The 57,671-nt window shown below is 69.3% G+C and carries 53 protein-coding genes and 1 pseudogene (1 of these 54 running past the window's edge); 23 read left to right on the top strand and 31 right to left on the bottom strand.

Annotation, left to right across the window (positions count from 1 at the left end; translation table 11 throughout):
- Positions 1-640: 640 nt before the first annotated feature.
- The 3 genes from O3W51_RS22055 to O3W51_RS22065 all read right to left on the bottom strand — a co-directional run bounded on the left by O3W51_RS22055 (position 641) and on the right by O3W51_RS22065 (position 3,076).
- Positions 641-1,996, bottom strand: coding sequence for an APC family permease (locus O3W51_RS22055; RefSeq protein WP_164608368.1), 1,356 nt, complete (start codon positions 1,994-1,996; stop codon positions 641-643).
- 41 nt (positions 1,997-2,037) lie between these two features.
- Positions 2,038-2,487: a universal stress protein gene (locus tag O3W51_RS22060; RefSeq protein ID WP_164608369.1), complete on the bottom strand. Its 450-nt coding sequence runs from the start codon at positions 2,485-2,487 to the stop codon at positions 2,038-2,040.
- 397 nt (positions 2,488-2,884) lie between these two features.
- The gene (locus O3W51_RS22065) at positions 2,885-3,076 is read right to left on the bottom strand and encodes a hypothetical protein (protein ID WP_164608370.1); all 192 of its coding nucleotides are present in this window, start codon (positions 3,074-3,076) and stop codon (positions 2,885-2,887) included.
- Between the two features lie 451 nt (positions 3,077-3,527).
- Between O3W51_RS22065 and O3W51_RS22070 the strand changes: the two genes are divergently transcribed.
- The 5 genes from O3W51_RS22070 (at position 3,528) to O3W51_RS22090 (ending at position 10,023) form a co-directional block, all read left to right on the top strand.
- Entirely contained in the window at positions 3,528-4,526 is a 999-nt protein-coding gene (locus O3W51_RS22070) for a recombinase family protein (protein WP_164608371.1), read from the top strand.
- Entirely contained in the window at positions 4,519-4,851 is a 333-nt protein-coding gene (locus tag O3W51_RS22075) for a hypothetical protein (protein ID WP_164608372.1), read from the top strand. Before O3W51_RS22070 ends, O3W51_RS22075 begins: the two co-directional genes overlap by 8 nt.
- Positions 4,852-5,430: 579 nt before the next feature.
- Complete coding sequence (locus O3W51_RS22080; RefSeq protein WP_164608373.1) at positions 5,431-7,824, top strand: glycoside hydrolase family 65 protein; 2,394 nt, start codon at positions 5,431-5,433, stop codon at positions 7,822-7,824.
- Between the two features lie 60 nt (positions 7,825-7,884).
- Positions 7,885-9,093: a permease gene (locus O3W51_RS22085; protein WP_164608374.1), complete on the top strand. Its 1,209-nt coding sequence runs from the start codon at positions 7,885-7,887 to the stop codon at positions 9,091-9,093.
- A gap of 186 nt (positions 9,094-9,279) precedes the next feature.
- A complete protein-coding gene (locus O3W51_RS22090; RefSeq protein WP_443048322.1) occupies positions 9,280-10,023 on the top strand; it encodes a histidine phosphatase family protein in 744 nt (247 codons plus the stop codon).
- Positions 10,024-10,239: 216 nt separating this feature from the next.
- Here the strand turns inward: O3W51_RS22090 and O3W51_RS22095 are convergent.
- The 7 genes and pseudogenes from O3W51_RS22095 to O3W51_RS22125 form a co-directional block, all read right to left on the bottom strand.
- Positions 10,240-11,954, bottom strand: a pseudogene (locus tag O3W51_RS22095) (GAF domain-containing sensor histidine kinase).
- A 313-nt stretch (positions 11,955-12,267) separates the two neighbouring features.
- Positions 12,268-12,468, bottom strand: a complete 201-nt coding sequence (locus tag O3W51_RS22100; RefSeq protein ID WP_164608376.1) for a hypothetical protein — start codon at positions 12,466-12,468, stop codon at positions 12,268-12,270.
- A 228-nt stretch (positions 12,469-12,696) separates the two neighbouring features.
- Positions 12,697-15,267 carry a plasma-membrane proton-efflux P-type ATPase gene (locus tag O3W51_RS22105; protein ID WP_164608377.1) on the bottom strand — a complete coding sequence of 857 codons (2,571 nt, stop codon included), beginning with the start codon at positions 15,265-15,267 and terminating at the stop codon, positions 12,697-12,699.
- A 69-nt stretch (positions 15,268-15,336) separates the two neighbouring features.
- A complete protein-coding gene (locus O3W51_RS22110; protein WP_164608378.1) occupies positions 15,337-16,362 on the bottom strand; it encodes a class I fructose-bisphosphate aldolase in 1,026 nt (341 codons plus the stop codon).
- Positions 16,359-18,761, bottom strand: a complete 2,403-nt coding sequence (locus tag O3W51_RS22115; RefSeq protein ID WP_164608379.1) for a phosphoketolase family protein — start codon at positions 18,759-18,761, stop codon at positions 16,359-16,361. Before O3W51_RS22115 ends, O3W51_RS22110 begins: the two co-directional genes overlap by 4 nt.
- Before the next feature lie 49 nt (positions 18,762-18,810).
- Positions 18,811-19,689 carry a slipin family protein gene (locus O3W51_RS22120; protein WP_269287204.1) on the bottom strand — a complete coding sequence of 293 codons (879 nt, stop codon included), beginning with the start codon at positions 19,687-19,689 and terminating at the stop codon, positions 18,811-18,813.
- Between the two features lie 351 nt (positions 19,690-20,040).
- Entirely contained in the window at positions 20,041-20,910 is an 870-nt protein-coding gene (locus O3W51_RS22125) for a universal stress protein (protein ID WP_239070840.1), read from the bottom strand.
- A 93-nt stretch (positions 20,911-21,003) separates the two neighbouring features.
- On the opposite strand from O3W51_RS22125, the gene O3W51_RS22130 reads away from it, so the two are divergent.
- Genes O3W51_RS22130 through O3W51_RS22140 form a run of 3 tightly spaced genes read left to right on the top strand, consistent with a single transcriptional unit; the run spans position 21,004 to position 22,968 of the window.
- A complete protein-coding gene (locus O3W51_RS22130) occupies positions 21,004-21,483 on the top strand; it encodes an STAS domain-containing protein (protein WP_269287205.1) in 480 nt (159 codons plus the stop codon).
- Positions 21,473-22,216 (top strand): ANTAR domain-containing protein, encoded by a 744-nt coding sequence (locus O3W51_RS22135; RefSeq protein WP_164608382.1) that lies wholly within the window; start codon positions 21,473-21,475, stop codon positions 22,214-22,216. The genes O3W51_RS22130 and O3W51_RS22135 overlap by 11 nt, the downstream gene beginning before the upstream one ends.
- A gap of 5 nt (positions 22,217-22,221) precedes the next feature.
- On the top strand, positions 22,222-22,968 hold the full coding sequence (locus O3W51_RS22140) for a GAF and ANTAR domain-containing protein (RefSeq protein ID WP_164608383.1): 747 nt from the start codon (positions 22,222-22,224) through the stop codon (positions 22,966-22,968).
- 302 nt (positions 22,969-23,270) lie between these two features.
- Here the strand turns inward: O3W51_RS22140 and O3W51_RS22145 are convergent, their stop codons facing one another.
- The 3 genes from O3W51_RS22145 to O3W51_RS22155 are packed head-to-tail and all read right to left on the bottom strand — an operon-like array spanning position 23,271 to position 24,999.
- A complete protein-coding gene (locus O3W51_RS22145; protein ID WP_164608384.1) occupies positions 23,271-23,582 on the bottom strand; it encodes a hypothetical protein in 312 nt (103 codons plus the stop codon).
- 29 nt (positions 23,583-23,611) lie between these two features.
- Entirely contained in the window at positions 23,612-24,520 is a 909-nt protein-coding gene (locus O3W51_RS22150) for a hypothetical protein (protein ID WP_164608385.1), read from the bottom strand.
- Positions 24,517-24,999, bottom strand: coding sequence for an NUDIX hydrolase (locus tag O3W51_RS22155; RefSeq protein ID WP_164608386.1), 483 nt, complete (start codon positions 24,997-24,999; stop codon positions 24,517-24,519). Before O3W51_RS22155 ends, O3W51_RS22150 begins: the two co-directional genes overlap by 4 nt.
- Before the next feature lie 303 nt (positions 25,000-25,302).
- Here O3W51_RS22155 and O3W51_RS22160 point away from each other — a divergent pair, with 303 nt between their 5' ends.
- Positions 25,303-25,788 (top strand): hypothetical protein, encoded by a 486-nt coding sequence (locus tag O3W51_RS22160; protein ID WP_164608387.1) that lies wholly within the window; start codon positions 25,303-25,305, stop codon positions 25,786-25,788.
- Here the strand turns inward: O3W51_RS22160 and O3W51_RS22165 are convergent.
- From O3W51_RS22165 to O3W51_RS22205, 9 genes are all read right to left on the bottom strand, one after another.
- Entirely contained in the window at positions 25,767-27,080 is a 1,314-nt protein-coding gene (locus O3W51_RS22165; protein ID WP_269287207.1) for a NucA/NucB deoxyribonuclease domain-containing protein, read from the bottom strand. The two genes, O3W51_RS22160 and O3W51_RS22165, sit on opposite strands and share 22 nt — an antisense overlap.
- Positions 27,081-27,202: 122 nt before the next feature.
- Positions 27,203-28,000: an aldo/keto reductase gene (locus O3W51_RS22170; RefSeq protein ID WP_269287208.1), complete on the bottom strand. Its 798-nt coding sequence runs from the start codon at positions 27,998-28,000 to the stop codon at positions 27,203-27,205.
- Positions 27,997-28,599: an AAA family ATPase gene (locus O3W51_RS22175; RefSeq protein ID WP_164608390.1), complete on the bottom strand. Its 603-nt coding sequence runs from the start codon at positions 28,597-28,599 to the stop codon at positions 27,997-27,999. The genes O3W51_RS22170 and O3W51_RS22175 overlap by 4 nt, the downstream gene beginning before the upstream one ends.
- The gene (locus tag O3W51_RS22180) at positions 28,593-29,207 is read right to left on the bottom strand and encodes a 3'-5' exonuclease (protein WP_269287209.1); all 615 of its coding nucleotides are present in this window, start codon (positions 29,205-29,207) and stop codon (positions 28,593-28,595) included. The genes O3W51_RS22175 and O3W51_RS22180 overlap by 7 nt, the downstream gene beginning before the upstream one ends.
- Positions 29,204-30,388 (bottom strand): radical SAM protein, encoded by a 1,185-nt coding sequence (locus O3W51_RS22185; protein WP_164608391.1) that lies wholly within the window; start codon positions 30,386-30,388, stop codon positions 29,204-29,206. Before O3W51_RS22185 ends, O3W51_RS22180 begins: the two co-directional genes overlap by 4 nt.
- Positions 30,389-30,398: 10 nt before the next feature.
- Positions 30,399-31,046 (bottom strand): hypothetical protein, encoded by a 648-nt coding sequence (locus O3W51_RS22190; RefSeq protein WP_269287210.1) that lies wholly within the window; start codon positions 31,044-31,046, stop codon positions 30,399-30,401.
- Positions 31,043-31,576, bottom strand: a complete 534-nt coding sequence (locus tag O3W51_RS22195; RefSeq protein ID WP_269287211.1) for an STAS domain-containing protein — start codon at positions 31,574-31,576, stop codon at positions 31,043-31,045. Before O3W51_RS22195 ends, O3W51_RS22190 begins: the two co-directional genes overlap by 4 nt.
- A complete protein-coding gene (locus O3W51_RS22200) occupies positions 31,576-32,508 on the bottom strand; it encodes a Scr1 family TA system antitoxin-like transcriptional regulator (protein ID WP_269287213.1) in 933 nt (310 codons plus the stop codon). The genes O3W51_RS22195 and O3W51_RS22200 overlap by 1 nt, the downstream gene beginning before the upstream one ends.
- A complete protein-coding gene (locus O3W51_RS22205; protein WP_269287214.1) occupies positions 32,490-33,332 on the bottom strand; it encodes a Scr1 family TA system antitoxin-like transcriptional regulator in 843 nt (280 codons plus the stop codon). Before O3W51_RS22205 ends, O3W51_RS22200 begins: the two co-directional genes overlap by 19 nt.
- Before the next feature lie 255 nt (positions 33,333-33,587).
- Here O3W51_RS22205 and O3W51_RS22210 point away from each other — a divergent pair, with 255 nt between their 5' ends.
- Complete coding sequence (locus O3W51_RS22210) at positions 33,588-33,998, top strand: hypothetical protein (protein WP_269287216.1); 411 nt, start codon at positions 33,588-33,590, stop codon at positions 33,996-33,998.
- Here the strand turns inward: O3W51_RS22210 and O3W51_RS22215 are convergent.
- The 5 genes from O3W51_RS22215 to O3W51_RS22235 all read right to left on the bottom strand — a co-directional run bounded on the left by O3W51_RS22215 (position 33,995) and on the right by O3W51_RS22235 (position 37,047).
- Positions 33,995-34,573: a hypothetical protein gene (locus O3W51_RS22215; RefSeq protein WP_239070846.1), complete on the bottom strand. Its 579-nt coding sequence runs from the start codon at positions 34,571-34,573 to the stop codon at positions 33,995-33,997. The genes O3W51_RS22210 and O3W51_RS22215 overlap by 4 nt on opposite strands.
- 129 nt (positions 34,574-34,702) lie before the next feature.
- On the bottom strand, positions 34,703-35,287 hold the full coding sequence (locus tag O3W51_RS22220) for a DUF6624 domain-containing protein (protein ID WP_269287217.1): 585 nt from the start codon (positions 35,285-35,287) through the stop codon (positions 34,703-34,705).
- Positions 35,284-35,979 (bottom strand): hypothetical protein, encoded by a 696-nt coding sequence (locus tag O3W51_RS22225; protein WP_164608506.1) that lies wholly within the window; start codon positions 35,977-35,979, stop codon positions 35,284-35,286. Before O3W51_RS22225 ends, O3W51_RS22220 begins: the two co-directional genes overlap by 4 nt.
- A gap of 148 nt (positions 35,980-36,127) precedes the next feature.
- Entirely contained in the window at positions 36,128-36,610 is a 483-nt protein-coding gene (locus O3W51_RS22230; RefSeq protein WP_164608507.1) for a hypothetical protein, read from the bottom strand.
- Entirely contained in the window at positions 36,610-37,047 is a 438-nt protein-coding gene (locus tag O3W51_RS22235; protein WP_164608508.1) for an ATP-binding protein, read from the bottom strand. Before O3W51_RS22235 ends, O3W51_RS22230 begins: the two co-directional genes overlap by 1 nt.
- 218 nt (positions 37,048-37,265) lie before the next feature.
- On the opposite strand from O3W51_RS22235, the gene O3W51_RS22240 reads away from it, so the two are divergent.
- The 4 genes from O3W51_RS22240 (at position 37,266) to O3W51_RS22255 (ending at position 41,428) form a co-directional block, all read left to right on the top strand.
- Positions 37,266-38,057: an aminotransferase class IV family protein gene (locus O3W51_RS22240; protein WP_203675288.1), complete on the top strand. Its 792-nt coding sequence runs from the start codon at positions 37,266-37,268 to the stop codon at positions 38,055-38,057.
- Positions 38,058-38,072: 15 nt separating this feature from the next.
- Positions 38,073-38,993, top strand: a complete 921-nt coding sequence (locus tag O3W51_RS22245) for an SUMF1/EgtB/PvdO family nonheme iron enzyme (RefSeq protein WP_164608510.1) — start codon at positions 38,073-38,075, stop codon at positions 38,991-38,993.
- A gap of 941 nt (positions 38,994-39,934) precedes the next feature.
- Positions 39,935-40,855, top strand: coding sequence for a Tat pathway signal protein (locus O3W51_RS22250; RefSeq protein WP_331284077.1), 921 nt, complete (start codon positions 39,935-39,937; stop codon positions 40,853-40,855).
- Between the two features lie 87 nt (positions 40,856-40,942).
- On the top strand, positions 40,943-41,428 hold the full coding sequence (locus tag O3W51_RS22255; RefSeq protein ID WP_164608512.1) for an SAM-dependent methyltransferase: 486 nt from the start codon (positions 40,943-40,945) through the stop codon (positions 41,426-41,428).
- 388 nt (positions 41,429-41,816) lie between these two features.
- Here the strand turns inward: O3W51_RS22255 and O3W51_RS22260 are convergent, their stop codons facing one another.
- Positions 41,817-43,133, bottom strand: a complete 1,317-nt coding sequence (locus O3W51_RS22260; protein WP_164608513.1) for a helix-turn-helix transcriptional regulator — start codon at positions 43,131-43,133, stop codon at positions 41,817-41,819.
- 202 nt (positions 43,134-43,335) lie between these two features.
- On the opposite strand from O3W51_RS22260, the gene O3W51_RS22265 reads away from it, so the two are divergent.
- The gene (locus tag O3W51_RS22265) at positions 43,336-44,388 is read left to right on the top strand and encodes an NAD-dependent epimerase/dehydratase family protein (protein WP_164608514.1); all 1,053 of its coding nucleotides are present in this window, start codon (positions 43,336-43,338) and stop codon (positions 44,386-44,388) included.
- Between the two features lie 5 nt (positions 44,389-44,393).
- On the opposite strand, the gene O3W51_RS22270 is transcribed toward O3W51_RS22265, so the two are convergent.
- On the bottom strand, positions 44,394-45,224 hold the full coding sequence (locus tag O3W51_RS22270; protein WP_164608518.1) for a glycosyltransferase family 2 protein: 831 nt from the start codon (positions 45,222-45,224) through the stop codon (positions 44,394-44,396).
- A gap of 59 nt (positions 45,225-45,283) precedes the next feature.
- On the opposite strand from O3W51_RS22270, the gene O3W51_RS22275 reads away from it, so the two are divergent.
- The 3 genes from O3W51_RS22275 (at position 45,284) to O3W51_RS22285 (ending at position 47,921) form a co-directional block, all read left to right on the top strand.
- A complete protein-coding gene (locus O3W51_RS22275) occupies positions 45,284-46,042 on the top strand; it encodes a hypothetical protein (RefSeq protein ID WP_239071006.1) in 759 nt (252 codons plus the stop codon).
- A gap of 11 nt (positions 46,043-46,053) precedes the next feature.
- A complete protein-coding gene (locus tag O3W51_RS22280) occupies positions 46,054-47,382 on the top strand; it encodes a hypothetical protein (protein WP_164608515.1) in 1,329 nt (442 codons plus the stop codon).
- Positions 47,383-47,450: 68 nt separating this feature from the next.
- The gene (locus O3W51_RS22285; protein ID WP_164608516.1) at positions 47,451-47,921 is read left to right on the top strand and encodes a hypothetical protein; all 471 of its coding nucleotides are present in this window, start codon (positions 47,451-47,453) and stop codon (positions 47,919-47,921) included.
- A 245-nt stretch (positions 47,922-48,166) separates the two neighbouring features.
- On the opposite strand, the gene O3W51_RS22290 is transcribed toward O3W51_RS22285, so the two are convergent.
- A complete protein-coding gene (locus tag O3W51_RS22290) occupies positions 48,167-48,409 on the bottom strand; it encodes a hypothetical protein (protein WP_164608517.1) in 243 nt (80 codons plus the stop codon).
- A gap of 599 nt (positions 48,410-49,008) precedes the next feature.
- Between O3W51_RS22290 and O3W51_RS22295 the strand changes: the two genes are divergently transcribed.
- The gene (locus O3W51_RS22295; protein ID WP_164608540.1) at positions 49,009-50,178 is read left to right on the top strand and encodes an ISAs1 family transposase; all 1,170 of its coding nucleotides are present in this window, start codon (positions 49,009-49,011) and stop codon (positions 50,176-50,178) included.
- A 208-nt stretch (positions 50,179-50,386) separates the two neighbouring features.
- Here O3W51_RS22295 and O3W51_RS22300 read toward each other — a convergent pair whose 3' ends face one another.
- Complete coding sequence (locus O3W51_RS22300) at positions 50,387-50,644, bottom strand: helix-turn-helix domain-containing protein (protein ID WP_239070260.1); 258 nt, start codon at positions 50,642-50,644, stop codon at positions 50,387-50,389.
- A gap of 536 nt (positions 50,645-51,180) precedes the next feature.
- On the opposite strand from O3W51_RS22300, the gene panD reads away from it, so the two are divergent.
- The 4 genes from panD to O3W51_RS22320 form a co-directional block, all read left to right on the top strand.
- The gene (gene panD / locus O3W51_RS22305) at positions 51,181-51,606 is read left to right on the top strand and encodes an aspartate 1-decarboxylase (protein ID WP_164607813.1); all 426 of its coding nucleotides are present in this window, start codon (positions 51,181-51,183) and stop codon (positions 51,604-51,606) included.
- A 132-nt stretch (positions 51,607-51,738) separates the two neighbouring features.
- Positions 51,739-52,806: a helix-turn-helix transcriptional regulator gene (locus O3W51_RS22310; RefSeq protein WP_198357602.1), complete on the top strand. Its 1,068-nt coding sequence runs from the start codon at positions 51,739-51,741 to the stop codon at positions 52,804-52,806.
- 212 nt (positions 52,807-53,018) lie between these two features.
- Positions 53,019-57,119, top strand: coding sequence for a Kelch repeat-containing protein (locus O3W51_RS22315; RefSeq protein ID WP_269287221.1), 4,101 nt, complete (start codon positions 53,019-53,021; stop codon positions 57,117-57,119).
- 100 nt (positions 57,120-57,219) lie between these two features.
- Positions 57,220-57,671, top strand: the 5' portion of a protein-coding gene (locus O3W51_RS22320) for a hypothetical protein (RefSeq protein ID WP_138354207.1). It continues 400 nt past the right edge of the window; the window shows 452 of its 852 coding nt (coding positions 1-452); the start codon lies at positions 57,220-57,222; its stop codon lies beyond the right edge, outside the window.

Raw genomic sequence — 57,671 nt, forward strand, 5'->3', positions numbered from 1 at the left:
GCCGCGAACAGATCGCTGAACTGCTCGTCGGCGAAGACCTCGCCCAGCGCATCACGAATTCGGATGGCCAACGAGCCCTGGGGGAACGCGGCCCGGGCGACCCGCGCCGTCATCTCGGGAATCTCATTAACCGGACCTGGGCCACAACGACATCACGGACCACCCCATCGGTTCCCCGCGAATCAGCGTCCACCCCACTCTCCCAGCCATCGGAAGATCACGCGGGCCGCACCGTGAATAGACCAGCAGAGTCACCACGGGGGTCACCTCATGAGGGTCATGGACGACGTCGAGCTCACCGAGGACGAGATCAACGACCTGCTCAGCGGCGATGACCAGGGGCCCGCGTGGGACGAGGAAGACGGCTACGAGTGGGTGAGCTGATCACCGCACCGTCAGTGCCCCGTCCAGTTCGTCGGCGCTGGCTCAGCGGCTCCACGGCGCCGGAAGCGGTAACCCGGGTGACGGCGGGCAGGTGCAGTTCGATGACGGAGGGGCTTGGTTGTCCGGGAGCGCACCCATGGCCTGCAGGTGGCGTCCTGCCTGTTCCGGCCGCTTTCCGGCATGTCTTCTCCAGCGGGCATTGGTCCGTACGTTCACCGCATCGGCTGCAGGCGCACGGCGGCATTGTGTTCGGGTGTCAGTGCTGGTGTGGTGCGGTGGACCGGTTTCGTGCGAAGAGCAGTCGCAGTGCGCCCACGCCGAGGACGCAGCCGGCGATGAGCGCCAGGGTGGTGGGTTCGTGGAGGGCGAGCTTGGCGAGGAGCACGATGATGGCGATGGCGCATGCGGTTGCCCCTAGGTGTCCGAGCACCCGCTCCCGAGTGCGGTCGGTGGTGCGGGCGTGGAGGTGGTTGATGAGGCCGAAGACGCCGAGGAAGGTGGCCGAGGCGAAGGTCAGGAGTTCGTTGATGCCGGGCAGCATGGCGAAAACGGCGCCGAGCAGGGTGAGCATCCACATGGCGTTGGCCGGCACCCCGGCAGGTGTCCGGCCCAGGAAGGGCGGCAGTTCACGGGCGTCGCTGAGGTCGCGGACGAGCCGGGCGGTGGAGAACAGGGTGGCGTTGACGGCCGACGAGGTGGCCAGCACAGCGGCCCCGGTCGCCAGCCAACGTCCGAACGTGCCGAGTGCCTCCTGGCCCACGGCCGCGAAGGCCACCTCGCGCTGGGAGACGATCAGCGAGTCCGAGACCAGCATCTGCGAACTCAGCGTCACGGCCACGTAGACGGCGATGACCACAAGCACCGACAGATAGAGCGCCCTGGGCAGCGTCCGGGCGGGCTGTTCCATGGCGTCGTAGTCGTAGGAGAGCAGCTCGAAGCCCTCATAGGCGATGAAGATCGAGGCGGCCCCCACGAACACGCCCAGGTAGCCGGTGTCGGCGAGTGGGCTGAGCCGGTGCGGCGACCACGCGAACAGCCCGATACCGGCGATGACCGCGAGGATGACGAGTTTGGCCAGCACCACGGAGTCCTCGGTGAGGCGCGACGCGCCGATGCCCCGAACATTGATCGCCAGGAACGCCCCGAGGACGACGACGGACGCGGCCCGGGCGACGACGTCGCCGGTTCCGATGGCCTGGGCGATGTAGTGGCCGAAGGTGAAGGCATAGACGGCCAGGGCGAGGACGTAGCCGAAGATGAGGTACCAGCTCGTGATCGCCGCGAAGCGGGGGTGCCCGGCCTCGCACAGGTAGGCGTACGGGCCGCCTGAGCGTCCCGAGCGCCGGGCGAGCCCCGCGTAGCTGTGCGCGGTGACAAGCGCCAGCAGACCCGCGAGCACGAAGCACATGAACGCGAGGTGGCCCGCGAGTTGGATGGTCACCCCCAGCACCGAGAAGATCCCGCCGCCGATCATTCCCCCGATGGCCATGGCCGAGGCGTCACGCAGCCTCAGCCGGCCACGGCCCCGACGCTGATGGCGCTCGGTCTTGGGGTGATACGGCCCGCCGCCTTGGTGTACGGCGGCGCCGGCTTCCTGTCCGTCCTGGTTCATGCTGGCTAGCGTAGGGATCGCCACCATTTGTCACTCCGCTGTCACCCCTCGTGTCCGCGAACCACCACGACGGGGCATGGGGCATGCTGAACGCAGTGCTGGCTGACCGATCCCAGCACGGCCTCGCCGAATCCGCCGTGCCCGCGGCCGCCCACCACCAGCAGCCGGGCCCCACGGGCGGCGTCCAGCAGCACGGCCGCTGGGTGTCCCTCCAGCGTTCTGGGGCGAATCTCGACCTGCCGGTCCGGGCCGATGGCCGAGTCGATCACCCGGCCCAGGTATCCGCCCGCGAGTCCTCCGAAGTCGTACGACCCGCTTCCGGGAGCCGCCAAGGCGTACCAGGCGAGCGGACGCTCCCAGGCGATGACCGCCTCTACCGCGCCACCGGTCAGCTCGGCCTGGTGGACCGCCCACAACAACGCCGCCTTCGACGACTCGGAGCCGTCGACGCCCACCACGATCCGCGGAACCGACGATGTCTCGCTGCTCATCGAAACTCCTCCTTGTACACAGCCAGGCGAGTACCTGGCCGCTCTGGAAACCCCACTTGTTCTCACAGCCGGGCAGGAACTGCGTCTGCTCGGCGTCATGGAGCGCTACGAAGTCCGTGCACACGCGGTGCTGCAGCGCAGCCGGATCGATGCGACGGCCGGATCCAACAGGCCGACGGACACCAGCCGCCCCGGCGTGCGGCTTCGACGACCAGATGGGTGAGCGAGCGGGCGCGCCAGAGGATCGATAACCACCTGGGTCAGCTCACCGCTGACACGGCCCCGGGGGGGGAGAGAGATCTTGGTTCCGATCGTGAAAGACGTGCTCTCGCCGATCATGGACTGCCAAACCCTGAGACGGGCACATCGGGCAAGTCGGCCCGCCTGCTGAGCGGTGTCAGGGGAGGAACTCCGGATGAGCCTGGGTCTTCAGTGCCCAGGACTCACCAGTGCAGTCGCTCGGCAGCGGCGGGAAACGGTGCCCCTTCACGTCCGTACTCCAGTGGTGCCCGCCGCCGCAGTCGCATACGTAGATCCCGCTGGCGGGCACGAACTCGCCCGGATGCCAGGTCTCCTTCTTCTTGCTCATGCACCCTGTCTACGTCGGCACCCGACAAGCCGCGACCCGAGGCCACCCGTGGGCACCGGGTGGACGTCGCAACGTCTGATCCGGGCGTTCGGGCCTGTGCTCCCGACTTGCGACGTGAGGGGTGCGAGGCGGGCGCGAAGCCTGCGGCCCAGCGGCCGGCTCACCTGGCGAGCTTCCCCTCCCGGACGAGGAACTGGGTGCCCTTCGTCGGCGGCGCGGCGGTTGGCCAGGCGCTCCGTGTCGTCGGCCAGGTCCGCGAAGGGCAGTTCGTCGGTCTCTCACCGACATCGTGGCCATGATCGTGACGCAGAACCGGATCGGTTCTCACAAATGACCATCTGTGAGAGTTCTGCGAGCCCCTCCCGGGTGATCACATTTCCGCAGGTCGCCGTTGGCAAAAGTCCTCTCGAAACCGGCATGTTGTGCGAGGCACTTCTGAGAGACTCCCTCCATGGATTTGACGCCCGATCAGGCCGCACTTGCGGTAGAACGTCACGACTGCCCGAACTGTGACGCGCCCGCCGGCAGCGCCTGCCGCACCCGGGGCGGGAAGACCGCCGCGAAGTACCACACCCCGCGCTTCGTCCTCGTCCCCGCCCTCCGCGAGGAACTGGAGATCCCCGTCCCCGCCGACCGCGCTCCCGGCCGCGCGTGGAAGCAGGGCCCCGCGCTCGCGATCGTGCCCGCGCCCCGCACCGAGCGGCCGGTCCGCATCGGGTACGCGAGGACGTCGACCGCCCGGCAGGAGCTGGCGAGTCAACTCGAAGCCCTTCACCGGGCCGAGTGCCACAAGGTCTTCAAGGAGCAGATCAGCACCAGGGTCAAGGTCCGGCCCGAGCTGGAGAAGGCGCTCGCGCTGGCCCACCAGTTCAAGGAAGCCGCACCCGAGACGCCGGTCATCTTCACGGTGCACGAGCTGAAGCGTCTGGCCAGGAACGCGGCCGAGCTGATGACGCTGTCCGCCGAGCTCCAGGCCGGCGGCATCCAGCTCGAACTCCTCACCGGGCCGCTCACCGGGATCTACGACCCCAACGGCATGGGCGCGATGTTCTTCGCCGTGCTCGCCGTCGCCGGGCAGATCGAGCGCAACTACATCCGGGAGAAGACCCTGGAGGGCCAGGTCATCGCCGCGTCCAAGGGCAACCACGGCGGGCGGCCGAAGGTCATCGACGACGACATGCTCACCTTCGCCGTCGCCCTGAAGGACAAGGGCGTCCCTGTCCCGGAGATCGCGAAGAAGCTCACCATCAAGGTCGGGAAGAACGCGGGCAAGTCCCCCTCGGTCGCCTCGCTGTACCGGGCGCTCGCCGCGGACGATGGCCTGCCGCTGCGGCCCAAGCCCGTCCGCATCCGCCGGTCCGGGGACCCGCTCACCCCCGAAGAGATCGATCTGCGCGAACGGCTCCAGGCCCAGCCCCACCCGAACGCCGCAGGCACCCGACGTGGATGACCTCGCCACCGTTCGCGCGCAGGAATACGCGAAGGTGTACGACGAACTCCTCGCCGCCGCCGCCCGGCTCGACATGCTGCGGCGCCTGGAAGGCGGGAGCATCGACGCTCACGCGACCGCCGCCATGCACGGGCTCCGGTTCGCCGCCACCATCCTCTGGCCGGCCGTCCCGAACACCCCGCCGCCCGGCTACCGCCACGACAGCGAACGGCTGCTCCAGCTCGCCGCGAACTGGCGCGAGGCAGCACTGGAACTCGGCGAGTTCGCCCCGCCGCGCCCCGCCCTCCGGCTCGTCAGCGAGACGACAGCGGGGGATGAGGACTGAGAGCGGTGACGCGCGGGCGACGGCCCAGGGACCAAGATCACCGGCTTAGCGCTAATGGCTGTTCCGATGGTCCCCAAGGCCGGGCCGGGGTAGTCGGGCAGCACCCCGCCGCAGGTGGACGGCGTCCGCAGGCCGTTGCGGACTGAACCGCTCCGGGGTGCGTCAGAGCCGCCAACCAGCACGGAGCGGGTTCGGCCGGGACGGTTGGATCCCGTGGTCGTCGGGCGCGTGCTCCTCTGTCCCCCGGGGGCGCCTGGAGGGGTACGGCTACTTCTCGCTGTGGGGGCGGCTTCGGCCTAGAGTGGGCTCAATCAGCGTCCTGGACCCCGACGCGGCCACAGTCCGGCAGAATGTCGGGCGCGAGCGTATCTGGGGCGCACCGATGAGCAAGCCGGTCCGAGCAGCAGCGAGGGTGTATCGGTGGGCCCGCTTGGCGGGCAGTGCCCGTGATCGGGCACCTGGGCAGGGGCGGCAGTCGCACGCAGCTGAGGTTCCGGGTGCGGGACCCCCCGCGGGGCATGTTGTGTTCTGTCGAGCCACGCCGCCGGCCTGTGCGGTCCGAGCGCTTGGTCCGGGCAGGTGATCGCCCATCCCGCTTTCGCTGTCGATCCGTGGTGTCTGCGCGAGTGTGATCTGGATCTGGAGGTGCTCGCGCAGAGCGAGTCGCTGTTCGCGTTGTCCAACGGCCATGTGGGCTGGCGGGGCAACCTGGACGAGGGCGAGCCGCACGGCCTGCCGGGGACCTATCTCAACGGCGTCTTCGAGTTCCGCCCGCTGCCGTACGCGGAGGCCGGGTTCAGCTACCCGGAGTCCGGCCAGACGATCATCAATGTGACCAACGGCAAGGTGATGCGGCTGCTGGTCGACGGCGAGCCGCTGGACCTGCGCTACGGAACCCTGCACAGCCACGAGCGCGTGCTGGACTTCCGCGCCGGGGTGCTGGAGCGGAGCGTCCTGTGGACCACGCCCTCGGGCTGCACCGTGCGGATCCACTCGACCCGGCTGGTCTCGCTCACCCAGCGCGCGATCGCCTCGATCGCCTACGAGGTCGAGGCGGTCGACCGGCAGGTACAGGTCGTGCTGCAGTCCGAGCTGGTCGCCAACGAGCAACTGCCGCCGCAGGGAGGCGACCCCAGGGTAGCGGCGGTGCTTGACTCGGTGCTGGTGGCGGAGGACGACTTCGCACGCGGCAGCAGGCTGCGGCTGGTGCACCGCACGGAGCGCAGCGGGTCGCGGGTCGCGGTGGCAGCCGATCACCTCATCGACGGCCCGGCGGGTACATCGGCGGCGGCGGAGAGCGGTCCGGACGTGAGCCGCCTGACGGTGACCTCGCAGCTTGCGCCGGGTGAGTGTCTGCGGGTGGTGAAGACCGTGGCGCACGGGTGGTCCGGTGCCCGGTCGCTGCCCGCGGTGCGGGACCAGGTCGACGCGGCGCTGGCGGGCGCCGCGGAGATCGGGTGGGCGGGGTTGCTGGCGGGGCAGCGCGCGTACCTGGACGATTTCTGGGCTCATGCGGACGTGGAGGTGGAGGGCGATGCCGAGATTCAGCAGGCGGTGCGGTTCGCGCTGTTCCACGTCCTGCAGGCGGCGGCCTGCGCCGAGGAGCGGGCGATACCGGCCAAGGGTCTGACCGGGTCCGGGTACGACGGGCACTGCTTCTGGGACACCGAGGCGTACGTGGTTCCCATGCTGGTCCATACGGCGCCGGCGGCGGTGGGCCAGGCGCTGCGCTGGCGCCACGCCACCCTTCCGGCGGCGCTGGCCCGGGCGGCCAAGCTCGGGCTGGCGGGGGCCGCGTTTCCCTGGCGGACGATCAACGGGGATGAGTGCTCGGCGTACTGGCCGGCCGGGACGGCGGCCTTCCATGTCAACGCCGACATCGCCGACGCGGTGGTGCGCTACACCTCGGCTACCGGCGACGTGGCCTTCGAACGTGAGGTCGGCCTGGAACTGCTGGTGCACACCGCCCGGTTGTGGCGCTCCCTGGGCTACCACGACGATGCGGGGGTGTTCCACCTGGACGGGGTGACCGGTCCGGACGAGTACAGCGCGGTCGCCGACGACAACATCTACACCAACGTGATGGCCCAGCAGAACCTGGTGGCCGCCGCCGACGCGGTCTCGCGCCACCGCCAGGCGGCACTCTCGCTCGGGGTGGACGATGAGGAGACTGCTGCCTGGCGCGACGCCGCGGCCCGGATCGCGATGCCCTTCAACGCGGTGCTGGGCGTGCACGAGCAGTCGGTCGGTTTCACCACCCACCAGGTGTGGGACTTCGCCGCGACCGCAGCGCAGTCCTACCCGCTGATGCTGCACTTCCCCTACTTCGACCTGTACCGCAAGCAGGTCAGCAAGCAGGCCGACCTCGTCTTCGCCATGCAGCAGCGCGGCGACCTGTTCACCGCGCAGCAGAAGGCCGCCAACTTCGCCTACTACGAGGCGGTCACGGTGCGGGACTCCTCCCTGTCCGCCAGCAGCCAGGCTGTCCTGGCCGCCGAGGTCGGCCACCTGCGCCTGGCCTACGACTACCTCGGCGAGGCGGCGCTGATGGACCTGGCGGACCTGGAGCACAACACCCGCGACGGCATCCACCTCGCCTCACTTGCCGGGACCTGGATCGCCCTGGTGACCGGCTTCGGCGGGATGCGGCACCAGAACAACGCACTCGCCTTCGCCCCGCGCCTGCCCGAGCAGTTGACCCGCCTGGCCTTCGCCGTGCAGTTCCAGCAACGCTGCATCCGGGTGGACATCACCCACCAGGACGCCACCTACACCCTCCTGGAAGGCTCCGACCTGGAGATCAGCCACCACGGCGAACCGCTGACGGTGACCGGCCACTCGCCCTGCCGCGCGGCCGTACCAGCCGCGCCACAGCTGCCTGAACCACGTCAGGCCGCCGGTCGCGTTCCACCGCGGCGGACCTGGGCAGCCGATCAGCAGCACGAAGCCGAGGACCCTTCGCGAGCACACTGAGGCGCGCGGCCGAGCCGCTTCCCGAATCCGCGCACAACCCATCCGCCACCAGGGGAGAACATGCACGCGATCCTGCACGCGCTCTCGCTCACCGGCTCGATGGCCTGGGAGATCACCTGGGCGCTGATCCTGGGCTTCGCCCTGTCCGCGGTGGTACAGGCGGTGGTGCGAAGGTCCACGATCATCCGGCTGCTGGGCGATGACCGGCCAAGGACGCTGGCCCTGGCCTCGCTGCTCGGCGCGGCGTCCTCCTCGTGCTCCTACGCGGCCGTCGCTCTGGCCCGTTCACTGTTCCGCAAGGGCGCGAACTTCACCGCCGCGATGGCCTTCGAGATCGCCTCCACCAACCTGGTCATCGAACTCGGCGTGATCCTGACCCTGCTGATGGGCTGGCAGTTCACCGCCGCCGAGTTCGTCGGCGGCCCGATCATGATCGTGGTCCTGGCCGTGCTCTTCCGGGTACTGCTGCGCGACAAGCTCCTACGCGAAGCACGTGAACAGGCCGAACGCGGAGCGGCGGGCTCGATGGAGGGCCATGCGGCGATGGACATGTCCGTCCAGCGCGAGGGCACCTTCACCCGGCGCCTGTTCTCAACGCAGGGATACACCTCGGTGGCGCACGTGTTCGTGATGGAGTGGGCCGCGATCCTGCGCGACCTGGTCATCGGCCTGCTCATCGCCGGGGCCGTCGCCGCCTGGGTCCCCGACTCCTTCTGGCACACCTTCTTCTTCACCGGCCATCCCCTGGCGTCCAAGATCTGGGGACCGCTGGTGGGACCTCTGGTCGCCATGCTCTCGTTCGTGTGCTCGATCGGCAACGTGCCCCTGGCCGTAGTGCTGTGGAAGGGCGGCATCAGCTTCGGCGGCGTCGTCGCCTTCATCTTCGCCGACCTGCTGATCCTGCCGATCCTGGCCATCTACAAGAAGTACTACGGGTGGCGGATGACCTTCTTCCTCGCCACGACCTTCTACACCGCGATGGTCATCGCCGGATACATCGTGGAGTTCACGTTCGGCGGCCTGGGACTGGTCCCCGACCAGGCCCGGGCAACGCTCCCGACCCAGGGCGTGAGCTGGAACTACACCACCTGGCTCAACATCGTCTTCCTGCTCCTGGCCGCCGCCCTGGTGCTCCGCTTCATCCGTACCGGCGGACGGGCCATGCTCGCGATGATGGGCGGCGCCCCCCAGAAGGAGCATGCCGACATGGACATGGACACCGGTGGCCGGGATTCACCGGCCACCGGCCGCGGTGAAAGCCACCACTGAGAGGAGGACCACCGGTCCTCACCCCTGTCTGCGCTCCACGAGCGTAGACTGACAAGAGAGTTGATCTTCCTGTCCGGGTTCCCCGCGGGCAGGCGCTCGCGTCGCCCCAGACTCCCGGCGGCATCCACGTACCGACCGCTGGATGAATCCCGAGGAGCTGATGACGTCCATGGCATCCAGTCACCGATGGCAGCCCCCAATCCCCGGAGCCATCAATCGAATTGGCATGCCCGCTGCCCGGCAAGGGACCCGGGGCGGGCGTGCTGCGGGGACGGGTGGGGAATCGACGTGGAACTGATCATCGTTCGGCACGGCGAGACCGCATGGACGCTGTCGGGCCGGCACACCGGTGCCACCGACCTTCCGCTCACCGAACACGGTCGTCTTGAGGCGGCTGCGCTGCGGCCCCTGCTCGGCCACGTCCTTGCCGGCCGCGAGCCCGTGGTCTACGCAAGCCCGCGGGAGCGCGCGGCCCAGACCTTGGCACTGGCGATGCCCGGTGTCCGGGGAAACGTGGAGCCGCTCGTCGCCGAGTACGACTACGGAACGTACGAGGGCCTGACACATGAGCAGATCTCCACGCTGCGCCCGGGGTGGAACATCTGGCGCGACGGATGCCCCGCTGGTGAGAGCACCGGGGGCGTCGGCGCGCGTGCCGACGCGTTCCTGATCGGGCACGCCGAGCACACGCCAGGTCCGGTGGTGGTGGTCTCCCACGGGCACTTCTCTCGAATCCTGGCAGCACGGGCGCTGGGCCTCGCGGCAGACCACGGCCGCCTGCTGGCCGCCGGCACCGCTTCGGTCTCGGTGGTCAAGGACTTCCACGGCGAGCGCTGCATCGCACTGTGGAACGCCTCCGCCGACCTCCTCGGGGCCCCGGTAGCCCTTGGCCGAAGCCAGGCTGTCCCTGACGCCGCACCCGGGCATTGAGGCCCGACAGACATCACACCGCCCGTGAGCGTGCGCCCCTCCATCACGTGGACCGGGTCCTTGATGAGCGTCCGAGCGGGCACGCATCCGGATCCTTCGTGATCATCCTGGGGCAGTGCCGCCCGTCCATGGGCGGTGGGCAGGCGGCGATAGGTTCGATGCCACGGCACGACCGCAGTGCCGCTGGAGTCAGGCCGCCCGGGACCTAGGCTCACTTCAGTCTTGGTCCCGCTTGATCGGGACCCGCCACACCAGCCGGGTTCCGCGCGGGATCCCCGGGGCGACGGCAAGTGTCCCCCCGCACCGCCGGGCCCGCGCGTCGAGATCGGCCAGCCCGCTTCGGGCCGCGCTCTCCGCGATGCCGACCCCGTCATCGACCACGGTGAGGGTGAGGTCCGTGCGCGTCGCCGCGACGGTGACCTCGACCGCCCGGGCCTTGCGTGGCGGGCCGCGTTGCTCAGCGCCTCGCCCAGCACCGCCAGCAGGCTTTCGACGAAGTCGCCGGGGACCTCGGTGTCTAGCAGGCCCTCCATCCGCAGCCCAGGTGTGCAGCCCAGGGCTGCGACCGCCCGCTCGACCGTTTCGACGATGCGGGCACGCAGGCCATGGCCGCCGGGTCCGGCATCGCGGGCGCGCAGGCCGAAGATCGTCGAACGGATGATCTTCACCGTGGCGTCCAGGTCGTCCACCGCGCGGTGGACCCGCTCCAATGCCTGCGGGTGGTCGATGAAGCGCTCGGCGCTCTGCAACGTCATACCGGTCGCGAAGAGCCGCTGGATCGCCAGGTCGTGCAGGTCGCGGGCAATTCGGTCGCGGTCCTGCAACAGGGTCATCTGCTCGGCGTCGCGACGGCGCTCGGCCAGTTCCAGCGCCAGCGCGGCCTGTCCGGCGAACCCCAGCAAGGGGCAACCGTCCTCCGCGGTGAACTCGGTGCCACCCTCGGTGCGAGCGAGCGCCAGAACCCCGCGCACCCCGCCCTCGACCGTCCCCATCCGCACCGCGACAGCAGGCCCGAGACCCTGCCAGCGTTCCCGTGGGGCAGTGATCCTCGCATCCTTGTTGACTGCGGCGCTGATGATCGGCCGCCCGGAGCGCAGAGCGGCCCCGACCAAGGAACCCTCCGCCGGCAGCACCAGTCCCTGGTGGGCTTCGGCCCCCTCGCCGACGGCCACCTCCACGATCAGTTCGCCCGCGCCCAAGGGCAACGCGATCACTGCCAAGTCAGCTTCGGCGATGGACCTGGCCCGTTCGGCCAGCAACTGCAGCACCTCGGCCCGCCCGGCTCCGGTGAGCAGGTTGCTGGTGATCTCGGCGCTGGCGGTCAGCCAGCGCTCGCGTTGCCGGGCCTGGCTGAACAGCCAGGCGTTGTCGATGGCCACCCCGGCCGCCACCGCCAGCGTCGCCAGGACAGCCTCGTCCTCGGCGTCGAACTGGCCGCCACCGTTCTTCTCCGTCAGGTAGATGTTGCCGAACACCTCACCACGCACCCGGATCGGCACACCGAGGAAGGTGTCCATCGGCGGATGGTTGGACGGGAAGCCGAGCGAGGCCGGGTGGGTGGACAGCTCGGTCAGCCGCAGTGGCACCGGGTTGCTGATCAGCTCCCCGAGCAGGCCGTGCCCCTGCGGAGGCGTTCCAATCGCCGCCTCCTGCGCTTCATCGAGGCCGACGGTGATGAACTGGGACAGCCGCTGGCCCTCACCGATCACTCCCAACGCGCCGTACCGGGCATCCACCAGCGCCACCGCGGCCTCCACGATGTGCTGCAGCACCTGGTCGAGTTCCAGTTCCCTGCCGACATCCAGGACCGCTTCCAGCAGGCTGTGCACCCGATTTCTCGCGTCCCGGGCCATGTCCAGCCGCGCCTGGAGTTCTCCAAACAGCCTGTCCCGTTGAAGCGCGTCCTGCTCGCCCGCTGCCTCTTCGATCATCTGGGACTACCTGGGAACCACTGCCCGACCGTCAACGCTGACACGAAGATCGACTCCATGGGTCGAGCGCACCCCGGGTTCCTGCTGCTACGGGAGGCAGCAGAGTCGCCAGGGCTGCACTGGGTGTCCACCTCAGCCCTGCCGCCATCCACCCGGTCCACAAGGCCGACGGGAACCGGCGGCTCCCCGGGTGCGACGACCATGCGGATGAGCGTGCGCGCGAGGGGGTCGATGACCACGCGGGTCAGCTCACTGCAGGCACCGTCGCTGGTGGGGTCCTCGGTGCCGATCGTGAAGGACGTGCTCTGGCCGGTCATGGGCTCGCTTCTCTTCTGTGCCGTGCGCCGTCACCGATACGGCGTAGGTTCCACAGGCCGCCGAGGCGTTCGTGGTTGGGGAGTTCCTCCTCCTGGTTCAGACGTGCGAACAGGTCGAAGAAGGCGTTCAGGGCGTCGTCGCCGCGCAGCCGCTGTTCGATGGAGCGAAGCGCGCGGTACGTCAGCCTCGGTCTCATGTCGTCCTCCCTCTGCCGGGACCGGAGCCCGTCGCCGGTGTCGCGGCTCCGGGAACCGGGGATCGCCTAGACGGGCACAGGATGCTGGCTGCACCATGCGCACCGGCGGCGGCCCTGCGTGCCCGGTCTGTTGTTGCCGTGGTCCTTGATCTCAATGCCGTAGGGGCAGTTGTCGTTGTCGTGGTAGACGTCCGGATCGGCATCAGTGTGGAACGCGGTGCCCGTCGCTTATCCGGCAGCCCGTGGTGAGGTGCCCGGTCCCTGGCTGGGCGCCGGTTCGGCTGCTTGCGGACGCGCAGCAGTGGGCTCGGTGGTCGAACTGTCGGTGGTGGTCCGGTCCAGGATCCGGTAGGCGAGGAGTTTGATCCGGTCGGTGACCAGGAACCAGACCAGGGCGTAGCCCCAGACCAGCAGGGCGTACGTCCAGCCGAGCGGGGTCATCAGGACGCCGAAGACGGCGATCAGGGTGGCCAGGATCTGGGTGCCGAGCACGGCCAGCCACAGGATGCGGGCGGGGCGGATGGACCAGAAGGGTCCGCGGGTGCGGGTGAGGAAGATCGTCAGGTGTCCGGCGACGGACAGCATCAGGTACATCAGGGTCTGCAGTTGCGGGTGGCCCAGGTGGAAGACGCTGTTGCCGAGGTAGAACAGGCCGAAGGCGGCGATCGGGCCCACCACGCCCAGGACTGTGGCGATGCCCAGTACCAGGCGCATGTTCCAGGCTTCGGGGCGGTTGCGGTAGCGGACGTTGTCGTAGGCGATGGACAGGATGGCGCCGTCGTTGAGCAGCGCCAGTATGACGATCATGACGGCGGTCAGCGGGTAGAAGTTGAAGACCAGGATGGCCAGGGTGACGAACAGCAGCACGCGCAGGGTTTCGGCGATGCGGTAGATCGCGTAGCTGTTCATCCGCTGGAAGATCTTGCGGCTTTCCTTGATCGCGTCGATGATCACGGACAGGCCGGGGGTGGTCAGGACGATGTCGGCCGCCGCGCGGGCGGCGTCGGTGGCGCCGTCCACCGCGATGCCGCAGTCGGCCTTCTTCAGCGCGGGGGCGTCGTTGACGCCGTCGCCGGTCATGCCGACGATGTGGCCGCGTTTCTGCAGGACGTCGACGATGTGGAACTTGTGCTCGGGGAAGACCTGGGCGAAGCCGTCGGCCTCCTCGATGGACTTCGCGGTCGCCGCGCTCTCCTCCTGTTTGACGTCGCCCAGGCCGGCGGCGTCCAGGATGCCGGTGCCCATGCCGAGTTTCTTGGCGGTCTCCTGGGCGATGGCGAGTTGGTCGCCGGTGACCATCTTGACGCTCACGCCCATGTCGCGGGCGGTGGCGATGGTGGTGGCGGCGTCCTGGCGCGGCGGGTCGGACAGGGGCAGCACACCGAGGAACTGCCAGGGCCCGTCCTGGCCTTCGGCGCGGGCCACGCCCAGGGCGCGGAAGCCCCGGGCGGCGAAGGCGTTGACCGCACCGTCCACGGCGGTTTTGACGTCCGCGGCGTTGGCCGACAGCGCCAGGATGACCTGGGGTGCGCCCTTGGTCGTCCTGAACACGGTGCCTTGCGTGGGCTGGGCGGTGGCTTCGGTGCGCTTGTGGACCGGGTCGAAGGGCTGGAAGTGGGTGACCCGGTAGCCGGCCAGGGCGTCCTTGTCACCGAGGCCGCCCAGGACGGCCAAGTCGATGGGGTCCTGGTTCTCGGCGCGCGAGGCCAGGGCCGCCGCGAGGATGACCTGGTCGGCCGGTGTGTCGCTGGCGCTGAAGACCTCGCCCAGGGTGAGGGTGTTCTGGGTCAGGGTGCCGGTCTTGTCCGCGCACAGCACGTCCACGCCGGCCAGTTCCTCGATCGCCACCAGCCGGCTGACGATCGCCTGCTTGCGGGCCAGCAGCCGAGCGCCGACGGCCATGGTCACCGACAGCACCGTCGGCATCGCCACCGGGATCGCGGCGACCGTCAGCACCAGGGCGAACTGCACCGTGGTGAACAGCGGGTCGCCGCGAACCAGCGCCACCACGATGATCACCGTGACCAGGACCGCGGCCAGGACGATCAGGTAGTTCCCGATCCTCAGGACGGCGCGCTGGAAGTGGCTGACCGTGTGGGCGTCCTGGACCAGTTGCGCGGTCTTGCCGAAGTAGGTGTCCACACCGGTCGCGTAGACCAGGGCGTCGCTCTCGCCGCGGCGGACGATGGAGCCGGAGAACACCGCCTCGCCGGGCTGCCGGGTGGCCGGCAGCGACTCCCCGGTCAGCGCGGACTGGTCCACCTCGACCTCGTCACCGGTCAGCAGCCGGGCGTCGGCCGGCACGATGTCGCCCAGCCGCACCCGGATGACGTCCCCCGGGACCAGGTCCCGTGCGGCGACGGTGGTCCACGCTCCCTCGCGCCTGACCCGGGCCTTGATCGCGAGTCTGGCCTTCAACGCGTCGATCGCGTTGCCTGCCTGGTGCTCCTCCCAGAAGCCGACCACGGCGTTGGCCACCAGCAGGACCAGGATGATGAAGAAGTCCGGCCAGTGGCCCACCACGGCCGACAGGATCACCGCGGCCTCGATCATCCACGGGATCGGGCCCCAGAAATAGGCCAGGAACTTCAGCAGCGGGTTGGCCTTGACCTCGGCTATCTCGTTGGGCCCGTACCGGGTCAGCCGCTCGGCGGCCTCGGCCTGGCCCAGCCCGGAGGGGGAGCTGTTCAGCTTCTGCTCGACCTCCGGCAGGGGGAGGGATTTGAGGTCCTCGCCCGAGGAGGGCTCGGGGGCCCTGCCGGCCCCTGTGGCCGGTGCCGCGCTAGCATCCGCTGTCATGAGTGGGTTCCGCCGATCTTCGGGTAGCTGGTGTCGGGTGCGCGTACAGGGGGAAGGGTGACCCGCAGGTCAGGAGGCCCGCTCCAGGGCTGGGGTGTAGGCGCCGCGGCGGGCGGCCGCATCGCATCGGGCGCGGTGCAGCAGGGCCTTCTGCGCGGCGGGGACCTGGGTGTCCTTGCCGTGCCAGATCTCCAGGGCCGGCTGCTGGATGGCGCGGGCGAAGGAGAACGTCAGGGGCCAGGGAAGGCGGGACCGGTCCCGCGTGTGCATGGCGTTGAGATAGGCCGTGGCCTGCTCACCCGGTTGCCCGCCCGACAGGAACGCGATCCCCGCGACGGCGGCAGGCACCGTGCGCCGAAGGGCGTCCAGGGTGGCGTCGGCCACGGCGTCCACCGACTCCTGGTCGGGGCAGTCCGATCCCGGGAGAACCATGTTCGGCTTGAGAATCAGACCCTCCAACGAGACCCGCTGGTCGTGGAGCTGACCGAAGACCGCCCGCAGGACATCCTCGGTCACCTCGCCGCACCGCCTCAGGGTGTGCCGCCCGTCCATGAGCACCTCCGGCTCCACCATCGGCACCAGCCCGGCCTCCTGGCACAGGGCGGCGTAACGGGCCAGGGGGTGGGCGTTGGCCTGGATGCAGCCGGCGCTTGGGCGGTCTTCGCCGATCGTGATCACCGCGCGCCACTTGGCGAAGCGGGCACCCAGGCTCCGGTACTCGGCCAGGCGCTCCCGCAGCCCGTCCAGGCCCTCGGTGACGCTCTCGCCCGCACTCAGCGCCAGCGCATGGGTTCCGGCGTCGACCTTGATCCCGGCGAGGATCCCGGCGTCGTTCAGGAGCTGCACCAGGGGCGTCCCGTCCGGGGCGCGCTGGCGGATCGTCTCGTCGTGGAGGATCGCCGCGCTGATGAACTCGCCCAGACCCGGCGTGGTGACCAGCCACTGCCGGTAGGCGTGCCGCATCTGCGGTGTCCGGGGGATCCCGGCCTGGTCGAAGCGTTCCTCGCAGGTGGGGATGCTCTCGTCCATCGCCAGCAGGCCCTTGTCGCCGCCGACCAGCGCCTGGGCCACGGCCACCAGCTCCTGCGCGCTCACGGTGCCGTGCCCCAGACCCAGTCGCGGATCTCGGGCAGGTCCTGACCGTGGATGTTGATGTAGCGGGTGTGCTCGACCAGCTTGTCCTGCATCTGCTGCTTGAGGTAGTCGCCGCCGGCGCCGAGCTGCGGGAGCCGGTCGATGACGTCCATGACCAGGTGGAAGCGGTCAAGGCGGTTCTGCACGCGCATGTCGAAGGCGGTAGTGATGGTGCCCTCCTCGTTGTAGCCGCGTACGTGCAGGTTGCGGTTGGTGCGGCGGTAGGTGAGGCGGTGGATCAGCTGGGGGTAGCCGTGGAAGGCGAAGATGATGTGCTTGTCGCGGGTGAACAGCGAGTCGTAGTCGGCGTCGCTCAGGCCGTGCGGGTGCTCGCTCTCGGGCTGGAGCTTCATCAGGTCCACCACGTTGACGACCCGGACCCTGAGCTGCGGAAGGTGCTCGCGCAGGATCGAGACAGTTGCCAGAACTTCCAGGGTGGGGGTGTCCCCGGCGCAGGCCAGGACCACGTCCGGTTCCGCTCCCTGGTCGTTGCTGGCCCACTGCCAGATGCCGGCTCCCTCGGTGCAGTGCACGACTGCGGCCTCCATGGAGAGCCACTGCGGCATCGCGCGCTTGCCGGCGACCACGACGTTGACGTAGTTGCGGCTGCGCAGGCAGTGGTCCATCACGGACAGCAGGGTGTTGGCGTCCGGGGGCAGGTAGACGCGTACCACGTCGGCCTTCTTGTTCACCACGTGGTCCAGGAAGCCGGGGTCCTGGTGGGTGAAGCCGTTGTGGTCCTGCTGCCAGACGTGCGAGGTCAGCAGGTAGTTGAGGGAGGCGATGTCACGCCGCCAGGGCAGCTTCTTGGTGATCTTGAGCCATTTGGCGTGCTGGTTGAACATCGAGTCGACGATGTGGATGAACGCCTCGTAGCAGTTGAACAGCCCGTGGCGGCCGGTCAGGAGGTATCCCTCCAGCCAGCCCTGGCACTGGTGCTCGCTGAGCATCGAGTCCAGCACCCGCCCCTGGGGTGCCAGGAACTCATCTCCCTCCACGGTGGCGCCTTGCCACTGGCGGCTGGTGACCTCGAAGACCGAGCCCAGGAAGTTGGACACGGTCTCGTCGGGGCCGACGAGGCGGAAATTGCGCGTGCGCTCGTTCAGCGCGGTGACGTCCCGCAGGAAGCTGCCAAGCACCAGCGTGTCCTGAGCCTGGACCGCGCCGGGGGCAGGCACGTCCACGCCGTGGGTGCGGAAGTCGGGCATCCGCAGGTCCCGCAGCAGCATGCCGCCGTTGGTGTGCGGGTTCGCGCCCATCCGCCGATCGCCCTCGGGTGCCAGCGCGGCCAACTCCGGCACCAGCGCGCCGTCGGTGTCGAACAGCTCCTCGGGGCGGTAGCTGCGCATCCACTCCTCCAACTGCTCGACGTGCCCGGGGTGGTCGGCGTCGACCAGCAGCGGGACCTGGTGCGAGCGGAAGGTGCCCTCGATCGGGAGACCGTCGACCTCCTTGGGGCCGGTCCAGCCCTTGGGGGAGCGCAGGACGATCATCGGCCAGCGCGGCCGGGTGGTGTCGCCGGTGGTGCGGGCGTGCTCCTGGAGGGCCTGGATCCGCTGGATTGCACGGTCCAGGGCAGCGGCCATCAGCTGGTGCATCGCCTGCGGCTCATCTCCGGAGACGAATACCGGCTCCCAGCCGCAGCCGCGGAGGAACTGCTCCAACTCCTCCTCCTCGATCCGGGCCAGGATTGCCGGGTTGCTGATCTTGTAGCCGTTCAGGTGCAGGATCGGCAGGACCGCCCCGTCGCCGACGGGGCTGAGGAACTTCGTGGACTGCCAGGAGGTGGCCAGCGGTCCGGTCTCGGCCTCGCCGTCGCCGACCACGCAGGCCACGATCAGGGCGGGGTTGTCGAACGCGGCCCCGAAGGCATGGCTGAGCGAGTAGCCCAGCTCACCGCCCTCGTGGATGGAGCCCGGGGTGGAGGGTGCGACGTGGCTGGAGATCCCGCCGGGGAAGGAGAACTGGGTGAACAGCTTCTTCATCCCCGCCTCGTCCTGGCTGATGTCGGGGTAGACCTCGCTGTAGGACCCCTCCAGGTAGGTGTTGCCCACCAGGGCGGGGCCGCCGTGACCGGGGCCGGCGACGTAGAACATGTCCAGGTCGTACTTCTTGATCACCCGATTCAGGTGCACGTAGATGAAGTTCTGCCCGGGGGTGGTGCCCCAGTGGCCGACGATCAGCGGCTTGACGTGGGCCAGCTCCAGCGGCTTGGTCAGCAGCGGGTTGTCGTAGAGGTAGAGCTGGCCAACCGACAAATAGTTCGCCGCCCGCCAGTACGCGTCCATCGCCTGCAGCAGGTCCGGTGACAGGACCGGCTCGCCGGTGACGGCGGGCTGGGAGGGGGGTTCGACGTCCATGGCTCAGGACTCCTTCATGGTCATGGCCCGCGGTCCGGTGGGGCGGTGGCTAATGGCTGTTGAGGAGCGGGGAGCCGTTGACCGGGATGTCGCCCTTGGAGGTCTCCACGACCGGACCCGGCACGTCGGGGTCCGAGGTGTCCGTCAGCCCCGGCCGCGCCCTGGGGACAGCGGCGGTCAGGGGCACGGCGGCGGCGGTCTCGCGCGCCAGGAAGGAGCCCAGCTCCCCGATGGTGCTCATCAGCGGGGCCGGGAAGACGACGGTGGTGTTCTTGTCGACGCCGATCTCCACCAGGCTCTGCAGGTTGCGCAGTTGGAGGGCAAGGGGGTGCTCCATCATGATGTCGGACGCCTCGCCCAGTGCGGCGGCGGCCAGGGACTCGCCCTCGGCGTTGATGATCTTGGCGCGCTTCTCCCGCTCGGCCTCGGCCTGGCGGGCCATTGCCCGCTTCATGCTGTCCGGCAGCTGAATGTCCTTCAGCTCCACCAGCGTCACCTGGACGCCCCACTCGACGGTGGCCACGTCCAGGATCTCGCGGATGTCCAGGTTGATCGCGTCGGTCTCGGACAGGGTCTCGTCCAGGGTGTGCTGGCCGACGACCTTGCGCAGCGTGGTCTGGGCGATCTGGTCGATCGCGGCGTAGACGTTCTCGATCGCGACCACCGACTTGACCGGGTCCACGACCCGGAAGTAGGCGACGGCGGAGACGTCGACGCTGACGTTGTCGCGGGTGATGATGCCCTGGGACTGGATCGGCATGGTCACGATCCGCAGCGAGACGCGGTGCATGACGTCGATGAACGGGATGATCAGGTGCAGTCCCGGTTCCCGGGGGCCAACGACGCGGCCCAAGCGGAACAGGACGCCCTGCTCGTACTGCTTGACGATCTTCACCGCCAGCGCGAGCACGGCCAGAACAACTAGCACAACGATAATGATGATCAGGACGGGCATCGGGTGCCTCGGATCGGATGACGCGCGCGAATGTCGGCGGGTCGCTACGGTCAGGTCCGCAGAATGGGCGGCCGGTCCTCCGGGCGGCTACGGGAATTCCCTGAGTTCCGCGGGGTCCAGGCGAAACGGAACGTGGGGCCCGACACCCGGAAGCTTCCAGGCGGCATAGTCCAACGCCGTACTGTCAGTCAACGCCCGCGACCAGTCTCTGTCAATGAGCACCCTCCGGGCAGGGACCACCGCCGATGGCGCCGCAGGGCCGCCGGCAGGCCCGGGGAGGCCCGGGTACCGCGCTGGGGTGGGCGGTCACCGCACGTGCGGGACCTAGTCGGGGTCGGGGTGGTCCTGACCTGCCACGACGGCGACGGGGCAGGGGGCGTGGTGCAGCACGGCGTGGTTGACCGGGCCCAACTGCAGTCCCAGATGGCCCTGGCGGCGGTGGGCGCCGACCACGACCAGGTCTGCGCTGCCGGCCTGGTGGAGCAAGACCTTGGCGGCCGGTCCGTGCGTGGACTTGTGCTCCACCTGCACGCGGAACGTGCCGGCGGCCCCGGGCACCGGGGTGTCCAGCAGCTGGGCGACGTGCTTGGCTGCTGCGTTCATGAGCGCGAACGCGTCGGCGGAGTTCGAGGGCCAGGCATGGACCAGGTGCAGGTCCGCCTGCCGCAGGACCGCTTCCCGAACCGCGAACCGCGTTGCCTCAGCGGACGGGTTCGGGCCAAGGCCCAGCACGACCCGGGGCCGCTGGTGGGACGGGCGCTGCCCGGGACCGCGGACCACCACGACGGGGAACGCCGCGCGGGCCGCCACCCGCAGACCCACCGACCCCAGCAGCAGGCCCGCGAAGCCGCCTGCCCCGCGTGCGCCCAGCACCAGCAGCGGCGCCAGGCGCTGCAGGTCCAGCAATCCGCTCACCGGCTCATCGGGGATGACCTCGCTCTCCACCCGAACACCGGGGCACTCGGGCTCCGCATGCTTGGCGGCGGTGGACAGCAGGTCCTGGACCTGTGACCGCTCCGATCCGCCGGGCAGCGGGACCGGCGTCAGCCGAAAGGTTGCCGTTCCTGCCCGACGGTCGTCACCATGCGTGTCAGACAGGGCTACTGTATGGAGGGAAGAGCTGAATATGCCGGTGCGATGAGGCGCGTCATGCCTCACCCCGGACCTGCCAGGGGCATAGAACGACGACGGCATTGCCCGCAGACCGCCGTGAAACCGCCTCAGCGGTGCTTTTCCAGCTGCCCCTGAACCCGGCCGCGTCGCGCACAAGACGCCAGGGAGTCCAGGGTGTTCCACAGGCAGCGCACCACAGCAGCTACCCTGACGGCGCCGCCGTCCCCGGGACCGGAACACCAACGGCTGACCGTCCACCGGCACGACCGCAGACGGGGAACGCTGATCGCACTGGCCGGCGAGATCGACCTCGACTCCGCCCCCTTCGTGCACCAGGCGGTACAGGGGTGCCTGCACGCGGGGATCCGCACCATCGACCTCGACCTGAACCATGTCACCTTCTGCGACATCAGCGGCCTGAACGCCCTCCTCGACGCGACCTGGCTCACCACCGCCGACGGAGGGCGCCTGCGCCTGGAGAACCCGTGCCCGATGCTGTCCCGCCTGCTCGCCCTCACCGGAGCCCACCTCTATCTCGCCACCCGCACCGACGGTATCCGCGACCTGCTCCAGGACGGGGCCCCGATCGACCGGGCCGTCCGCGGCCGGTTCCTGCCCCAGGCCCGCGCCGCAGGGGCGCCCGATGATCAGTGACCGCATGGCCAAAGTCCTGCTCCTCCTGCAGAACCAGGAGGAGCCCGGCGAAGTGGCGGACATCGCCGCAGCGGCAGCCGGGGCCCTGGGCGTCGACGGCCTGGCCCTGTCGCTGACCACAGCGGACGAGGACCACCACAGCGAGGTGTGGTGGTCCTCCCAGGGCCCGGCCTGCGACTTCGAGGACCTGCAGCTCACCCTGGGCCAGGGACCGGGCATCGATACGGCCAGCACCGGAGCCATGGTGTGGGTACCGGACCTGGCTGCGGTCCGCGCCGACCGCTGGCCGCTGCTGTCCATGGAAGCCCCCGACCTGGCGGCCCGCGCGGTGTTCTGCTTCCCGCTGGGAATCGGCGCGATCCGCGTCGGCGTCCTGACCGCCGTACGCCGCACCCCCGGTCCCCTGACACCCGAACAGGCCGACGACGCCCTGGTGCTGGCGGCGGCCCTGACCGCCCGATGCCTGGGCCAGGGCGAACCCGGGCAGAACGCCCTGGACCCCACCGATCCCCTGCGCACCCTGCCGCACGCCGTGGTCCACCAGGCCACCGGCATGCTCAGCGTCCAACTCTCCCTGCCCCTGCCCCAAGCCCTGCTACGGCTGCGCGCGCATGCTTACAGCAGCGGACGCACCATCAACGCCACCTCCCAGGACATCGTGGACCGGCGACTTCGCCTGGACCACAACGGCGACGGCGACGGCACCGCGGTGCCCGTCGCAGACAAGGACTGATCGCCATGCCCCGCGAACAGCAGCTCACCGAGGTCTTCGTGGAAGTCGCCGACTCCCTGATCGACGACTTCGACCTCATCGACTTCCTCCAGCAGCTCTCCGTGCGCTGCATGGAACTCCTGGACGTGGCCGCCGTCGGCATCCTGCTGGCCGACCAGCACGACCACCTCCAGGTCCTGGCCGCCTCCGACGAGCACACCAGACTCCTGGAACTCCTGGTCCTGCAGCACGACCAGGGCCCCTGCGTGGACTGCTACCGCAGCGGCACCCCGCGCACCGACATCGACCTCCACGACCCGCAGACCACCCAGCACTGGCCCCAGTTCGCCGCAGCAGCCCACAAAACCGGCTTCGTCACCGCCAACGCCATCCCGCTGCGCCTGCGCGGCCGGGTCATCGGGGTCCTGGGCCTGTTCCAGACCGCCCCCGATCCCCTCAGCGCCGCCGACGTTACCCTCGCCCAGGCCCTGGCGGACGTGGCGACCATCGCCATCCTCCAGCAGCGCACCCTGGCCCACAGCGAACTGGAACGCGGCCAGCTCCAGTACGCCCTCACCAGCCGCATCGTCGTGGAACAGGTCAAGGGCATCCTCGCCGAGCGCTGGCACATCTCTGTCGACGACGCCTTCTCCGCGTTCCGCATCTACGCCCGATCCAACCACCACCACCTCGCCAACCTCGCCCGACAGATCGCCGACGGCACATTCGACACCGACCAGATCCCCCACCAGCCCACCGCACCACGCGGCTGACCCGGCATCGGCTCATGCGGAACGCCTTCCCGGCGGCCGCTCACGGCGGCGGGGAGCTGGTGCGGCCGGCGGCAGCGTCGGCGATGGTGGCCTGCCGCGGGAAGCGGCACGATCACTAGCTGATCACGCCACCACCCTGCTCGATCTCACAGCCCGAGAACGCATTCACCCTGCGGGCCAGGCGGGGACTTCAGCTGTTGGTGATGATCAAGGAATTGTTCTCAACACGCCGATGCGGACGTTGTTCACTGGTCGGGAGGCTCGAGGCCAAGAGCGCTGGATTGCTCAGATGCGCTTGCCGCCTACATCAGGCTCACGTCCTCCAGCGCGGGGGCCTCGCGGCCGGGATAGGTGAAGGTCACGCGGTCGAATTGAATGAGTTCCGGACTGGCGGTCAGGGGGATACCGCCGGTGGGAATGGCACGGCGGGTTGCCTCGTCCCGGGCCTTCACCAGGTCGTTGAAGAACAGGGCCTGCTCGTACAGCTGGTGGACGTTGGTGACTAGGCGCCGCAGTCCCATGGTGCCGTTGCGGATGGCCAGAACAGCGGTCGCTGCCGAGGCCAGCGGCATATGGCCGCTGGTGAGCAGCCAGGCCAGGACCAAGTACGTCACAGCGGAAGTGAGCCCGGAGATCGCGGAGGTCAGCAGCTCGGTGCCAGCCGCTTCCCGGGCCAGGCGTGTCTGTTCCTCCTCACCCTCCATGGACATCGTCTTGTACTGGTCCAGGAGGAAGGCCCGGCAGCGTGCACGCGCATTTCCGGCGAAGCGGTCTGGGAGATCATCAGGCGTCGTAGCGTCATCTGCTGGCGGACGTGCTCGATCCAGACCTGCACCGAGGCGTAGTCGCGGCGGGCCGCACGAATGGTCCCCCACGCTTTGGGGAGCACCACGGCCAGCAGCAAGGGCACCAAGATCGGATGCAGCACTGCCAGGACACCACCGGAGGCGGCCAACGCCATCACCCCCTCACCGATGCCCAGGCTGTGGGTGATCAGACGACGCGCGGCCATCGTGCCGTGCTGCCCGGAGTCGACCAGCGCGTGGAATTCCGGGTCTTCGATGGTCTCCATCTCCACCCGGATGATCCGCGCGAGCATGCTGACCGCGGCGTGCCGCTCGACCTTCGGCTCCAAGCGCCCACCGGCCGCCTGGGCGACGGCTTGCAGCACCGCGGCCAGCGCGCTGGCCGTCGCCATCCACAGCAGCGAGGGGAACGCGGCGCGCACCTTGTCCCCGGTCGGGCCTCCGGCGAACAGACCCAGCAGGACCCGGTTGGCGGCCAGCAGCCCGAAGGCGCCTGCGGCACCCTGGCCGAGTTGCGCGACGACGACGGCAACCAGCGCGACGCGGTCGACGGCCCACGCCATCGCGGCGGTCTGCCCGATCATGCGCGGCAGTTGCCGGAGCACCGAGAGGAACGTCACGTTCAACCGGGCACCCTCGTGGGTGGTCCACCCCCAGTCGCCCCGTAACCGGCCGCCGAACAGAAGCTGCTCGGTGGCCGAGTGCGGCACGTGAGAGGAGGTCTTGGAGCGGTGAAAGGTCTTCACACCCGGCCCCCGGCCTGTCGCGTCGCCGCCGATGCGGTGTCCCAGCCGATCGCGGTAAAGGTTCGGCCAGCGCGGATCGCGTCCGGGGCGGCGCGGGTGTAGTCGACCAGCGGCTCGGGCAATACGTCGAGCGGGTGCCACTCCCAGCCGGCGCACTTGTCCGGCTCCTTCGTAGCGATCACCCCGGTATAGGCCAGGACCCGGAAGAACAGCTGCAGTCGGTCACGGCCGTCGTCCGCGTCGAGCTGGTGGACCACGTGCGTCAACTGGAGGCCGGACTCGGCGTCGATGATCACCCCGGTCTCCTCATACGCCTCCCGCGCCGCCCCCGCTGCCACCGACTCGCCGGGTTTCAGGTGGCCCGCTGGGACGTGATACGCACCGTGCTCGTAGGAAGTGTTCAATCGTCTGCCCAGCAGGACGTGGCCGTCACTCTCGAACAGCAAGTGGATACCGACGGCTTCGACAAGGGGGTGCACGATGCCTCCTGGTTTCGGACGAGTGCTCTAAAAACGAGCGCTGTGGCCGTATGTAACGCCCCTTAGGGGATTGAGCCCAGATCGCATGTTCGATATTTGGCGAGATTTCTTGACGGAACTGGGCTGGCCCTTCGTGGTGGCTGTGCGATTTTGCTCGGGCAAGAATCGGCCCTTTCTCTGTCAGCCCCAGGGGAAGGCCGAACAGGTGAACGCCGCCATCGGTGCACGGTCGTGTACCGGGCGCACAAGCGGCTGAAAGAGTCCCCGAAGGCCGCCTAGGCTGGATGAATGTCGGAACTCCTTGTGACCGCCCAGCGGCACGTCACCATCGAATACAGCCAATTTGTGCTGGCCGACTTCACATGGGACGACGTGGAGGCGCCACCCCTGAATGAGGACGAATCGATCGGCGTGGGTGCGCGCAGCTTCCGCGTGATGAGCCTGATCCACGACCACGACGTGGTGCTCGACGTCGAGGTGTGGGACAACGAGCCGCCGACGTCGCAGGTGCCGCTCGTGCAAGAGGTGACCATCACCTTGACGACGGGCATCGTGATGGTGGTAGAGCTGATGGGCGGCTGGACACAGGAACCCCCGATCCCGTGCGGGATGCCCGGCCGCTACGGGTTCCGGGTCCGGCGGAGTCTCGGGTTCGCGGTGGAGGACCGGGGTGTCGTCACCAACAGCGATACGCGTGATGTCCTGGAGAGGTACCTCATCCAGGCGTGGCGTCTCCCCGGCCAGGCCGAGGAGACGCCGTCCCATGGTCAGGCGCCGATCTCGATGTAGTACTCCTCACGGCCGAGGATCCGCTGGTTGGTGTACCAGGAGGCCAGCAGTGTTCCTGCAGCGCCGTTCTGCGCGGACGGCAGGTAGCGGACGGAGAAGTTGCCGTCGCCGACGCCGGCGCCTTCCCAGGTGGACGCGAACGGGTACTCGTCGCACTGGGTGCCGGCAGGGGTGCCGGAGGGGGACAGGGAGGTACAGGCTGCGACGCGGTTGGTGCGGTTCGCCTTGACGCGGGTGGAAGAGTCCACGTCCCAGACGACGTCGGCAGCACGGTGCAGCGGCTTGCCGGAGCTGATGGAGCCGGGCACCGACTTGCCGGCCTTCACCGGGTAGGTGGTGGCGGGCTGGTTCTGGGCGTCCCAGATGTGCTGGGCGACCGCACCGTGTGTGGGCGAAGACTTCGAGTAGTCCCAAAAGACGGGGAACACATCGAGGAAGATGCTGCCGCCCAGCGACCCGATGTACGTGGAGGAGTCCATGCGTCCGTTGGTGCGTTCGAGCTGCAGCCAGCCGACGTTCAGGTCCGAGCGGCCCCATTGGGCGATACCGCACCGGCTGATCTTGTCGCCCGAGTAGCCGTCGGTCTTCGCCGAGGAAATGCTGAAGACGCTCGTGGAGCCCTGCTTCCAGTTCAGGACCTTCAGGGGGCTGTTTCCGGTGACGGTGCAGGCTGGGTTGGTTCCGTCCCAGTCGCTGTAGCCGGACGTGCTGTAGGTGAGTTCCAGGGTGGTGGTGGCCGGGCTGGAGACAGTGCCGATGTCAACGAAGCGGTCGGCGCCGGTCGTGAAATACATGCTGCGCGATCCCTTGTCGCCCCGGCCGGCGGTGACGAAGCGGAATGTCGTGGTGCCGACGATCGCACCATCCGCGTTGAGGGTGTAGATCACCGAGGGCCGGATCGCGCAGTAGTTGAACCGGTCCAGGGGGGAGGCGCCTGTCTGGTCCCCGTAGAGGTCCCGGCATCCCTGGACGGTGATGTAGGGGTCCGACTGGAGCGAGGTACGTGCACCTGCGGGGTTCTGTGCGGGCGCCGTCCCGTAGTGACCCTGCTTCGCTGCTTGTTCCTCAGCCTGGGTGAGGGCCGCGAGGGTGGGCGGTGTGTCGTGGGTGGGCTGCGGGGCCCGCATCGTCGGCAGGTGCGCGCCCAGTGGCAGCAGCGGGGTTGTGGGGGTGATGGCGCCGCCGAAGACCGCTGTGAGAGACGCCGGGGCCTGGTCGGCTCTGGCTGCCTGCGGGCTGAGAAGGGCGGCGGCCGTCAGGATCGCGGCCAGTGCGGCGATCCGTCGTGTCACGGTCGGTCGACCTGCGTGTATGTGGGTGTGCATCCTCGTCCTTCGGGTTGGTTGGGCACCAAGGGGACGGCTACGGCGCGCGGTCCTACCGCGGCCCGCGTCTCCTGCGTCATACCTGCTGTTCAGGGCTGTTCTGCGGACATCACCGGGCGGAGTGTTCCGATGAGCCCTTTTAGGTGATCGGGCGAGCTGGTGCCGGGGATGGGGGCGATGTGCGAGCCCAGTGACAGCAGCCAGCGCAACGCTTCGCCTGCTCCGCCTTCCGAGGTGGCGAGAGTGCCGGCGTTCAGTGGCCGGTAGGGGATGTAGGGGATCTGCTGCACGCGGCAGTAGTCGACGGCGGGGTCATCGGGCTCGGTCTGGTTGAGGACGTTCTGCACGGCGGCGACCTGGATTTCGGCGGATGCAGCTCGGATCTGGTCGACGGTGACCTTCGACAGCCCAATGTGGCCGATCTTTCCTTCCGTCTGGAGCGTGCGCAGTTCGCCGACCTGCTCTTCTAGGGGCACGCCCGGGTCGACACGGTGGAGGTAGCACAGCTCCAGCCGGCCCATGGCCAGGCGGCGCAGGCTGGCCTCGACGGCACTGCGTAGATAGGTGGGCCGGCCCAGCGGCGCCCAACGGTCGGGTCCGGGCCGCACCAGACCGACTTTGGTGGCGATCAGGAGATCGGCCGGATAGGGGCGCAGGGCGCGGCGGATGAGTTCTTCCACCGTGTGGGGGCCGTAGGCGTCCGCTGTGTCGATATGGGTGATGCCGTGGATGTGGACGGCTTCGCGCAGAATGCGGATCGCCGCGTCCGGGTCGCGGGGCGGGCCCCACGTTCCCGCCCCGGTCAGGCGCATCGTGCCCAGGCCGAGGCGGGAGACACGTTTGCCTGCGAGCAGGATCCATCCGGCGGCCGGCTGGCGGCGGTTCATCCGGCGGCGGCCATCTGCGTGGCTGCGGTCAGCACTGCCGTGCGGGCGCGGTTACGGGAGTCGTCGGTGTTGACGACGAGGAGACGGTTCGGCTTCACGGTCGCCAGAAGGCGGTGGACGTAATGGTCGACGCTGGCGCGGAAGGCCAGGTCGCGGTCGCGGTGATTGCCCAGCGGCACGGCAGGATCAAGCGCGGTGGCCAGGAGCAGGTCGTATCCGGCCGCATGGGCGGTCACCATGGTCATCAGCAGGTCTCGGTCGGCGTCCTCGGGTTGCTGGCCGCGCTGATCCATACCGGCCAGCAAGTACGCCAGGGGATCGACCACGCTGCGATCGACGAGGACCACGTCGGCGCTCAGGGCCGCTTCTAGTTCCGCGCAGATCCCGGCCGCGATCAGCCACTGGGTGGTGGCGGCAGTCTGATCGCGCATCTTGGGGAACCCCATCGCCGCGGCCCTGTTGGCGAGGCTGCCGGGAGTGCAGACGACCTTGTGACCGTGGGCGCGTAATTCCATGGCCAGCCGCTTGAGCAGGGTGCTCTTGCCGGTGGAGTGGGTTCCCGACACGGCGATGCGTATGGGCGCGGGCGTGGCTACCACAGGGGTTCCTCCTGAAAGGCGGGACGGGCGGGCCGAAGGCCGGGCAGGGTGCCGGGGACGGCAACGGAGATCAGTTCGTCCCAGGAGTCGTAGTGGGCTGCCGCGTCGAGGAGCAGTAGTGCGGTGGCGTGGGCGTCGAACCCCGCGCGGTGGCGTTGCCCGGGAATGTCGGCCACCGGCAGGCCGAGGTGCTGGATGAGGGGATCGAGGCCGTGTTTGGCGGCTTCGGGGTAGGTGGCGCGGGCCAGGCGCAGGGTGTCGATGACGCCGGCCGGCTCCCAGCCAGGCAGGTGCCCGGTCAGCGCCTTGTATTCGACCGAGGCGTTGTGCGCGACGATCCACGCCTGGCCCAACGCGCCCCGGATGTCCTCAGCGACCTCCGGCCAGGCGGGCTTGCCGGCCAGGGCCTCGTTTGTGATGCCGTGGATACGGACGATGTGATTCGGGATGGGGGCTGCTGGCCGGATGAGCCATTCGCGGCGTCGCTCGGCGTGCAGGACACCGTCGGTGATCGGGAGGATGGCGACCTCCACCAGTTCCGGCGGGGTGGCGCCGTTGCCTTCGACATCGACGACGAGGAGCGGCGGCCAGGACAACTTCGTGTTCACGGGGTTGCTTTCTGCGGCCAGCCGAAGTCCGCTCGGCCGTGCCGTCGGGGGTGGTGGGGGTGGCGCCGGTCGTGGACCTGGTAGCCGTGACCGTGCTGGAGGAAGTAGCGCGGGTGCTCGTCCAGGCCCTCGACCAGGATCGCCCGGTCGGTGATCTCAACGGGCCCGGTCGCGCCCAGGGCACGCGCCTGAGCGGTCACCGATTCGAGGTCCGGGGCCTGCCACGCGTGCTCGCACCGGTGGAGCTGGGCCAGCGGGCAGATGTCGCACAGCTCCCGGATGCCGTAGTGCCCGTTGTAGTCCGCCAGGCCGTGGACGGCCGCGACCGCACAGGACGTCTTGCGGTACAGCTGGCCCCACGGCGCGGCCGTGTGGTTGGGCTGGTGGAAGGCGGCAAGGATCCGGGCTTCGGACTCTTCGGGCATGATCTTGCGGCGGGCGGTGTCCTCGTAGGGCTCGGGCAGGCCCTGCTCGCGGTAGTAGGCGGCCATCTCGTCGCGGAAGAACAGCCCGGTGAAGACGGTGGCGTGGGCATGTGCGGCCAGCTCCCGGGCGTAGGCGATATCGCCGTCGGAGTCGTTGAGTCCGGGCACGATCGGCCGCCAGTACAGAATCGTGCGGTAGTTCTCGGCGTGGGCGTACAAGGTGTGGAGGCTCTGCGCGGCGATCCGGGAATCGACCGGTTCGATGCCCGTGTGCTCGATGTTGGAGTGGGTCACCAGGACCGTCAGCTTGATGTTCCGGAACGAGTTGAGGATCGCGCAGTCCGGTTCCTCGACGCGCCAGCGGGTGATGACCAGGACGTGATTGGTCAGCCCGCGCTCGTCCAGGAGGCGCAGGGTGTTGAACGTGTGCTGCTTGACGACGGGCAGCAGTGGGTCCGTCGCCTTGTTGAAGAGCTGCAGGGGGGTGATGTGCGGGCGGAAGTACGGGTGCGAGACGAGGGCCTGGACGGCGTCAGCGTCGCTCATCAGGGCGCGCGGCGCCTTCATGGCGAAGTTGTCGTACAGGTGGCGCACGCAGTACCCGCATTCCAGAGGGCAGCCCACCACGTGGTTCAGGGACAGCCCGCTCTTGCGGTACTCGACCGGATCGGCGAGATCCGGCTTGAGGTCAGTGCGTTGCGTGACGGACAGCAGCGGCAGCGGGCGCCGCGTCGGTAAGGCGTCGGTGTGCGTCATGGCGTCTCCTTCACAGGGGTATGTGGGTTGGGTCAGGTGCCGCCGGTTGCGGCGGCCAGCCCACGACCGTGCAGCCGCGCAGCGTCCTGGTCAGTTGGGCGGCCAGGACCCACCTGATCTCGGGAGAGTCGTAGAAAACGGCATCTCTCCGCCCTTCCACGGGCGAGTGCGGGCTGGAGCGGTAGAGCTGGCCGTACACGCCCTCGACGGCGGAGTCCTTCACGCGCACGGCCACGGAGCCCCGCCCGGCCAGGTGGGGGCAGAGCCGGAGGGCCTGGCGGGCGCAAGGCGCGCAGATCGGGGGGTGGACGGTGACCAGATCCTCCGGCCAGTTCAGCTCGTCGGCCCGGCCTTCGTCGTTCTCCACCAGCCAGAGCACACCCTGCTCAGTGCGATCTGCTGGTCCCGCGCAGACTTGGCACAGCAGGGCCCGCATGCACCGGCGCTGTCGCTGCGCGTGGGTGCGGGCGAACTCGGGCCGACCGCGGCCTTGGGCCAGCGTGGTGCCCATCCACAGGGCCCCTCGGCTATCGCGGTCGTGGGGTTGCTCGTCGGCGTAGACGATGCCGCCCTTGCCGCACAGCAGGGTCCGGGCGATGCGCTGCTCCGCGCTCCACGCGGCCATGTACGGAACGATGTCCGGCGGGGGGATGGTCATCGCGGACCCTCCTGCCCGCCCGCGGCGGCGCCGGCCACGGGCTCCCCGACCTCCGCGGGCGCCTCCTGCTCCTCGGGTGCTTCGGTGGTCGCTGCGCGCAGGGCGTTGGGGACGCTGTCGCACAGGTGGAGGACCTTGGTGAGACCGGTGATGAGCATGATCCGGTGAACGGGCCCCTGGTCCTTGTGGGCCACCAGGTACAGGGTTCGCGGGTCGGGCTGGGTGCGCAGGCGCTTGCAGGCGGCGACCAGCATGCCCAGGTTGGTGGAGTCGAGGAGTTCGACGCCGGTCAGGTCGAGGATCAGATCCCCGTCGCCTTCGTCGATCAGGGTCGTCAGGTATTCCCGCAGGGTCGGGGCTTCGTAGACGCCCAGGATGCCTTCGACGGTGACCACGGTGTGCCGACCGTCTCGCCGGTGCATCACCTGCGCGTCCTCGAATCCCAGGACGATTCTGCCGTCCTTGCCCGTCCAGGTGAGGGTCCTGGCCTCGATGTACGGGAGCGTGACTTCAACGGTGCGATCGAGCATCACGGTGCCCCCTGATCGTGGAAGCGCCCGCGGGCGCTCTGGAGCATCTGCCAGCTCGCGTCGGGGCCGACGGCGAGAGCTTGGGCGGTGTCGAGGCGGGTGCTGGCATCCTGGCCGTGCTGTGGCCCGCTGCTGTAGGCGACGCCGGCCGCTTCCTCGACGAACAGCCGCTGCTCGCCGCGGCGGAAGAGCAGTTCGGTGGTCTGGCGGCGGGGGACGAAGCATCCGCTGCCCAGCGGCAGCACGCGCACGTCAGCGATGCCGTCCTTGATCACGTGGAGCAGGTGGGTGATCTGGGCTTCCATCACGGCCGGCCCGGCGACGGGCCGGGTCAGCACCGTCTCATCCAGCAGCACCAGCACCGTCCGGTCGGCCCGGGGACCCAACGCGCGGGGCACCGGCGGCCGACGGGATCGGTGCAGGGCAGCCGTATAGGCGGCGGTCTGCACGATGGGGGGTATCACGTGCTGGGCGTGTACGCACAGGGAGTCGGCGACGGCTTCGCACGCGGCCAGCCGCAGGCCGTAGCCGGCCTTGTCGTCGATGACGTGGTTACGGCCGTCCACCCGGAGCACCAGCTGCTGCACGGCGTCGATCTCGGCGGGGTTCTTGACCTGGTAGACGCGCAGCAGCGCGGAAACCAGGTGCTCGGAAGGCTTTCGCCCGGCCGTCTCAGTTCGGGCGATCGTTTCCATGCTGCAGTGCACCCGGCGACTAACCGCGTCCTGCGACAGGCCCCGGCTGCGGCGCAGGGCTCGCAGGTACGCGCCGACGATCACGCGAGCGGGCGGTGTCGCGGGGAACGCAGCATCCGGCTCCCGGGCCAGGGGCGCAGCGGGCTCGGGAAGCACAGCGGGCGCGCGAAGCGCACCGGGTGCGGCGAGGGCGAGCGGCATCATCCCGTAGGTCTCGTTCATCGCGGTCCCCGCCATTCCTGGGTGGGTGAGGGCTCGGCACGGCGTTGGAAGTCGGCGCGTGCGGTGTCCAGCAGGGTGCGGCTGTGCTCGACGCTGTGGGCGCCGTTGATCGCGGCGCGCAGGTACGGGCCGTGCGCACCTTCGGCTGCCGGCCCGCTGAAGTAGGACGCGTCCACGCCTTCGCTGACGAAGAGCAGGCGCCCGCGGATGCGCAGTTCGCTGTGGAAGCCGGCCGGCAGCCGCAGGTTCTCCATCCGCGGCACGATTTGAATCTGCGCGTCTCCGCGCGCACTGGCCCGCAGAAGGTGGGCGAGTTGGGCGGCCATCACGCAGGGGCCGCCGACAGGCTGGCGTAACCCGCACTCATCCAGGAGCACCAGCACCCGTCTGCGGTCGCCCCGAGGCAGCGCGCGCGCCGGGCCCAGGCGCCGCTGCTGCTGGGTCAGCGCATCGGCGCAGAATGCTTCGCTGTAGGCGTCAGTCCGTAAGATCGCGGGCACCAGCCCGGCGCTGTAGGTGACGATATCGGAGGCATGGCGCTCACAGGCCCGCAGCCGAGCAGTCCACCCCGGAGCGCAGTCCAGCACCATGTCCGGATCCGCGCCGCGGCCCACGAATTGCGCGCTGGTGGGCGCCAGCAGGCCACGCAGCGTGCGCTGCTCGTGCGGACCGCAGGAGGGAAACCGATCAATCAGTTGCTCCAACTGCTCTTGGCTCAGGGGTCTGCGCCCCCCTTCGGTTCGCTCCAGGTGCTCGGCGGAGATACCCAACACGTCGGCGGCCTCGATGAGCGTCAGGTTCTGGTCCTGGCGCAGCGTGCGCAGGTAGGCGCCTATCACGATGCGGGCAGTCGGTCTCGGCCCGGGTGTCTCGCGATAGGGGGCGTGTGGGGGCCCGGCAACGCCTGCGGCTGGTGCGTTTTGGAGAGGGGTGGGCATGGCATTCCTCGGCGGAGATAGTCGAAACGGTGGAGATGGAACTGCGCCCCCCGGTTCTCTTGCCGGACCATGGCGGTTCGGGCTACTCGTCGGGCCGCAGTCGCTACGCTGCGGAACGGTGAAGTGCTGGTCGCGTCGGTGCAGGGGGTGAGCGGGGTGGTGAAGGATCGGGAGCCGTTCTCCCGGGAGGGTGAGCGGCCGGTGTGTGCGATCTGCCCTTCCCTGGTGCTGCCTGGTGGGGCCTTCGACGTGGTGGCCAAGCCCAGCCGGGATTGCCCCTTCGACCCCGAGAGCGGCAACCGGTACACCGCGGCGGGGGTGGCGGTGTGTGTGCACCCCGACCGGGTGGGCCTGCCGGCCGCCCCGTACGCGACGGACCGCCTGGTGCTGCCGTGGGAGGTGCCGCCGCCGGCGGACGCGGGCGAGGTGCGGGAGTGGTTGCGGGTGGCGCTGACCGCGGCGCCGCCGGACGCCTTCGCCGCAGTGATCGCGCAGGCGTCGCAGATTCTGCGGGCGTCGGATCCGGATCTGGACGTGACGGCGGCGCTGCGGTCGGCACTGGGTTAAGCCGCCGGCGCGAAGGCGATGGTGTGCTCGCGCCCGGACCGGCCCATGCCGATGCTCGCGTAGAGGCCGGCGAGGTGGGCGCGGTTGGCTTCCACCTGCTGGTGGTCCAGCCAGTAGCGGGACGGCGGTTCACCCCACGCCGCGGTGTAGCACTGGTAGGTGTAGTCGCCGTGTTGGTAGTCGGTGTGCTCCTGATCGGTCTGGTGGATGATGCTGACGGCGTGGCAGTCCGCGATGCGGTGCAGGAGCTGGGACTGGGCGAGCATCGCGTGCGTCATCTCATCCACCGGAACCGCGATAGCGATCTCGGCCGCCCTCTCGTCCTCGGTCAGCGCGTAAACGGCGGCCTTGAGCGCCAGGGCGCGCATGGCCTCAACGAACAGCGGCGGGGCGTCATCCTCCAGCTTCCACTTCGAGATGACGGGGAAGCCGGTGAAGCACTGCCAGTCGTCGCTGTAGTTGAGGCTGGCCTTGTGAAACGCCGGGAATTCGTGGTCGTCTTCCAGGCGCTGGAGGACTCCTACAGCGGTTTCGGCCACGAGATGCGGGCTGGGAAGTGCGGTCTGGACGGGCATGGGTCGTACCTCTCTCGGAGACAACCGGGATGGCGGAGTTGGAGCCGCGCCCCCGGTGCGGGCGGGGGATGCACCGCAGGGGAGGCACGGCGGTTCAGGGGGCCGTTCGTCAGGTGCCGGGGTCGAGCGTCATGCGGCCCGCTTGACCAGGACCATGTCGGGAAGTCCCGCTTGCGGGGGATCGCCGTCCCCGGTGGGGAGGTGGCGGCGGCGAACGGCCTCGGCCGCGGCGGCGTGGGGCGGCAGCCCCGCACGGGCCCGGTGGGTATCGAGGTGCTGCGGCTCCCGCACCGGTACTACCTCGACACCGGCAGGCCCGCGGCGAAATTGCGTGCCGTGCAGCTGGGCCTGACCAGTGTTGATGCACCATCGGTCGAACAGGTGCGCCCATTGCCCGGCCGGTGCCTGACCACCCTTCAGCGCGGCGGCCAGCAACCGCAGCGCCGCGTTCTGGAAGTCGGGGTCATGGTCCGCGTAGAGGGCGATTTGGTAGGCGGCCTGGGCGCCGTCGTCACCGACGAGCCGGCGATCGGGCCAGCCGTGCTCTGCTGCGATGCGGCGCAGCACGCCGGCGTTCGCGTGGTCTTGATGGCGACCGGCGGCGATCTCTGGGGGGCTCGGGTACCCGCGGGTGAGCTTGCTGTGGTGCAGCCGAGCGGCAGCGGCGCGGTCGATGAGGTCACGGGCGATGTCAGGCCGCTGGAGTGTCGTCATCGGCGCGCCGTTGCTTGGAGAGCGCCTGCGAGGCGACGGCCTGTCCGCAGGCCGAGAGACCCCAGATCAATCTCCGCGTCACAGTGGCATTTGAAACATTCTGGTTCGAATGTGGGGTCCAGGAAGCCGCCACGAGTGGCCGTCTTGAACGCCTTGCCGAGACGTTCGACGACCTTCTGCGCTTCGGGCCACTCGGTGATGTCCCGGCCCTCGTCCTGGGGCGCGGCTCCTAGGAGACACGCCAGGCGATCCGCGGTGGGCACGGAGACCTTGCCAAGCTGGAGCCTGCCGGATTCGACGTGCGGCCCGGAGGTCTCCAGGTCGCAGGCGAGGAACGCCCGGTGCAGAGCGTCGCCCGCGCGAAAGAGCGGCTTCATGCTTTCTCGCACTCGCCGGGCCAAGTCCAGCGCGGTCGCCGCGTCGACGTTGCCCAGACTGATGGAAGGTGCTCCCTCCTCGGCGTCGTTCACCTTGACGAAGTACAGACGCAGGCCGGCAGCGCGAAAGATATCTCCCAGTTCGCTGGCCGCATCCCAGCTCTGGGCGCGCACATCCGGATCGAGGTCGGCGGCCTGCTGCGGGAGGAGGTCGGCCGCCGTGTGTGTCGCGTCGGTAAAGGGGTGCCGGTCGATGCCATCCGGGTCGGGGTCGGCGGGCTGGTGCGGGAGGGGGTCGGTCGTGGGGTGCGTCATGAAGAACTCCGTGGAGGGTGTACCGGCCGGTGATCGGAGGTGGCCTGCCGTCATGGAGATCCGCCGGCCACCTCAGGTGGCGGTAACTTCTGCTCGTTCAAGGCCCGGGCCGCGGGGAGAAGTGGTCCGGCGACTGTGCTGCGCGGCGTCATGTGTCGTCCCCCATGAGGTCGAGGACGGCCAGGATCGCGAGGGTGAACCGGCGCAAATACGACAGCGCTCCCTCAGGACCGGGCTGTTCGTCGCACAGGGCGAGCAGGAGATGCACCTCCTGCGTGGGATACATCGCCACGCGGTGCGGGACGATTTGCAGGAGCTGGCGGGTGGCTCGGCGGAATCGGTCAGCGATCCGCCCCGCGTCCTCGTAGCTTGGCGGTAAAGCGTCGGGCGGCTGTCTCCGAGGCAGGGGGAGGCCGAATCTGACTAACCAGGCATGGAGCTTGCGGTCAGGGACAGCGGGACCGGGCCAGCCCCTAAGCACTTCTTCGAGCGTATCGATCAGGTCATCACTGATTCCCTCAGCGGCGAGGGAGCGTGCGAGACCGTAGGCGAGCCTGCGCCCCGCCTCGTCCTTGGAGGAGAGCGGTCGGCTCAGTAACTCGGTGGCGGTGGCGATGTCTACGGCGACCATCACGACCTCCCTGCGTGAATGCGGAAATGGGCCCAGGTCGTCTTGCCGTCGTCGCTCACGCCCCAGTCGCCGGCGAGGAGCGCGACGAGGAACAGGCCGCGACCCGACTCGTCGTCCTCTGCCGCCTCGCGCGGCCGGGCAGGGGCCGGGTTGCCGTCGAAGACTTCGATCCGCAGTTCATCGTCGGCGTAGCGAACCGTGAGAACGACGTCGTCGGGGGCGTAGCGGAGCGCATTGGTGACCAGCTCCGAGACGCTGACCACGATGTCCTCGGATGCATCGACGGGCACACGCCAGTACCGAAGGTGCGTCGTGGTGATCCGGCGCATGTAGGCGACCCGGGCCTTGGCGGGGGTGAACGCCACCGTGAAGAGTCGGGGTGAGGGTCCGGACAGCAGTTTCGACGCGGCCGTGGTGACGGCTGGTGCGGCAGTCATCGGGAGCCTCCCCGGTAAGCGGCGCGGGGGAGCGGGCGATAGGCGGGACCTGCGCATCGCGTGCCACGCTCCTTCCTTTTGATCACCAAGCGTGTTCGCACGGTGACCAGAGAACACCGCGGGGTACCAAAGAGGGAACGAAGTTTCACCGAAGTTGACGCGTCAGTAACACGGCGTAGGGTGCCGGAGCCGGGGCGCGCCCTGGCATGCTGGGCGCCATGGCCACACTCGATGAAAAGCTGGCAACCGCCGACGACTTGCTGCCCCTGGCGCTGACGAACTTCGCGCACTTCACATCCATGCGCGTCGACGCCGACCACTCGATTCGCGGCCTCGCACTGCACATGGAACGCCTCGAACGGGACTGCAAGATCGTCTACGGCGCGGACCTGGACACTGGACGCGTCCGCGACCACGTCCGCGCGGCCCTCGACGGACAGGCCGGGCCATGCGTCGTCCGCGTCACGATCTACGACCCCGCCGTCGACATGGGCCACCCTTCCGCCGCCGACAACCCGAGCGTCCTGGTCACCGTGCGCCCCGCCGGCCCGCTTCCCCCCGCTCCGCTGCGCGCCCTCAGCGTGCCGTACGAGCGTGATCTTCCCCAGGTCAAGCATTGCGGCCTGTTCGGCGCCCTGCACGCGCGCAGCGCCGCCCAGCTCGCCGGCGCCGACGACGCACTGTTCGTCGGCCGCGACGGCTACATCTCCGAAGGCGGCACCTGGAACGTCGCCTTCATCGACGGCAACGGAACCGTGGTGTGGCCCCAGGCGCCCGTTCTGCCCGGCGTCACCATGGCCCTGCTCCAGCAGAACTCCATCGGCGTCGAACACCGGACCGCCCCCGTCACCCTCGACCAGGCCAAGGGCATGGCGGCCGGCTTCGCCACGAACACCTCCATCGGTGTCCGCGCCCTGGCCTGCATCGACGACAAGGAGCTGGCCACCGAGCATCCCGTGTTGGATACGCTCCGCGACACCTACCTGTCCATCCGCGGCGAAACCCTGTAGCCCCGGGAAGTCGCGATGACGACGGGGGTTCCACGGTGGACCGGCCAGGAAGTCCAAGTACTGCGCGCGGCGCTGCGCATGACCGGCAGGGACTTCGCCGCGAAGGTCGGCGTCAGCACGCGCCAGGTAGAGAACTGGGAGGTCAGGGGCAAGTCCATCCAGCCTCGTCCCGGCAACCAGGCCGCACTGGACACGTTGCTGTCCCAAGCGCCCCAGCAAGCCCAGTGGCGGTTCGCCCAACTCCTGACTGACCAGGCCGCCGGCGGGCAGGACGAGCGCACCGAGGAACTGCTGCGCCGTGACGCGCGCACGATAAGGCATCCCATCGACGGCAAGGTCACGGTGCTCGTCGAGGAGGGCATCTACCTGGCGGGTCCCCAGGACGCGTCGCTCTGGGTGGACGCGTACCGCATCGACGTCTACCCCACGACCAACCGCGATTACGAGCGCTTCGTTCGCGCTACAGGGCACCGGCCTCCGCAGCACTGGCCTGGCGACCGCAGCCCCAGCGCTCTGCACGACCACCCGGTGGTCTGGGTGACCTGGCACGACGCCGCCGCCTACGCGAGCTGGGCAGGCAAGGAGCTGCCCGCTGCCAGCCAGTGGGAGAAGACCGCCCGCGGCACGAAGGGGCGCGCCTACCCCTGGGGCGACGAGCCCACCGCCGCGAAGTGCAACACCGCTGAAAGCGGCCTCGGGGGCACGACGCCGGTCACCCGCTACCAATCCGGCGCTAGCCCATACGGCGCGCACGACCTGTGCGGCAACGTCTGGGAATGGTGCTCCACACCGGGCGCGGATGGGCCCGACCGGTACCAGCTCAAGGGCTCGGCGTTTAGCAGCCCGTTCGAGCGCGCCGCGCCGGCACTGGAGAACGCAGCCAACGGCGGCATGAAAGACAATGACACCGGATTCCGCTGCGTCGCCCTCCCGTAGATCGACACCACCGTTGGCGAGCGGCGAAGGGGCGACGCGCCCAGGTAGATGCCCGATCGTGGTGCTGACTATCGCCGACGTCAGCAGCTCGGCGAGGTTCATGAGGAATGACGACAGCCTCCAGCTGCGGGGCTTCGCAGTACCGATGCGCCGTGGGTGCGCGACCCACATCCCTCCGCCGGCGACCCTCTGTGCGCCCGTCACACCGGCTGCGAGGGCGAACCGCAGTGACATGGCTTCGAGTACATCCGGACGCGGAATGCCAAAGACGTGTGCCCTCACTGTTCGTCGCCTCCCGTTTCGGACCTCGCTAAGCGGGACGTCTGCGCGCATCGACCAACTGAATGCAGCTCCGCCGCGGAGTAGTTGACCGCTACCGTTACGTTGAGCGAACCGCTAATTGCAGCGGGTGGATATCCCCCAGGTGCCGCTGGTAGTGCCAAAGGTGCCAAAGATCGTTTTGTGGACAGGGGCGCAGTATGGCGCGCGAACGGAACACGAAGCTGAGCGCTGTAATCAGGGAAGTTGGCTGGTCGCAGGCTCAGGTGGCGGCCCGGTTTGTCCGGGTGGCGGCGGAGGTAGAGGCAACTGAGCTTTTGGGCACTTCGCGCTCGCACGTGTCCATGTGGGTGCTGGGCACCCAGCCCGCTGGCGCGGGCCCCGCTATCTTGTGCGAGGCGCTCTCGCGTGGATTGCAACGCCCGATCACACCAGACGAGATCGGTCTTCGACCCATGGCGCCCGGTACGCCAACAGCCGACCTGTGGCCAACCGATACGATCACAGCGCTGTTGGATCTCGGGGGGAGTGATCTGGACGTGGAGCGCCGACAACTCCTGTCGGGCACGGCCTACTCGGTCGCCGGTCTCTCGCTTCCGGGACCAGCCTGGTGGGAGCAAGCACCCCGCCACGCAGGAACGCGGAAGCCGTCGACGTTGCGCGTGGGGCGCAGCGAGATCGAGGCGATCCGGGAGATGACTGCCTTCTTCTCCCGACGCGATCAGCAGCGCGGGGGCGGTGACGGCCGCGCCGCCGTAGTGGCCTATTTGCGGACAGAGGTCGCCGCCTACCTGAGCGGCACCTTCCCCACCGACGCCATCCGACGTGAGCTGTACTCCGCGGCCGGGGAACTGGTCTACCTCTGCGGTTGGATGGCTTTTGACGCCTCCCAGCAGGCTGTCGCGCAGCGGTACCTCACCTTGGCCGTGCGGCTGGCCGCCGAAGCAGACGACCCACCGCTGGCCGGGCACATTCTGCGCGCCCTCGCTCACCAGGCCGTCGACCTGGGCCACCGCCGCCAAGCGCGCGACCTGGGCACTGCGTCCATTGAGCGCAAGCGCTATACCCTCGCCAGCCCGCGCGAGAAAGCCCTGATCGGAGTGGTGCACGCCCGCAGCCTGGCTGCCTCAGGCCGTAAGCGTGACGCACTGGCCGCCCTGCTCCGCGCCGAGAACGATCTCGACGCGGCCACCAACGCCGGCCACGAGCCCAGTCGGGTCTTCTTCTTCTCCGAAGCCAGCCTCGCCCACGAGACCGCCTGTGCCTTGCGCGACCTGGGCGACTTCGAAGGAGCCCAACGCGAATTTCACCGCAGCGTTCGCACCCGCGGTCAAGCCTTCGGCCGCACCCACGCCGTGACGCTGGGCTACCTGGGCTCGGTCCAGGCCCAACAGGGCAGTATCGAAGTCGCATGCGCCACCTGGACACGTGCCCTGGACGCCATGGAAGGCATCCACTCCGGCCGCGCCCACGACACCGTGATCGCCATGCGCCGCGCCTTGTCGCCCTTTCGACAGCGCGGCGCCGCCGCCGTCGCGGACCTCGATGCCCGTGCGCGTGCCGTCCTGGCCCACGTAGGGTGACCGCGTCCATCGCAGCCGAGTGTCCCTACATAGCGGCAGCTCATCGGGCTGTTGCTTATAGAACTCCAGCCCAGAGAGAGACGATCCGTGCCTGACGAGTCGATTGCAGCCGAGGTCATCGCAACAGTCGTAGGCGGGCGCGTGCAGCCCACCGACGATTACTGGGGGAGCACCGAGTCGATCATCCGCCTCCACCCGAAGTTTCCTGTAGAGACCGTGCAGGGACTGGATGAATTCAGCCACCTGGTGGTGACCTTCCGCTTCCACCTGGTCAATCCGTCCGACGTTCATCTCGGCGTCCGCAGTCCGCGTAACAACCCGGCTTGGCCGCCCACGGGAACCTTCGTCCACCGCAACATGCGCCGGCCGAACCGTTTGGGTACATCCTTTCCGCGCCTGCTGCGGGTCAACGGCTTGGACCTGCACGTCACGGATCTGGACGCGATTGACGGGACGCCAGTCCTCGACATCGCCCCGTGGTTCGCTGAATTCGGACCGCGCGGGGAAGTCCGCCAACCACGCTGGCCCACAGAAATGCTGGAGAACTACTGGAAGGACCAGAGCGAGGCGTAAGCGTCGCCTCTGGTCGCGTGAGCGTGACGGCTCCCACATCCGCGCGGTCCGAACGTAGGAGCGTGAGAACGTCCACCGCGGGGCTGTGGCATCCTGGCGGCCGGGCGGCTGAGAGCGAGTTGCCTCCAGGGGAGTTGGCGGCAGGCGTCGGCCCGCTGATGCCCTGTTGACGAGGGTTCAACGTGATCCCTGGCCTGCGACCGTTGCCGGCCGCGTCTGTACGGTGCAGCAGCGTTCCGCAGCGCCTCAGCGCCGCCCGGGGGTACAACGCGGGGAGGGAGGTCAGGTCGCGCTCCGGCCAATCGGCGGAACCACAGGATCCCGAAGCCGAACCCACCCGGAGGCGGCGTGGCCCGAAAGTCCGGCCAAATATGCGGCTACGGGTGGATCACCCAGCGAGTTGTTCCCTGGCGTACTCACGTAGCTCGACCATCGGCTGCTCGGTTCGGTGATCCAGGCGGCGGATGAGGGCGGAGGCCAGGTCGACGCAGCGTGAGGCTTGGGAGTCGAGTGCGGTGTCGAGTGCGGCGCGGGCATTCGCTGCGGCGGAGAAGGCGTCGCGGTCGTGGAGTGAAGCTTCGGCCCGGTAGGTCAGGAACACCGCTTTCGTTCGGGAGCGGCGGGGATCGAGTTCGCCTAAACCGGCGCTGATGGCGGTCTCGGCACGATGGGGGTCGCCGAGGTCGAGCCAACAGCGTCCGGCGTCGGCATTGATGTCCGCCATCGACATCCAGGAGACCACGGAGGGCGTGTCCTGCGGGTTCATCCGGGCCAGTTCCATCTCGGCGGACGTCAGCGCGCGTTGGGTTCCTTGGCGGTCTTGCAGTACGGCGCAAGCGCGAGCGCGCCGTACGTCGAGCAGGGAGCGGGCTGCCGGAGTACGGGTGCGGGTCCGGGCGTGTTCGATGATGCGAACGGCATCGGCGGGCCTGGAGAGCCAGGTGGCTTGGTAGGCAAGGTCGGACAGGGCGATGGCGGCCAGGTCGCGGTCGTCTGCTTGGTGGGCGGCGTGGACGGCCGCCTGCCAGTGGCGCTGAGCGTCGGCGTGACGGTCGGCATCGAAGCGGAGCCAGGCCGCGCAGTGTGCAAGATCGGCGGTTACGGCGTGCAGGCGGCGGCCGGTTTGCGTGGTGTAGCGATCTTGGGTGATGAGGTCGATGGCGGTGCTCAGGTGCGCGTCGATGAGACGCGAGACCTGTGGGTGCGGACCGGCGGCGAGTGCGCGCAGCTCACCGGAACGCTGTTCCAGCCACGTCAGGAGTTCCCCGTCGATGCTTTGCCCGTCGAGGGCCCGGCCCAGGTGGCGTGGCTCGATGCGGGCCCAGCTGGCGGCAACGTCGATGAGGGTGCTGCTGCTGAGTATCAGGAAGGATCGTCGCTCCATACGGTTGACCTGTACCTCTTTCAGGGCTGCCCGACTTCCCGAGGGGTTGAAGGGGGCGGGGTACTCGAAGGCGGGTAGCCAGTGGGGCCAGCCGAGTTGTTCGACCACGGCGGCGGGGACGTCCAGGACGGCCGCCAGCAGCGACTGGCTCTCCTGGCTCGGCGTGGTTCCGGTGGATTCCCAGAGCCAAATCCGATTGCGATCGATGCCGCTACGCAGGCCGCGCCGGAGGGCCTGATCGCGGAGTAGACGGGCGAGGTCGTCGCCGGACCAGTGGTGATGCCGACGCAAATATGCCAGCGGGTGCCGGTCCAGCTCCATGTCGCCCCCGAGGTGCCGCAGCCGATGCCTCCCCGTCCACGTCCACCATGCCGTACCTGGCCGGGCGGTGGGACAGCTTCACCAGGGCGGCCACACATCGGCCACACAGTCGTCCCCTGGAGGAGCGGGGGTGGCCGGTGGTGTCCTCGGCAGCGTGACGCCGCGCATTCGTGTGGCGCTGTTGAGAAGGGATGGCTCTCGCGTGAACACAAGGGATCGCTTCGCTGATCTGTCCGGTGCCACGGTCACGGTGACCGGCGGGTTCGGGCTGGTGGGCAGCCGTATTGTGCACCGGCTCCGGGCGCTGGGCGCCAAGCCGCTGACGGTAGGCCGTCTCGACGCCTACGGCTCCTGCGTCTACTCCTCCGTGTTCGGAATCTCCCCTGGGGATCCCGACGTCGTCGCCGGTGATATCACCGACGCCGCGCTGATGGACGACCTGTTCTCGCGCAGCGACTACGTCATCCACGCCGCGGCGCTCGCCGATGTCGCGGAGTGCACCCGCAATCCGGCGGCGGCGCTGGACGCGAATATCCGCGGCACCCAGACGGTGCTGGATGCCGCAGCCCGGCACCGTCGCACGCTGAAACGGCTGGTCTTCGTCTCTTCGGCCAGCGTCTACGGCATCGGCAACACCACCGATTCCCCGAACACGAAGGCCCGGTTCAGCGAGGAGGATTCACTGGTTCCCGGATCGGTGTACGCCAACACCAAGCTGTGGGGCGAGCACCAGACCGCCCTGAGCCTGAGCGGTGCCGACAGCTCATTCGCGATCGTGCGGTACTTCTCCGTCTACGGGGAACCGCAGGTGGTCAAGGAGAACAGCCACAGCTGGGTAGTGGCCTGGTTCGCGATGCGGGCCGCGCTCGGCCTGCCGCTGCACCTCAACGGCGGCGGGTGCCAGGTGAGGGACTTCGTACACGTCGATGACATCGCGGAGGCGACCTTGCTGGCGGCCGTGACCGAGGGCGCGGACCGTACGACGCTCAACGTCGGCACCGGCCGCGCCACCTCCATCCGGCAGGTCGCCGATCTGGTGCGCCGCCATTACCCCGGGGCGCAGATCATCGAGACCCCGCGGCCACAGGGCGACCCGCTCGGTGCCTGCGCCGACACCACCCGCATGCGCCAAGTGCTGGGCTGGACTGCGCCGGTGGACATCGAGGACGGGGTGAGCCGCTACGTGACGTGGTTGAAGGGGACCCCCGAGGCGATCCCGGCGTGGCTGCGCGCCGAGGCCCGAGCTGTCGCGTGAGCCGCTCAGATCACTGGGGGGCGGCCGAGGCGGGCCAACCGGATCACGGTGCGCCAGCGCATCGGCTTCCGGCGCCCGCACTCGGTGCGCCAGCCCTCCGCGAAGCCACCGAACCAGGCCCGCAGCCCGGCCAGGCTGCGGGTCCGGGCCAGCGTCAAGACCACCCACACCCCCAGGTAGACCGGGACGAGCACAGCGGGCAGGTGCCGGCGGGCCAGGTAGACCCGGTTGCGGGCGTTGACCTGGTAGAAGAACGCGTGCCGGGCCGGGGAGGTGTGCGGGTGCTGGAGCAGCAGCTGCGGCGCGTAGCGCACCCGCCAGCCGGCGTCGATCGCCCGCCAGGCCATGTCGGTCTCCTCGTGCGCGAAGAAGAAGGCGTCCGGCCAGTGGCCGACCTGGGCCAGCATCTTCGTGGACAGGACATGGGCGCCACCGAGGAAACCGGTCACCAGCCCGCCGCGCATCGGATCGCCGGCCCGCAGCCGCGGAACATGGCGGCGCTGGGTCACCCCCGTCTCGTCCGCGATACGGAAGCCGACGATCCCCAGCAGCGGGTCCGCTTCGTACAGCGTGGTGATCGTGGCGAAGACATCGTCAGCGACCAGGAGGCCGTCGTCGTCCAGGTCCAGCACCAGGTCCATGTCCCCCAGGTATTCCAGGGCGGCGTTGCGGCCCCCCGTCACCCCCAGGTTCTCCGCGAGTTGCACGGTCTCGACCCAAGGCGGCAGATCGGGCACCGGGCACCCGTTGGCCACCACCACCGTCCGGGCCGCCGGAATCGTCTGTGCCTGGACCGAGACCAGCAGTTCCGTCAATTCCTTGGGCCGCGTGCCCATCGTCAGGATCGCCACGCCCAAATTCACGCCTGCTCTGTACCCATCTGTGTGAGGACGCCATGACCGATCGGACTCCGCCCGGCCGCGCCTGCCTGCATGAACTCGCTACCTTGCGCCGGCTGCCCGCGCACCAGGTGATGGATGCGGTAACGCTTGAGTGGATCGTGGGCAACAGGCCGGCGAACTTCGACGCCTCGCCCAGCTTCCCACGCCCGGCCGTCATGCTCGTACCGCCGAGATCGTGGTTCGCGGCCGGGCATCTGGCCGACTCCATCCACGGCATCCGCCACAACGCCCGCGTCAGCCTCCTCGCCGCACTCTTGGCCGAGGAACACGAGCTCGACGGCGACGATGTCGCGGCGGCCTGCGCCGCCGGGGCGGTCCACGACTGCCGGCGACACCACGACCGGACGGATGCCGGACACGGTCAGCGCGCCGCCTCCTGGTTCCTCCAGCACAGCGACGCCGTGACCGAGGCGATGAGCCGCCCATTGCCGCCGGCGGTGTTGCACCGCGCGACGCGGGCAATCGCCGTGCACGACGTGCCCTACGCCGACTTCACCGCCAGCCAGGAGCGCGCCTACCAAGCCGCCCCCCACCTCGTCGACGTCCTCAAGGCCGCCGACTGCCTGGACCGCTACCGCTTGCCACTTCGCCGGTGGTGGCCAGACCTGGCCCGCCTGCGCATTCCGGTACCCGACTGGCTTCCCCCAGCCGCCTTCGCCCTCGTCATTCGCAGCGAGCAAGCCGCCCTCGACGGCGCCACCGATCACCATGCCCTGACCACCGCCCGCCATTCCCTCACCCGCGGCCAGTAGGAGACTTCCTCGTGGACACCGAACTCGACGACGCCCACACCGACTACACCAGCCCCCGCACCCGGCCCGTGGCCGCAGGGTGCACCGAAAGTGAGGGCGACTGGCGCCGACGCCTGCAGCACGACACCCCAGGCGGCAGCCTGCTCGCCCACAACGCCATGACCCAGACCCTCGCCAGCGGCGGCCCGATCCATCTGATGCACACCACAACAGCACTGGACGCCATCCGCGCCAGCGGACAGTTGTACGCCTCCTCCGGGTGTCTACTCGCCGCCCTGTACTGCGCGCCGCTCACCAAGACCCCCGCCGGCCTGCGCCCGCACAACCTCGGCACCTACCTGCTGCGGACCAAACCGCACACCCAAACTCTGATGATCAAGATCACCCCAGACGCCCCGGCACCGGCCAAGGGCATCGACTACCTGCGGCTCGGCCGCGTACACCTGCACACCTACCTCGACCACAGCAGTTTCCTCACCGAAGCCGAGGACGCCCGACTGCGCGGGAAAGCCCAGCACCAGATCCGCGCCACCGCCCCCTTCCTGGACACGGCCCTAACCAACGCCACCGGGCGCAGGACAGCGCCGGACGCGTTCGTGGACCAGCTCGCCCACGCCGTCCGCACCCTGCCGTTCCTGGGCTACCTGTACTTCGAGGTGCTGTCGGAGTACCTGATGCTCCACTCCACCAGTACCGAGACGAAGACATACGCGGCGGCCGGCGAGATGAACAACCTCCTCTACAAGCGCCTGGCCTTCTCCGCAGTCAGCGGCATGGACAAACTGTTCGACCTGTCCCGCTTCCACCCCGACCACCAGCGCCTGCACGACCTGATCGCCGACATCGAGCTCCCTCTCGCCCCCGGAGCAGCGCAGTACACCCGAGACCGCCTCTCCCACCTGCTCACCGCTCTGGCCCTCGACCCTGGGCAGGACGCGACCACCTTCACCTTCCGCAACCAGGACTTCGACAGCCTCGTCCTGGCCGCGCCGTCCCTGTTAGGGCAGACACTCTTCCGCGAGATGCGCATGCTTCAGCGCTATCCGCAGCTCTACCTCGCCTTCGAGCAAGCCAAGGCCCTTCGAGCCTGGAACTACTGGAACCACCACCAGATCGCGACGCCGTTCAACGGGTTCCTCCCCAAGGGCGAGATCGGGGTCAACCCCGCCTACCCCACCCGCGACTGCACGGTATGGCGGGCGGAGACCTGCGAGCGGGGCCTGCTGCACCCGGTCGACGAACTCGACGTCGCCTTCGTGCCCCGCATGGCGGATCTGGGCCTGACCGCCATGCGACGCGACGCCACCGGCAAGGCCGCCGGACATCCGGCCGCTGCCTGAACTGATCGACCGGCGCCGTTGCCAGGCTGCCCCCGCCGGACTGCTTCGCCGAGGTTCGAGCGCCGGCCATGCGGGGCACACTCCTGCTCACCGCCAGCTACAGCGCCGCCCAAGCGGGGTGGCGCGGGCAGGCCATGAACCTCATCGGCGAAGCCGAGGAGACCGCAGCACGCAAAGAGACCGCAGCCCAGAAGCTCTACATCCCCGGGGTTTTCGGCCTTGACCAGACCCGGGTGTTCCGGGTATCCGTGCATCACGCCCTGGGCGAGGGCGAGCAGGCCCTGAACTACGCCGGCAAGATTGACACTCGGCGTCTGCCGAACGCGGAACGTCGTGGCCGGATGTGCATGGACGTCGCGCGGGTATGGCGGGACCTGGGCGAGCCTGAGCGGGCATTTTCCGCGTTGCGTGTTTTGGAGCAGTACGCCCCGGAGGAAGCGCGGCGGCCGAAAGTGCGGGCCATCACGTCCGAACTCATGGCCTTGAACGGTGAGATCCCGGGGCTGCGCAGGTTCACCCAGCGCACCGACACGGCGTGACGGGTCGGCCTCTACCAAACTACGGGGCACGAGTGCGTCGCTAGTTCGAGCTGGACAGCACGGACCGCGCACGTCATGGCCCACCGGACTGGGGCTGGGGGTCATCCCGCAAGCGCTCGGACAGGCGTGTGACGCCGGTCAGCTTCTGCACTTCTGTAAGCCTCTGGTTCTCCAGCGTGAGCCGTCTGATGTGGTCCCCGTCGAAGTGCAGGTGCCGGGTGAGCAACGACACGGTGACTGCCCGGCTACCGATCGCCGCCACCGGTAATGCCCTCGCGGCCTGATGTCCAATTGCGTTCGAACTCGGTCGCCGTGATCTCGGCTGCAGAGTCGGTCTCCTGCCAGCCGTCCAGGCTTCCCTCGGCGAGGATGCCGTATTGGTGTTGGTAGACGGCCATCACGGTTCGGTCGCCCTCCGAGGGCACGAAAGGCGGGGTCTTGTTGATCCCGGCGAAGACGAGGCCGCGGGTGGGATCGCGGAAGATCACGCTCTCTTGCCGAAGGGCTCCGGAAGGCATTCCGCAAGACGATGTGGATCGAGCGGGCCGGAGTCCCCCTGCGGGTGGCGATGGCTCGCTTGACGTCGTCGCGGGTGATCGGGGCGCGTGCGGGGACGTCCTATACGGCCGGCAACCGGCGGGATGCCGTCCACCAAGGCAAGGGTCCGGGTGACATCGTTCACGTTGGCCGTGGACTCGCGCACGGTGCGGTCGACCCAGTCCATTTCCGGCAGGTGGATGACCAGGGAATGGGGGCGACGCCTTGCGGAATGCGAGACGTGCTCCCCGGTGATGGCGGGGCTGTCGAGGGTGCGGATCGGGATCGTGATCGTGGAGGGCCCTCGGGGTCGGTGCCCTCGTCGCAGAGCAGTTCGAACCATGGCCGGGGGTCTTTCGCCGGGGGTTGCAGATCAGGGTCCTTCGCAAGATCGTGATCGGTCCGGTTTCGTCGGGTGTCGACGTGATGCCGGGTTTCGTGTCTGCGGGGTGGGGTCGGGAAGCAGTGCAGGCACGGTCGCAGTGATCATGTGAGTGTCGAAGTCCCATGAACGCTGAGCGAGTCCGTGCCTGCCTCCATATCTTCTCCCATGCCCTCCGGGCTGGGCCAACTGGCCCGGTCCGTCGGCCTGGCGCCACTGCCGGGCGCCGTGGCCGTGCTGCCGTTCCTCGCAGCGCTGCCCGATCCGCGTGACCGCCGCGGACGCCGCTACCCCCTGTCGGCGCTGATCGCCGCTTCGGCCGCGAGCGTCCTGGCCGGAGCGCAGTCGCTCACCGCGATATCCGAGTGGATCACGGACGCGCCCGGCTGGGCCCTGCGGGCCCTGGGCTTCGCGCCCGATCCATTCTCCGGCATGGTCCCGGCCCCGCACCCGCACACCGTGCGGCGCTTGCTGTCCCAACTCGACGGCGACGCACTCGACACCGCGATCGGTGCCTTCCTCACCGCCCGCGCCGCCGAAGACAGCGGCACCGAGGGCCGGTTGCGGGCGATCGCCGTGGACGGCAAGGTCCTGCGCGGATCCCGGGCCGGCGGCAAGAGCGCCGTCACCCTGCTGGCCGCGATGGACCACAACGGAAGCGTCCTGGCCCAGCGCCAGGTCGCAGACAAGAGCAACGAGATTCCCGCCTTCGCTCCGCTGCTGGACACCCTCGACCTGAACCACACGGTGATCACCGCCGACGCTCTCCACACCCAGCACGACCACGGCCGCTACCTCCGCCGGCACGGCGCGCACTACCTCGCCGTCGTCAAAGCCAACCATCCCGGACTGTTCGACCAGGTCAGGAAGCTTCCCTGGCGGGACATCACGCTCGACCACAAGACCCGCGACCGAGCCCATCACCGCCTGGAGATACGCCGGTTGAAGACCGTCGCCTTCGCCCACATCAACTACCCCGACGCGGCCCAGGCCCTCCAGATGGTGCGCTGGCGCCGTGACCTGCACACCGGGAAGCTGACCATCGAGCGTGTCCACCTCATCACCAGCCTGCCGCCCGGAACCGCCACCGGCGCACAGCTCGCCGCCTGGATCAGAGGCCACTGGCGCATCGAGAATCTCCTCCACCACGTCCGCGACCGGACCTTCCGCGAAGACGACTCCAAGATCCGCACCGGCCATCTGCCCCGCGCGATGGCCTCCCTGCGGAACCTCGCCATCGGCATCCACCGCCAGGACGGCCACACCAACATCGCCGCCGCCCTACGACACACCGCCCGCGACTACCGCCGCCCCGTCCAGACCCTCGGCCTCACCTGACAAAACCGGACCGATCACGATCTTGCGAAGGACCCTGGGTTGCAGATGGCCAGCATTCGGCTGTTGCCGGTCAGGAGGTTGTTCGTACCAGCGCCGATGCCGCGGGTATTGCCGCCGGCCTCGTCCACGATGATCAGTAGTCGCGGGGTGCCGGGGGATCCCAATGACTTTCCTACGCTCCTTGCCTCGACGCGCCCGATGTACCCGGTCAATGGATCTTTTGGTGCTCCAGCCACTTAAAGACCTCAGTCCTCTTGTAGAGGACCTTGGCATTCCGGCCACGGCCGAGCTTGTACCCCTTCAAGCCGAGCTTCGAAGCTTCCTTGTAGACCCAGCTGGTGGACATATTGAGCATCATCGCGACCTCGGCTGTGTCCAGAAGCACCGGCTCGACAGGGCGACGTTCGTGTGCCGGGCAGGTCATGGCCTCACGGCGACTAGGGACTATGGGCGAGGATTCGAGCAAGATATCTTCCCGGGGTTCTGGTCGGACGGGTCAGTGGATCTGCGGTTGATTCGTTCGCTTGTTCACGCGTGCTGTGAGCGCCTGCTGATTGCCACCGCCAGGTGCCTCTCGCGGACAGCGGAAATAATCCGGAGAATCGCCGGTTTGGCTAACCGGCGAAGTGCCGCTATGTTGCTGCGCCGCTCGGGCCGTAGTCGACGGCTCACTCCGCGGCGATTGATAAAGAACGACATGTCGAGGTTTGGGAGGATGCGTCGCCTCGCGCAAAGGAGTCGACGGCTTACTGTTTGGGTGGCCCTGATCGCGTCCTGGTTGGTGGTTGCGTAGGCTGACCTCGCCTCGGCGAGGCGGACGCCGTTTGCCTGTGGATGATCTTCGATATGACTGATGGACCGTCAGGGAAGTCAGCAATTAGTCAGCATCAGTCCTCAAAAACCAGGCGAAAGCTGACCGAACATGCGACTCGTTGTAAGGTAGAGAAACTGCCCTTGACCTGCATAAACGCAGGCAGGGAGCCTAGGTCCAGGAGTGCCTCGATGCTGCGTACAATGTTCAAGTCCAAGATCCACCGTGCCCGGGTGACCGAGGCCGACCTGCACTACGTGGGCTCGGTGACGATCGACGCCGACCTCATGGAGGCGGCCGACCTCCTGCCGGGTGAGCTGGTCCATATCGTCGACATCGACAACGGCGCCCGGCTGGAGACGTACGTCATCGAGGGCGAGCGCGGTTCGGGTGTGATCGGGATCAACGGTGCCGCGGCGCATCTCGTGCACCCTGGCGATCTGGTCATCCTGATCAGCTACGCCCAGGTCGACGACGCCGAGGCGCGCGCCCTGAAGCCGAAGATCGTGCATGTCGGCGAGGGCAACCGGATCGTCGCGCTGGGCGCGGACCCGTCCGAGCCGGTTCCCGGCAGTGCGACCGTACGTGGCCCGCACGCCGTGGGCTCCACCGCGTAGCCGGTCGGGCCGCGCGGGTCCTTAAGTGGTGGCAGTGCGCGGGCGACCCTGCACGTCACGCTACGTATCGGCTGTGTGACATACCCGCATTCCGGGGGATCCGCGCGCCGACTCCGGCTAGTGTGCCCGATCATGACCGAACGTCCGTTTGAGGCCCTGGGGTTGAGCGCCGATGCGGACCGGGCCTACGGGTTACTGGTGGCCACGCGCGGTGTGGCGGCGGCCGGGCTGGCCCGGGACCTCGGGGTGCCGGTGACGCGGGCCGAGGCGGTCTGCGCGGAGCTCGGGGCGCGCGGGCTGGCCCGGTCCGGCGGTGACGGGCGCTGGTATCCGGCGCCACCGCGGGTCGGACTGCTGCCGCTGGTGGCCAGGACCCAGGAACAGCTGCGGCAGGGGCGGGAGTTGCTGGACCGGCTGGCGGTGGAGTACCAGCGGGTGCACGAGGGGTACCGGTCCGAGGAGATCGTCCAGGTCGTGGAGGGCTACGGCGCGGCCGGCCTGTGGGCCGAGCAACTGCGGCGCTCCGCGCGGACCGAGGTCGCCTCGTTCGTCCGCGGCCCGTTTCCCGCGGACGGCGAGTGGCACGACCCGCTGGACGTGGCGGAGCGGCTCGACGAGGGCGTCCGCCACCGGGTGGTGCGCGACCGGACGGCGCTGGAGACCCCCGGCGCCCTGGGCGGCGCGGGCGGCAGGCGAGCGGCCTGCGAGGAGGTCCGGGTGGCGCAGAGCCTGCCGATGCGGCTCTGCATCGCCGACCGGTCGCTGGCCCTGCTGCCGCTGGCCCCCGAGGTCGAAGTGCCGGGCCCGGCCATGCTGTTGGTGCGTCCCAGTGGTCTGCTGGACGCTATCGTCGCGCTCTTCGAGGCGGTGTGGGCGTCGAGTACGCCGTTGCGGGAGCGGGGTTCCGGTGGGCGCAGTGCCGTCCAGTTGCGGATCCTGGCGATGGTGGTGAACGGCAGCACCGACCAGGCGATGGCCCGCGCGCTCGGGGTCGCCGTCCGTACGGTGCAGCGCCATCTCGCGGTGATGGAGCGTGCGGCGGGCGTGGAGAACCGCGTCCAACTCGTCTGGCACGCGGCCCGGCACGGCTGGCTCGACGAGCCGGGCGCGGCGAAGGGCGCCGGGGTGGGCGGTACCGCCGGTGGGCAGGCGAACAGGGCCGCGAACGAGGCCGCAGACGGAGCCGCGGCGTCCGATTGACAGGAACGTGACGCGGAATGCCGGGTCGATGACTGTCAGGTATCCGACAACCTTGTCACGTTCCGCTGATACGGCTGAGGCGTAGGTATACGCAAGCGGTCCATTGGACCCGCCGTCGGCCGGTCGACCCCTGTACCGGCCGGCTCCGGTCAGATTCCAGGAGTCCTGCTTTGCGTATACCCATACAGCGGCGGCCCGGAAGACGCAGAGGCGTGGCGTCGGTCATCGCCGCCGCCGCCTCTGCCGCCGTGGCCCTGCTCGGTCTCCAACTTCCCGCCGCCGCAACGGCGTCGGCCGTCCCCTCCGCCGCCCGGCCCGATGTCACGGCCCAGTGCGGCGCGGCCAAGCCCGGTCAGTTCAGCTGCTTCGCGCTGCGCCGCACCGACCTGCGCGGCACCGTCGGGATCAACACGGCGACCCCGAACGGCTTCGGCCCCGGGGACCTGCAGAGCGCCTACGCGCTCCCCGCCGACGGCGGCGCCGGCCAGACCGTGGCCATCGTCGACGCCTACGACAACCCGACCGCGGAGGCCGACCTCGCGGTCTACCGGGCGCAGTACGGACTCCCGGCCTGCACCACCGCCAACGGCTGCTTCAAGAAGGTCAGTCAGCGCGGCGGCACCGACTACCCGGCTCCCGACCCCGGCTGGGCGGGTGAGATCTCGCTGGACGTCGACATGGTGTCGGCGGCCGCCCCCAACGCCCACATCCTGCTGGTCGAGGCGGACGACCCCAGCTTCGAGAACCTCGGCGCGGCGGTGGACCAGGCGGTCGCACTCGGCGCCAAGTACGTCTCCAACTCGTACGGCACGGGCTACGACTCCACGCCCGGCAGCGGCGAGGACCCGTCGGAGACCACGGCGATGGACCCGTACTACAACCACCCGGGCGTGGCCATCGTGGCGTCCTCGGGTGACAGCGACTACGGCGTCAGCTACCCGGCGGCCTCCCAGTACGTGACCTCCGTCGGCGGAACCGCGCTGGCCAGGGACGCGGGCAGCGGCCGTGGCTGGACGGAGTCGGTCTGGCACAACTCGTACGGCGGGCCCGGTTCCGGGTGCTCGCTCTACGAGCCCAAGCCGGCCTTCCAGACGGACACGCCCTGCGCCAAGCGCGCGGTGGCGGACGTCTCGGCGGTCTCCGACCCGCTGACCGGTGTCGCGGTCTACCAGACCTACGGAGCCTCCGGCTGGTCGGTGTACGGCGGCACCAGCGCCGCCTCGCCGATCATCGCGGGCGTGTACGCCGCGGCCGGCACCCCCGGCGCCGGCACCTACCCGAACGCGTACCCGTACGCGAAGCCCGGTTCGCTCAACGACGTGACCACGGGCATCAACGGCACCTGCACGCCGGCCTACCTGTGCACCGCGGGCACCGGCTACGACGGCCCGACCGGCCTCGGCACCCCGAACGGCCTCGACGCCTTCCGCAGCGGACCGCACGGCGTGATCTCCGGTACGGTCACCGACCACGCCACCGGCGCGCCACTGGCCGGAGCGCAGGTCAAGGCAGGTGACCACAGCGCCGTCAGCGACGCCGCCGGCGGCTACAAGCTCGACATCCCGCCGGGCAGCTACGACGTCTCGGCGAGCGCCTACGGCTACGCCACGAAGACCGTCGCCTCGGTCGTCCTCGCCGACGGCGGTACGGTCACCCAGTCGTTCGCCCTGGACGCCGTGCCGCGCCAGACCGTCTCCGGCAAGGTCGCCGACGGATCCGGGCACGGCTGGCCGCTCTACGCGAAGATCACCGTGAACGGAGTACCGGGCGGCCCGGTGTTCACCGACCCGGCCACCGGCGCGTACCAGCTGACGCTCCCGCAGGGTGTCTCCTACACCCTGCACGTCACCGCGGCCTACACCGGCTACCAGTCGGTCGACAAGGTCGTCGCCGTCGGCACCGCCGACCAGACCGTGAACGTCGCCGTCCCGGTCGACGCGATCGCCGCGCAGGCTCCCGGCTACGCCGTCCACCTCAACGGCGCGACCGAACCGTTCGACTCCACCACCACCGCGCCCGCGGGCTGGAGCGTGACCAACGCCGACGGCACGACCGGCGGCTGGGGCTTCGACGACGCCGGCAAGCGCACCAACAAGACCGGTGGCACCGGCGGCTTCGCCATCATCGACAGCGACCACATCGGCAGCGGCAAGCACCAGGACAGCCAGCTGCTCTCCCCGTCGTTCGACCTGACCGGGAAGACCACCCCGGTGGTCGGCTTCGACACCGAGTACAAGGGCTACTCCAACTCGACCGCCGACGTGGACGTCAGCGCCGACGGCGGGACCACCTGGACCACGCTGTGGCACCAGACGACCACCTCGCTCCTCGGCCCCCAGCACGTGGACCTGCCGCTGACCGCCTACGCGGGCAAGAGCGACGTCCGGCTGCGCTTCCACTACTCCGGCACCTGGGCCTACTGGTGGGAGCTGGACAACGTCTTCGTCGGCCAGCGTTCCTACGACCCGGTCCCCGGCGGCCTGGTGGTCGGCAACGTGACGGACGCCAACACCCACACCGGTGTCAACGGTGCGACGGTGACCAGCGCCGACGCCCCCGCGGAGAAGACCACGACCGCGGCGACCCCGGACGACGCGGCGCTCGGTGACGGCTTCTACTGGGTGTTCTCGCACCTGACCGGAAAGCACCCCTTCGTGGCAGCGGCCGCCGGCTACTCCAAGGCCAGTGCCACCGCGAACGTGCCGCCGGACGGCACCGTCCGCGCCGACCTCGCGCTCAAGGCGGGCCGGCTGCAGGTCACTCCCGGCGCCATCAGCAAGACGGCCGCCTGGGGCGGCACCGCCACCCAGAAGGTGACGGTGAAGAACACCGGCACCGCTCCCGCCACCCTGAACGTCGGCGAGACCGCGGGTGACTTCGTCATCGCGAAGACCGGCGGAGCCCCGCTGAACCTCGTGAGGACCAGCACGTCCAAGCTGGCGCTCACGTCGGACAAGGCGCCCCGGGTCACCCCCGCGGCGCAGGGTGCGGCCGGCACCGCCTGGCAGACGATCGCCGACCTGCCGGTGACCACGGGCGACAACGCCGTGGGCGTCGCCAACGGCACCGTCTACTCGGGCTTCGGCTTCACCGGGGCCGCGGACACCAGCGACCTGTACGCCTACGACACGACCGCGGGCACCTGGACCAAGAAGGCCGCCGCGGCCGACACCCGTGAGGCACCCGCCCACGGAGTCATCGGCGGCAAGTTCTACATCGCGGGCGGCTGGGGAGCCTCCGGCGCTCCGGACGCCAAGCTGGAGATCTACGACACCGCGGCCAACACCTGGTCCACCGGCGCGGCGACCCCGAAGCCGTACGCCGGCTCGGGCAGCGCCGTCGTCAACGACAAGCTGTACGTCGTCGGCGGCTGCACCGCGACCGCCTGCGGCACCACCGACGTGTCGGTCTACAACGCGGCGTCCAACAGCTGGTCCGCGGCGGCCGCCTACCCGGAGGCCATCTCCTGGGAGGCGTGCGGCGCCATCAGCGGCAAGCTGTACTGCTCCGGCGGGACCACCGACGCGGGCACCGTCAAGCACGGCTACGTCTACGACCCGGCCACGAACGCCTGGTCGCCGATCGCCGACCAGCCCACCGACCAGTGGGGCACGTCGTACACCTCCGCCAACGGCCTGCTGCTGATCGCCGGCGGCGCCATCAACAGCGGTGCGGCCATCACCAACCAGGCGTGGGCCTACAACCCGGCCGACAACACCTGGAGCGCACTGCCCAACGCCAACGCGTCAGTCTACCGCGGCGGCGCGGGACCGGGCTTCTACGCGATCGGCGGCCTGGCGGGCCAGACGCCCGTCAAGACGGCTGAGCTGCTGCCCGGCTACGACCAGTCGGACAGCGCCGACGTCAGCTGGCTGAGCGAGAGCACGGACAAGCTGACCGTGGCGGCCGGCGCGACGGTCTCGTTCACCGTCACGCTGGACGCGTCGGTCCCGGAGGTCACCCAGCCCGGCACGTTCCACGCCTCGCTGGCGCTGACCAGTGACACCCCTTACCGGCTGGACCCGATCGGTGTCACGTTCACCGTCAAGCCCCCGGCCACCTGGGCCAAGATCACCGGTACGGTGACCGGCGCCGGCACGCCGCTTGCGGGTGCGACCGTCCAGATCAACACCTGGGCGACGCACTACACGCTCAAGACGGGCACGGATGGTACGTACGCCCTGTGGCTCGACGTCCGCAACAACCCGCTCACCCTGATCATCGCCAAGGACGGCTACCAGCCGACCACCACCACCGTGAAGATCAAGAAGGGAGCGGTCACCACCAGTAACTTCAATCTCCTGAAGGATTGACGAAAGGTGAGCTGACCCGCTGAGATCCGTGGAGGGGACCGGGCGAACCGGTCCCCTCCACGCGGGTGGCGGCAGCGCCACCCCAAGGGAAGGCCGCTTCATGAACACCGCCTGGTCCGGACTGATCGACGACGCCGCACTGTTCCCGCCCGGGGACGTACCGCTGCCGCGGGCGCTGCCCGCGCACCTCGGCCACCGGACGGCGTGGTTCGCGGACCTCGTCGGCCCCTTCGTCTTCCCGGCCCCCCGGCTCGGCGAGCTCGCCGCCGCCATCGCGGCGCTCCCCGGCGACGACGTCATCGGCATCGGCCTGACCGTGCCCGGCGGCACCCCGGCCCTGCCGCCCGCGCTGGACCTGCTCGCGAAGGTGTCCGGCGCCCGTCTCGCGGCCGTGGAGATCGCGCTGCCCGACGGCGCCGCGATCGGTGCGGCGCTCGCCGTCCTCGACCGCGAGCTGCCCGCGGACGTCACCGCCCATGTGGAGGTACCGCGCGGCGCCCTCGGCCCGGACGTGGCCGACGCCCTCGCGGCGAGCCGGCACCACGCCAAACT

Source organism: Streptomyces sp. H39-C1 (genome assembly GCF_027158125.1).
Classification (GTDB): domain Bacteria; phylum Actinomycetota; class Actinomycetes; order Streptomycetales; family Streptomycetaceae; genus Actinacidiphila; species Actinacidiphila fildesensis.

Coding starts and splice junctions, on each gene's coding strand:
- O3W51_RS22115 (WP_164608379.1), bottom strand. CDS start 18,761: ATGGACGTCGAACCCCCCTCCCAGCCCGCCGTCACCGGCGAGCCGGTC.
- O3W51_RS22245 (WP_164608510.1), top strand. CDS start 38,073: ATGACGACGGGGGTTCCACGGTGGACCGGCCAGGAAGTCCAAGTACTG.
- O3W51_RS22055 (WP_164608368.1), bottom strand. CDS start 1,996: ATGAACCAGGACGGACAGGAAGCCGGCGCCGCCGTACACCAAGGCGGC.
- O3W51_RS22070 (WP_164608371.1), top strand. CDS start 3,528: ATGGATTTGACGCCCGATCAGGCCGCACTTGCGGTAGAACGTCACGAC.
- O3W51_RS22240 (WP_203675288.1), top strand. CDS start 37,266: ATGGCCACACTCGATGAAAAGCTGGCAACCGCCGACGACTTGCTGCCC.
- O3W51_RS22190 (WP_269287210.1), bottom strand. CDS start 31,046: ATGACCATCCCCCCGCCGGACATCGTTCCGTACATGGCCGCGTGGAGC.
- O3W51_RS22285 (WP_164608516.1), top strand. CDS start 47,451: ATGCGGGGCACACTCCTGCTCACCGCCAGCTACAGCGCCGCCCAAGCG.
- O3W51_RS22215 (WP_239070846.1), bottom strand. CDS start 34,573: ATGCCCGTCCAGACCGCACTTCCCAGCCCGCATCTCGTGGCCGAAACC.
- O3W51_RS22230 (WP_164608507.1), bottom strand. CDS start 36,610: ATGGTCGCCGTAGACATCGCCACCGCCACCGAGTTACTGAGCCGACCG.
- O3W51_RS22225 (WP_164608506.1), bottom strand. CDS start 35,979: ATGACGCACCCCACGACCGACCCCCTCCCGCACCAGCCCGCCGACCCC.
- O3W51_RS22200 (WP_269287213.1), bottom strand. CDS start 32,508: ATGGCGGGGACCGCGATGAACGAGACCTACGGGATGATGCCGCTCGCC.
- O3W51_RS22125 (WP_239070840.1), bottom strand. CDS start 20,910: ATGCCGTCGTCGTTCTATGCCCCTGGCAGGTCCGGGGTGAGGCATGAC.
- O3W51_RS22295 (WP_164608540.1), top strand. CDS start 49,009: ATGCCCTCCGGGCTGGGCCAACTGGCCCGGTCCGTCGGCCTGGCGCCA.
- O3W51_RS22220 (WP_269287217.1), bottom strand. CDS start 35,287: ATGACGACACTCCAGCGGCCTGACATCGCCCGTGACCTCATCGACCGC.
- O3W51_RS22065 (WP_164608370.1), bottom strand. CDS start 3,076: ATGAGCAAGAAGAAGGAGACCTGGCATCCGGGCGAGTTCGTGCCCGCC.
- O3W51_RS22140 (WP_164608383.1), top strand. CDS start 22,222: ATGCCCCGCGAACAGCAGCTCACCGAGGTCTTCGTGGAAGTCGCCGAC.
- O3W51_RS22310 (WP_198357602.1), top strand. CDS start 51,739: ATGACCGAACGTCCGTTTGAGGCCCTGGGGTTGAGCGCCGATGCGGAC.
- O3W51_RS22195 (WP_269287211.1), bottom strand. CDS start 31,576: ATGCTCGATCGCACCGTTGAAGTCACGCTCCCGTACATCGAGGCCAGG.
- O3W51_RS22100 (WP_164608376.1), bottom strand. CDS start 12,468: ATGAGACCGAGGCTGACGTACCGCGCGCTTCGCTCCATCGAACAGCGG.
- O3W51_RS22185 (WP_164608391.1), bottom strand. CDS start 30,388: ATGACGCACACCGACGCCTTACCGACGCGGCGCCCGCTGCCGCTGCTG.
- O3W51_RS22135 (WP_164608382.1), top strand. CDS start 21,473: ATGATCAGTGACCGCATGGCCAAAGTCCTGCTCCTCCTGCAGAACCAG.
- O3W51_RS22085 (WP_164608374.1), top strand. CDS start 7,885: ATGCACGCGATCCTGCACGCGCTCTCGCTCACCGGCTCGATGGCCTGG.
- O3W51_RS22260 (WP_164608513.1), bottom strand. CDS start 43,133: ATGGAGCTGGACCGGCACCCGCTGGCATATTTGCGTCGGCATCACCAC.
- O3W51_RS22275 (WP_239071006.1), top strand. CDS start 45,284: ATGACCGATCGGACTCCGCCCGGCCGCGCCTGCCTGCATGAACTCGCT.
- O3W51_RS22170 (WP_269287208.1), bottom strand. CDS start 28,000: ATGAACCGCCGCCAGCCGGCCGCCGGATGGATCCTGCTCGCAGGCAAA.
- O3W51_RS22235 (WP_164608508.1), bottom strand. CDS start 37,047: ATGACTGCCGCACCAGCCGTCACCACGGCCGCGTCGAAACTGCTGTCC.
- O3W51_RS22060 (WP_164608369.1), bottom strand. CDS start 2,487: ATGAGCAGCGAGACATCGTCGGTTCCGCGGATCGTGGTGGGCGTCGAC.
- O3W51_RS22105 (WP_164608377.1), bottom strand. CDS start 15,267: ATGACAGCGGATGCTAGCGCGGCACCGGCCACAGGGGCCGGCAGGGCC.
- panD (WP_164607813.1), top strand. CDS start 51,181: ATGCTGCGTACAATGTTCAAGTCCAAGATCCACCGTGCCCGGGTGACC.
- O3W51_RS22270 (WP_164608518.1), bottom strand. CDS start 45,224: ATGGGCACGCGGCCCAAGGAATTGACGGAACTGCTGGTCTCGGTCCAG.
- O3W51_RS22090 (WP_443048322.1), top strand. CDS start 9,280: ATGGCAGCCCCCAATCCCCGGAGCCATCAATCGAATTGGCATGCCCGC.